This window comes from Roseomonas sp. HF4, from assembly GCF_005222755.1.
Lineage (GTDB): Bacteria > Pseudomonadota > Alphaproteobacteria > Acetobacterales > Acetobacteraceae > Neoroseomonas.
The window spans coordinates 55266-110882 of the sequence record NZ_STGD01000004.1; the positions used below are offsets into that span (position 1 = coordinate 55266).

Consider the following 55617-nt stretch of genomic DNA (forward strand, 5'->3'; position numbering starts at 1 on the left):
CTGGTAGGTGGTCAGCAGCACCGCCAGCGCGCGGATGCCGTATTCATGCGACGTGAAGCGGGCGAAGCGCGCGCGCCCGCCGCCCGGCGGTGCGGGCTCGATCGGCGGCTCGGCCAGGCCCTGCCAGCGGTTGGCGGGGACATGGTCGATGTTGCCGGGATTGCGGTTGCGGTATCCGCGGGTCTGGCGGGGATCCATGGCGGCCTCCTGGGCTCGGGCGTGTCTGGGCGCTGGCCCCGGCGCGGCGGTCCGGGGCATGCTTGGCGCGTTGGCGGGATCGGGAGGAGCGGGTGCGGCTCGCGGCTGCGGCGATCGCGGGGGGGATGCTGTGGGCCGGCGCCGCGGCGGCGTCGTGCGTCCACGTCGTGCGCCACGCGGAGGCGCGCGACGACGTGCTCGCCTTCGCCGCCGGGCTGCAGCGGGAGGCGCGGATGCCGGTCGACTTCGACGGCCGCTGCACGCCGGAGCTTCAGGTGGGCTTCATGGTGGTGGAGCTCGCCATCGTCTCCGGGCGCAGCGGGCAGGGCGTGCTCGTCACCTATGCGGTGGTCGACGAGCGAGACGGGGATTTCCGCCCGCACATGGGCACGACCTGGGGCCGCGACCGGACGCAGGCGCTGATCGATGCCGGGCGCTCGGCCGGGGCTGTCATCCGCGCCCGGAGCCCATTCGAGTGAACGCCTTCAGTCCGCCAGGACCGTGAGGCTCTCCGCGGGGATGGTGATGGTGCCCGCGGCGGTCAGCGTCGCCGGCGTGCCGAGCTCGCTCCAGGCGAGCGCATTGCCGCCCGACACCGCGTCGAAAAGGCCGACATGGCTGAGCGTGCCGACGCTCGTCGTGAAGGCGAAGCGCACGGGCGCCGCGTTGCGCTGCGGCCCGCTGCCGGTAAAGGAGGCGGGCTGGCGGACATAGCCCGAGGCGGCCGCGGGTTCTCCGGTCAGCCCCGCGGCATCCGTGCCGCCCGAGCCGAGGGCGACCCAGACGGCAACGGGCAGGCTCGGCTGGCGTCCGACGAGGGCACGGGCCAGCAGGTTCTTCGCATGGTCGGTCAGCGCGGTCATCGCGGTCTCTCCTGTCTGTCCGGGGTCAGGCCACGACCGTGCCGTCGGCCCAGCGCCAGGCGGAGCCATCGCTGATCGCGAGGCGCCGGCTCGACGAGCCGTCCGAGACGTAGGCGAGGCACTGTCCGTAGGTGGCCGCGGACGGAAGCGCCGCCACGGTATAGGTCGGCAGCCGGAACGGGGCGCTCGCGGCCACCGCGCCGGTGCCCTTCGGCGACAGCGTCAGGCCGACATTCGTGTCCGACCCCTGTGCGTTGAGCGTGGGGGTACCGCCAGGACCGGCCGCGGTGGCGCGCACGTAGTTGCCCGGCGTGCCGGTCGCGGTCACCTCGAAGCCGGTGCCGTTGCGAACCTGCAGCCGCAGGACGCCGCTCGTGCCCTTCGCCGCGACATTCAGCGACACGCTGCTGTCGGTGCCGCTGGCGGTCAGGCTGACGGGCTGCCCGGCGATGGCGGAACGCGCCTCGAGCGCATTGGCGGTCGAGGCGACGCGGACGACGCGCATCCCCGGCGTGGCATCGGGACCGCCCAGGCTGACGTTGCCGGCCGCGGTGGCGCGCATCACCTCGGCGCCGTCGGCGACGGCGGCGAGTTCCGTGCTCGACGGGGCAAAGAGGCCGGTCGTCTCGCCGCCGACCATGACACCAGGCCGGTCGATGCGCCCGGCCGGCCCGGCCAGCGCGACGAAGCCGTTGGTCGAGCCGTTCAGCAGCGGCCCGGAATTACCGTTGCCGAGCAGCGCCGGGCTGCCGAGATGGCAGGCATTCGGCGTGCCCGACGCGACGTTGGCCAGGTGGATCGCGGCGGAGCCGTTGTTGAGCCGGTTGTAGCCCTGGGCGCGGAAGGAGAAGACATCGAGACGGTTGCCCGTGCCCTCGACGCGGATCGCGTTGCTCTCGGACGCGTCGATTCTGAGGTTGCCGACCTGCAGCCTGGCGTTGTTGCCATCGATCCGGATGCCGGAGGCGTTGGCCACGCTGGTGCCGCCGGAGCCGAAGACCTCGCCCTGCATCGTCGCGTTCGCCACGAGCGCGGTCACGCCGTTGCCCTCGACCCAGATGCCGTGGCGGGCGAAATCCGCGTAGAGGCTGCCGACATAGGCCTTGGTCGTGACGCCCGAGGCCGAGGAGGCGAGGCGCAGCACCGACCGGGCGCCGAGGGTGAAGATGTTGTCGATGAAGACGCCGTCCACCTTGCGCAGGACGATCGCGTCCATGTTCGCCTGCTGGTAGGCGACGACATCCTCGTCCGACGTCACGAAGGTCCAGAAATGGACGTGGTGGATGCGGCCGATGTCGAAGGCGCGGTCGATCTCGATGCCGGTGTCGTAGACCTGGCCGCGGATGTGCTCGAGGTTGAAGCGCCCCGAATTGTCGATGCGGATGCCGCGCGTCACGCCGCAGAGGAAGACATTCTCGAAGTCGACCGAGCCGAGGCAATCCTGCACGCGGAAGACGAAGTCGTAGTCGGTCGGCGTCCAGCCCGGCACCTGGGCGCCGGCGTGCGCCTGGCGCACCGCGAGGTCGCGCACCGCGGAGCCGCGCGCGCTCGTGCCCGTGAAGGTGAAGGGCGTGAAGCCGGTGGTGTCGACCGTCAGCCAGGTGCCGTCGGCGACGTTCGGCCCTTCCCGGAAGCCGGCGCCCTGCAGCACGACCGAGACGCTGCCGATCACGACCGGGCTCGCGATGCGGTAGGCGCGCGGGCCGAACTGCAGCACGCCGCCGCCGCTCGCCGCCATCGCGTCCACCGCGGCCTGGATCGCGGGCGCGTCGTTCGTGACGCCGTCGCCGACGGCGCCGAAGTCCCGGACATGCACCGGGCGGTCGGCGAGCAGCCGGGTGCGCAGCTGCGCGAGGCTGGCGCGGCGCGTGACCGCGCCCCCGCCCGAGCCCTGCACGACCGGCAGCAGGTCGGCATCGGCGGCGGCGGCGGCGGCGGGCAGGGCGCTGATCTTGGTGTCTGACATCGGTCTCTCTTTCTCTCGGTCTCGGGGGCGGAAGGGGCGGGCGTCAGAGCAGCAGCGCTGCGCCTGTCTCGAGCAGCAGCCGGCCTTCGTCCTCTGCGAGCAGCCGGGGTGCCGGCGCCACGACGAAGGGGGGCGAGAGGGCGAAGAGGGCGGGGTCGGTCGCATCCACGGCGCTGACGCGGTAACCGCTGCCGACCGGCGGCGTGCCGAAGGACGCGGCGGCGCGGCCGGCGGCGACGGGCACGACCTGCGGCGGCGCCACATCCGCGCCGCCGGCGTCGCGGAGCGCGAAGGTGACCTGCAGGATCGGCCCGACGACGGTTGCCTCGGCGGTGATGGGCGTCTGCTCGAAGACGATGCCGGGCAATGCGTCGAGCGCGATCGAGCGGGCTGTCGCGAGTGCGGCGAGGGTCACGTCGGCCAGCAGCGTGGCCGATCGCAGCAGGGCCGGCGCGGCGCCGGAACCGTCCACGGTGACGCCGTCGCCGGCGACGGTGCCGCCGCGGATGGGCACCAGCGCCGTGGCATCCGCCGCCTGGACGATCACGATGTCGCCCGGCAGCAGCCGCGGCGCCGCCGGGGCGAAGTAGCCCGGCGCCAGCACCGTCGCGCGGTCGTCCTCCGTGCGGTAGTGCCAGAGCGTGAAACCGTTGGCCGAGGTCAGGGCCGCGAGATCGGGCGCGTTGAAGGGCATGCGTCGCTCCTCCTCCGCCAGGCGTGCGGGCGCGCGGGCGCCGCCGCGCGGGCGGTGTTCCTGGGGTCGGGTTGTCTGGGGGATGGGCGCAGTTCGCCCCTTGATGCGACGCTGGTTACAGGAACATCAGCCCATGGTCAAGGTAAAAAATCCTATTTCAGCCTGCGCGCGAGGGGATGGCAGGCGCGCGCCGCGTGGTTATCCTCAGGCCCCACCGCCGCCCGACGCCCGAGGATCCGCGCCGATGCTCCGACGCCTGCTGCCGTTGCTCGCCCTGTTGCTCGCGCCCGCAAGCGTCGCGGCCCAGGAGCGCGTGCTCAACGTCTACAACTGGTCGGACTACATCGACCCCGCGGTCGTGGAACGCTTCACGCGTGAGACCGGCATCCGCGTCCGTTACGACGTCTACGACAGCCTTGAGACGCTGGAGGGCCGGCTCTCCGCCGGACGGTCCGGCTACGACCTGATCGTCCCGACCAGCGAGCCGACCTTCGCGCGGCTGCTGCGTGCCGGCGCACTCCTGCCCCTCGACCGAGCGCGGATCCCGAACTGGGGCAACCTCGACCCGACGCTGATGGCCCGCGTCGCCGTGATCGACCCGGGCAACCGGCACGGCGCCATCTACCTCTGGGGCACGGTCGGCCTCGGCATCCGGCCGGACCTGGTGCGCGCGGCGCTGCCGGGGGTCGCGCTCGACAGCCTCGACATCCTGATGAAGCCCGAGAATGCTCGGCGCTTGGCGCGCTGCGGCATCATGGTGATGGACAGCCCGACCGACGTGCTGCCCTCGGTGCTGCGCTGGCTCGGGCGTGATCCGAACGGCCATTCGGACGCCGACCATCGCGCGGCCGAGGCGGCGCTGCGCGCCATCCGCCCCCATGTGCGCGCGATCGTGCCATCCTCCGCCATCCTCGACGCGCTCGCGACCGGGGAGGCCTGCGTGGCGCTCACCTATTCGGGCGACGTGATCCAGGCCGCGACGCGGGCGCGCGAGGCCAACCGCGGCGTCGAGGTCGGCTACGTCATGCCGCGGGAAGGCGCGCAGCTCTGGTTCGACCTGATGGCGATCCCGGCCGATGCGCCGAACCCCGAGGCGGCGCACGCCTTCATCAACTTCCTGCTGCAGCCTGACGTGATGGCAGCCATCACGAACCAGGTGCGCTATCCGAACGCCGTGCCGACCTCCCGGCCCATGGTCGCGGCCGCGGTGCGCGACGACCGCAATGTCTTCCCCGACGACGCGGCGCTGGCACGGACCTTCGTCGCCGGCACCCCCCCGCGGGAGGCCGAGCGGGCGCGCACGCGGCTCTGGTCCCGCTTCAAGGCCGGCCGCTAGCCTTGTCACTGCTGCGCGCCGACGGCGTCACGAAGCGCTTCGGCGCCACGCTGGCGCTCGACGCGCTCGACCTCGAGATCGCGGAGGGCGAGTTCTTCGCGCTGCTCGGCGGCTCGGGCTCCGGCAAGTCCACGCTGCTGCGCATCATCGCGGGCTTCGAGGCCCCCGATGCGGGGCGGCTGCTGCTGGACGGGCGCGACATCGCCGCGGTGCCGCCCTGGGCGCGGCCCTTCAACATGATGTTCCAGTCCTATGCGCTGTTCCCGCACATGAGCGTGGCGGACAACGTGGCCTATGGGCTGCGTCGCGCCGGCGTGAATCGCGCCGAGGCCGCCCGGCGCGTCGCGGCCACGCTCGCGATGGTGGGGCTGGAGGGCTTCGGGGCGCGGCGGCCGCATCAGCTCTCGGGCGGGCAGCGGCAGCGCGTGGCGCTCGCGCGCAGCCTCGTCATGCGCCCGCGGCTGCTGTTGCTGGACGAGCCGCTGGGCGCGCTCGACGCGGCGCTGCGCGAACGCACGGGCTTCGAGCTGCGCGCCCTGCAGCGCGAGACCGGCGCCGCCTTCGTGATGGTGACGCACGACCAGGAGGAGGCGCTGGCGCTGGCCGACCGCGTCGCGCTGCTCGATGGCGGGCGGGTCGCGCAGGTTGGTGCGCCGCGCGCGATCTACGAACGGCCGGCGTCGCGCTTCGCGGCGCGCTTCCTCGGTGCGGCGAACGTCCTGGAAGGCCGCGCCCTGGCGGGGACCTTCGAGAGCGCCGAGGCCGGCGTCACCTTCGCCGGCACGATCCCCGAGGGCACGGTCGCGGTCGCGCTGCGCCCGGAACGCATCGCCGTCACCGCCGGCGCGGAGGGCCCCAACACCGCGCTCGGCGTGGTCGAGGACGTGGCGTTCCGGGGCGACGATTCCCTCCTCCTCGTGCGCCTGACCGGCGGTGCCCTGCTGCGTGTCGCGCATGCCGAGGAGGATGGCGCGCCGCCGCCGCGGGGCGCCGCCATCGGCCTGGCCTGGGAGGCCGGCGACGTCGTGGCGCTGCCCGCGTGAAGGCGCGGCTTGCGGTGCTGGCGCCGGCCTGGGCGTGGCTGCTGCTGTTCGTGGCGGCGCCGGCCGGCATCCTGGCCGCCATCGCCTTCGCCGAGGCCGATCCCGGCATTCCCCCCTTCCGCCTGGCGCTGTCCGGCATCGGCTTCGCGACGCTCGCGGAGGACACCTATTACCTCGAAGCGTTCGGCACGGCGCTGCGCGTGGCCGGCATCACGGCCGGCCTCTGCCTGCTGCTGGGCTATCCCATGGCGATGGCGATCGCGCGTGCGCGGCCGGGGCGGCGCGTGCTGCTGCTGGCCCTGCTCATGCTGCCCTTCTGGACCGGCTTCCTGCTGCGCGTCGGCGCCTGGATCGGGCTGCTGCGCGACCAGGGCTGGATCAACGGCGTGCTGCTGGCGCTCGGCATGACAGAGGCGCCGCTGCACCTGCTCTACACCGAGGGGGCGATGCTGGCCGGCATGGTCCATGCCTACCTGCCCTTCGCGGTGCTGCCTCTGTTCGCCGCGCTGGTCCGGCTCGACCCCACGCTGGTCGAGGCCGCGGAGGACCTCGGCGCGCGCCCGGCCGTGGCCTTCCTGACCGTGACCCTGCCGGTGACGGCGCCGGCGGCCGCGGCCGCCTTCCTGCTGGTGTTCATCCCGGCCGCGGGCGAATTCGTGATCCCGGAACTGATGGGCCCGCCCGAGGCGCAGCTGGTCGGGCGCGTGCTCTGGCAGGAATTCTTCCAGAACCGCGACTGGCCGGTCGCCGCCGCGCTCGCGGTCGTGCTGCTCGTGCTGCTGCTGGCCCCGATCCGGCTGTTCCAGCGGCTGGAGGCACGGCCGTGAGGCGCGGACGGGCGCTGCGCATCCTCCTGGCGGTGGGCCTCGGGTTTCTCTGGGCGCCGATCCTGCTCCTGGTCGGCTATGCCTTCAGCGCGGACCGCATACCGTTCCAATGGGGCGGGTTCTCTTTGCGCTGGTTCGCCGCGCTGGCGGCGAACGACCGGCTGGTCGAGGCGGCGATCCTGTCGGTGCGCATCGCGGCGGGGGCGGCGACGCTGGCCGTGCTGCTCGGCGGCGCGGCGGGCTGGGCGCTGGCGCGCTTCGGGCCGTTTCGCGGTCGTGCGCTGTTCGGCGCCCTGATCGGCGCGCCCCTGGTGCTGCCCGAGGTCGTGACCGGGCTTTCGCTGCTGCTGCTGTTCGTCGCACTGGAAGGGGCCACGGGCTGGCCCGCGGGGCGCGGCGCGACAACCGTGCTGCTCGCCCATGCGACGCTCGGCGCCGCCTTCGTGGCCGTGGTCGTGCAGGCGCGCCTGGCCGGCAGCGACCGGAGCCTGGAAGAAGCGGCGATGGACCTCGGCGCCACGCCCTTCGTGGCCTTCCGCACCGTGACGCTGCCGCTGATGGCGCCGGCGCTGGCGGCGGGGTGGCTGCTCGCCTTCACCCTGTCGCTCGACGATGTCGTGATCGCCTCCTTCGTCTCGGGCCCGTCCGGGACGACGCTGCCGATCGCGCTGTTTTCCATGCTGCGGCTCGGCCTGACGCCGGAGGTCAATGCGCTCGGCGCCGTCATCGTGCTGGGGGTGGGCGGGATGCTCGGGTTGGCGGCACTGCTGCTGCGGCCGCGGGCGGGCTGAGCGCTAACCGCGTAGCGCCATGATTCGGCCCGCGATCCGTGGCAGGGTGTCGGCATGTGGAGGATGCTCGCCCTCGTTGCCCTGCTGGCTGGCTGCGCCGAGCGCTGGGAGCGCCCCGGCGCCACGGAGGCCGAGTCCGAGGCCGCCCAGGCCCGCTGCACCGCGATTGCGGCCGAGCAGGTCCCGCCCGCCATGGTCTGGACAATCGTGGCCCCCGCCCGGTGGGAGCCGGGCGAGCGGCGCTGCCGGACGTACCGGAACCACACCGAATGCGTGAGCCGCCCGCCGCGCTACGTGCCGCCCGAATACGGCTGGGTCGATGCCAATACCGCGCAGCGCCGCGTCGCCCGGGCCGCCTGCCTGGCGGAGGAGGGGTGGACCTACCAGGGGCTTCGCCCGCTCCGCCTGTTCTGACGGCGGGTTGATGGCGCCAGGGGGCGGGATTAGGGTCCCGGCCTTCCCTGCAGCCAATCGGGCCCGCCATGAACCTCATTGCCGACCGCCTCAACCGCATCTCGCCGTCGCTCACCATCGCCATGACGGCCAAGGCACGCGCGCTCAAGGCCGCGGGGAAGGACGTGATCGGGCTGTCGTCCGGCGAGCCCGACTTCGACACGCCGCGCAACGTCAAGGATGCCGCGATCGCCGCGATCGAGCGGGGCGAGACGAAGTACACCGACGTGTCGGGTACCGCCGAACTGCGCAAGGCGATCTGCGAGAAGTTCAGGCGCGACAGCGGCCTCGACTACAAGCCCGAGGAGATCATCGTCGCGACCGGCGGCAAGCAGGTGATCTTCGACGCGCTGGTCGCCACCATCAACCCGGGCGACGAGGCGATCATCCCCGCCCCGTGCTGGGTGTCGTACCCGGACATCGTGCAGCTCGCCGAGGGCACGCCGGTGATCGTGCAGTGCGGGCAGAACGCCGGCTTCAAGATGACCGCCGAGCAGCTGGAAGCCGCGATCACGCCGAAGACCAAGTGGCTGATCCTGAACAACCCCTGCAATCCGACCGGTGCCGCCTACAACGCCGCCGAGATGAAGGCGCTGACGGATGTGCTGATGCGCCATCCGCATGTCTGGGTGTTCACCGACGACATCTATGAGAAGCTCGCCTATGACGGCTTCAAGCCGGCGACGGTGCTGGAGGTGGAACCCCGACTGCGCGACCGCACCGTCACCATGAACGGCTGTTCCAAGGCCTATGCGATGACCGGCTGGCGCATCGGCTTCGCGGGCGCGCCGCTGCACCTGATCAAGGCGATGGACAAGCTGCAGGGGCAGAGCACGTCCAACACCAGCAGCATCTCCCAGGCCGCGGCGATCGAGGCGCTGACCGGCCAGCAGGACAGCATCGAGGAGATGCGCAAGGTCTACGAGCGTCGCCGCAACATGGTGGTGGAGATGCTGAACCAGGCGCCGGGCCTGCGCTGCCACAAGCCCGAGGGCGCCTTCTACGTCTTCCCGGACATGCGCGGCTGCATCGGCAAGACCACCGCGGGCGGCAAGGCGATCGAGACCGACGAGGACTTCACCATCGCCCTGCTCGAGGAAGCGGGTGTTGCCACCGTGCATGGCACGGCCTTCCTCAGCCCCGGGCATTTCCGCATCTCCTACGCGACGTCCGACGAGGCGCTGCGCGAGGCCTGCACGCGGATCCAGAAGTTCTGCGCGTCGATGGCGTGACGCCTGGCATCGTCCTGCGCCCGGCCGGGGAGGAGGATTTCGAGCCCCTTCTCGACCTGTCCGTCCGGGTGCTGCGCGCGGACCTCGAGCGGCTCGACCGCTTCATGCTCTCCCGCCGCCGCGGTCGCATGCGCGCGGTCTTCGACGCCGGTGAACTGCGCGTGGTCGAGCAGGACGGGCAGCGCGCCGGCTGCATCGGCCTCGCCCGGGGCGCCGACCATCTCGTGCTGCATTCCGTATACCTGGAGCCTGCCTTCCAGGGCCGGGGCCTCGGCGCGGCGGCGGTGGCCGCGGCGCTGGACGGTGCCCCGGGACTGCCGATTCGCATCGAGGTCCTGCGCGAAAGCGCCGCGCATCGCTTCTGGGAACGCCTGGGCTTCCTGCGCCTGGGCGAACGGGGCGTGGACTGGCTCTATGAGCGCCCGGCCGGCCTTGGCGGCGGGTCCGGGTCGCCGTAGGTTCCCGCACTTCCAGCCTGCAAGGACAGAGAGACAGACCGATGCCAGCCCTCGCCAGCCGCCTCGCCGACATCGCCGTCTCCGCCTCCGTCGTCATGACCATGAAGGCCCGCGATCTCGCGGCGCAGGGGATCAAGGTGATCAGCCTCGGCACCGGGGAGCCCGACTTCCCGACGCCCCTGCACGCGATCGAGGCCGCGCACAAGGCGGCGCTGGCCGGCGACACCAAGTACCCTCCGCAGGACGGCACCCGCGCCATGAAGGAGGCGGTGCAGCGCAAGTTCAAGCGCGACAACAACCTCGACTACGCGCTGGACGAGATCATGGTCGCCAATGGCGGCAAGCAGTGCATCTACAACGCGCTGATGGCGACGGTCGATCCGGGCGACGAGGTGGTGATCCCCGCGCCCTACTGGATCTCCTACGCCGACATGGCGAAGGTGGCCGGCGGCAAGCCGGTGCTCGTGAACTGCCCGCAGAACAACGGCTTCAAGCTGCGCCCCGAAGACCTCGACGCCGCCATCACGCCCAAGACCAAGTGGGTGATGCTGAACTTCCCGAACAACCCGACCGGCGCGGCCTGCTCGCGCGACGAGATGAAGGCGATCGCCGAGGTGCTGAAGAAGCACCCGCATGTCTGGGTCATGACCGACGACATGTACGAGCACCTTGTCTATGACGGCTTCGAGTTCTGCACCATCGCCGAGGTTGCGCCGGAGCTGAAGGAGCGCACGCTGACGGTCAACGGCGCCTCCAAGACCTACGCCATGACCGGCTGGCGCGTCGGCTTCTGCGGCGGCCCGAAGGCCCTGATCAAGGCCATGGTCAACATGCAGGGGCAGGCGACCTCGGGCATTTCCACCATCGGCCAGGCCGCCGCGGCCGCCGCGCTGGATGGCCCGCAGGACCTCGTGCGCGAGCGCGCCGAGGACTACCGGATGCGGCGCGACATGGTGGTCGAGATGCTGAACGCGGCACCCGGCATCGCCTGCCACAAGCCGGAGGGCGCCTTCTACGTCTTCCCGAACATCGCCGGCTGCCTCGGCAAGACGACGAAGGGCGGGCGCAGGATCGAGACCGACACCGACTTCGCCCTCGCGCTGCTCGAGGAGAAGTACGTCGCCGCCGTGCAGGGTGCGGCGTACGGCATGTCGCCCTACCTCCGCATTTCCTATGCGACGGACACCGACAGCCTGCGCGAGGCCTGCAGCCGCATCCAGGAGTTCTGCAGGGAACTCGCGTGATCCGGGACGGCCGGGACGAGGATTCCGCGGGCTTCATCGCCCTGATCGGTGCCTGCTGGGCCGAATACCCCGGCTGCGTGCTGGACGTGGATGGCGAGGTGCCGGAGTTGCGCGCGCTCGCCACGTATTTCCGCGACCAGGGCGGCCGCCTCTGGGTCGCGGAGCAGGGCGGGCGCCTCGTCGGCATGGTCGGGACGCGGCCACTGCGCGAGGACGCCGCCTGGGAGATCTGCCGCATGTACGTCGATGCCGGCGCGCGCGGCGCGGGCCTCGCGGCCGCGCTGCTCGGCACGGCCGAGGCGCATGCGCGGGCCGGCGGCGCCGAGCGCCTGGTGCTTTGGACCGACACGCGCTTCACCCGCGCGCACGGCTTCTACGAAAAGCACGGCTATGTTCGGCAGGGCTCGATCCGGATCCTCGACGACCTCTCGAACTCGCTGGAATTCCGCTACGCGAAGCCGGCGCGGGGGCTGGTGGTGGAGGCGCTCGACGCGGCCGCGGCGGCGAGCGCGGAGCGGCGCCTCGCGCGCATCCTGGTCGATTGCGTGGCCGAGGGCGCCTCGCTCGAGTTCCTGCCGCCGCTGGCACCCGACCATGCCGCACGGTTCTGGAAGGGGGCCTCGGCCGCCGTGGCGGCAGGCGACCGCGTGCTGCTGGCAGCCTGGACCGACGGGCATCTCGCGGGGAGCGTGACGCTCGACCTCGCCACCGCCGAGAACCAGCCGCACGTCGCCGCGATCCAGAAGCTGATCGTGGAGCCGGCCGCGCGCCGCAAGGGCATCGGGCGCGCATTGCTGCGGCGGGCCGAACAGGCCGCGCGCGCGCATGGGCGGCGCGCCGCCATGCTCGACACGCGGGCGGGCAGCGCGGCCGAGGCGCTGTACCGCGCCGAGGGGTGGCAGGAACTCGGCCGCATCCCGGGCTTCGAGATCGATGCCGGGCGGCAGCCCTGCGACACCGTGTTCTTCTGGAAGGCGTTCTGACCCCTGGGAGGGCCGCGCATGATCAGCCCCGACTGGTGCCGCATGATGGCGGCCTACAACAGCGAGATGAACCGGCGGATCTACGGTGCTGCGGACACGCTCGACGACACGGCACGGCGGGCCGAGCGCGGCGCCTTCTGGGGCGGCATCCACGGTACGCTCGCCCACCTTCTCTGGGGCGACACGATCTGGATGAGCCGCTTCGACGGGTGGGGGGCGCCGCCGGTCGGCATGAAGGACAGCCCGCGCATGATCGAGGACTGGGGCGCGCTTCGCACCGCCCGCGCCGCGGCCGATGGGCGCATCGAGTCTTGGGCGGGCGGGCTCACCGAAGCGCGCCTCGCCGCGCCGCTCACCTGGGTCTCGGCCGCCGCGAAGCGCGAAATGACCATGCCGCTGTGGTTCACCGTCGCGCATGTCTTCAATCACCAGACGCACCATCGCGGCCAGGTCCATGCGCTGTTGACCGCCGCGGGGGCCGCCACCGGCGACACCGACATCCCCTTCGTCGTCGACCTCGCCGCGCTCCACCTCGCCTGACGGGTCAGGCGCGCAGGAAGCCCTCGAGGCGGGCCAGCACCTCGTCGGGCGCCTCCTCCGCCAGGTAGTGGCCCGAGCCGACCGCGCCGGTCGCCAGTGGCCCCGCCGCATAGCCCTGCCAGATCGCCGCCGGATCGTACCACCGGGGCAGGCTGCCCCTGGCGCCCCAGAGCGCCAGCATCGGGCAGCGCAGCTTGTCGCCCGCCGCGCGCGACGCCCGGTCATGCTCGAGGTCGATCGCCGTCGCGGCGCGGTAATCCTCGCAGATCGCCTCGATGGTGCCGGGCTCGTGCAGCGCGGCGAGGTAATCGGCCCGTGCCTCGGGATGGAAGAAGTCGCGCGGCTTCGGCTCGCGCGAGGTGTGGAAGTCGAACCAGGTCTCGATGTCGTTGCGGATCATGGCCTCGGGGCCCGGATGTCGCTGCGCCAGGAAGAACCAGTGCCAGTAGCCCATGCCGAAGGACATGTCGGCGCGCTCGAAGTGCTCCAGCGTCGGAATGATGTCCATCGTGCAGAGCCGCTCGACCGCCTCGGGATGGTCGAGCGCCATGCGGTGCGCGACGCGCGCGCCGCGGTCATGCGCGACCACCTGGAAGCAGTCGTGCCCTAGCCCCGCCATCAGCGCGACCATGTCGGCCGCCATGGCGCGCTTGGCGTAGGGCGCGTGGTCGTCGCTGACCGGCGGCTTGGCCGAGAAGCCGTAGCCCGTGAGGTCCGGGCAGACCACCGTGAAGCGCCGCGCCAGGACGGGGGCGACCTTGTGCCACATGGCATGCGTCTGCGGGTTGCCGTGCAGCAGCAGGAGCGGCGGGCCCTCGCCGCCGCGGCGCAGCCTGAAGCGTCGGCCGGCGGCCTCCCCGGACTCGATCGCGAAGCCATCGAAGAACATCGCCGCCTCCCGTTGACCCGCCCGCGGGTCCGCGCAAGCCTGCGCGCCGCAACCAATCCCGAGGGAACGAGACATGTCCGACGATCAGGCGCTGTTCGACAAGGGCCTTCCCATCCGCCGCGCGGTGCTGGGCGCGGACTACGTCGATGGCTCGATGGCCAAGGCCGACGACTTCATGATGTCGTTCCAGCGCGCCACCACCGCCTGGGCCTGGGGCTGGGCCTGGGGCGACCCGACTCTGGACCGCAAGACGCGCTCGCTGCTCAACCTCGCGATGCTGACCGCGCTCGGCAAGATCCCGGAGGTGAAGCTGCACGTGAAGGGCGCGCTCAACAACGGCATCACGGTCGACGAGATCAAGGCGACCCTGCTGCACGCGACCGCCTATTGCGGCATCCCGGCCGGGCTCGACGCCTTCAAGGCGGCGCACGAGGTGCTGCTCGCCGAGGGTGCGATCCCGGGGAAGAAGTGATGGCCGCGCCGATCAAGCGCATCGCCTTCGCCGGCATCGGCAACATGGGCTGGCCGATGGCGGCCAACCTGGTGAAGGCGGGCTTCGAGGTCACGGTCTGCGACGTCGCGCCGGGACGCGCGGCGGCCTTCGCGGCGGAGACCGGGGCCAGGGCCGCCCCGTCCCCCGCCGAGGCGGTCGCGGGCGTCGATTGCGTCATCACCATCGTGCCGACCAGCAAGCAGGTTGCCGAGGCGGTGGAGGCGATGCTGCCCGCGCTCAAGGCCGGCATGATGGTCATCGACATGACATCCGGCCAGCCGGGCCGCACGCGGGAGATCGCGGCGATGCTGGCCGGCCACGGCGTCGCGATGATCGACTGCCCGGTCTCGGGCGGCGTGCCGCGCGCGAAATCGGGGCAGCTTGCCATCATGGCGGGCGGCGAGGAGGCGGATCTCGACCGCGCCGATGCCTTGCTGAAGGCCATGGGCACCTCCATCCATCGCTGCGGGCCGATCGGCGCGGGGCAGGCGATGAAGGCGCTGAACAACCTGGTCTCGGCGGGCGGCTATCTGATCGGGATCGAGGCGCTGCTCATCGGCCAGCGCTTCGGACTCGACCCGGCGAAGATGGTGGATGTGCTCAATGCCAGCACCGGCATGAACAATTCGACCCAGAAGAAGTTCAAGGAATACGTGCTGTCGCGCCGCTTCGACGCCGGCTTCGGGCTCGACCTCATGGTCAAGGACCTGTCGATCGCGCTTGAAGTGGGGCGGGAGACGGCCACGCCCACGCCCTTTGCCGCGCTTTGCCGGGAGATGTGGGCCTCGGCCGCGACGCTGCTCGGCCCCGGTCAGGACCACACGGCGGTGGCGAAGCTCTCGGAGCAGCTGTCGGGCACGGAACTTGGGGGGAACAAGGCGCCATGACACACTGGGAAGTCTACGCCATCCGCTACGGCCGGCACGACCGCACGGCGCAGACCAACCACCTGCTGCCGCTGCCCGACCCGCACGAGGCGATGCCGCTCGACTACTACGTGTGGCTTCTGCGCGCGCCGGACGGGCGGGAGATCGTGGTCGACACCGGCTTCGACGCCGAACTCGCCACAAAGCGCGGGCGGAAGCTGTCGCGTTCCGTCGCCGATTGCCTGGCCGCGATGGGCACCGACCCGGCCAAGGTGCAGGACGTGGTCATCACCCACCTGCACTACGACCATGCCGGCAGCCTCGGCATCTTCCCCGCCGCGCGCTTCCACCTGCAGGAACGCGAGATCCACTTCGCCGTCGGCCGCCACATGTGCGTGCACGCGATCCGCATGCCCTTCGAGGCCGAGCACGTCGTCGCCATGGTCCGCGCCGTCTACGCCGACCGGGTGGAGTTCCACGACGGGGATGCGGACATCGCCCCGGGCGTGTCCGTCCACCGCGTCGGCGGCCATTCCGACGGGCTGCAGATGGTGCGCGTCGAGACCGCGCGCGGGCCGGTGGTGCTCGCCTCCGACGCGATGCACTTCTACGCCAATGCGCTGTCGGGCAATCCCTTCCCGATCATCTTCGACCTCGGCGCCATGGCCGCCGGGTGGCGCACGGCCAAAAGGCTCGCCGGCGGGGACGACACGCGCGTCATTCCGGGCCACGACCCCGCGGTACGCGCCCGCTTCCCGGCCGTGGACGGCCAGGGCGACGAGGTGGTCGCGCTGCACCTGCCGCCCGTCGCCTGACGGGCGGGGCCTATTGCAGCAGCGTCGCCGCGCCCGAGAGCAGCCCGGCGGCGCAGAAGATCAGCGAGATGCCGGGCCAGGTGCGCATCGGCCCGCGCATCGCGATCAGCCCGTTGGCCCCGAGGGAGAGCATCACCGCCGCGACCGGCTGTGACCAGTGGAGCCGCGCGAAGCCCCAGACGATCAGGGCGATCCACATGAACAACGCCGCCCGCGCCGTCCAGCGCCAGACGATGTCAGCGCCGACGGAGGCCGGGCGCATCTCGGGCGCGGCGCAGCGCGAATGGATGAAGCTGCCAGCCGACAGCAGCGCCATGCCAACGAAATAGGTCAACATGTCCGTCACTTGCGTCACGCAGGGCTTCGGCGCAAGACCCGGTCTGGAACCGTGACCGCCGCCGCCGCCCCCGCCGTGCTTCAGATCCTGCCGACGCTCGTCGCGGGCGGCGTCGAGCGCGGCACGCTCGAGATCGCCGAGGCGCTGGTCGCCGCGGGCGTCCGGGCCTTCGTGGCCTCGGCCGGCGGCCCGCTGGTGGCGCCGCTCGAGGCGCTGGGCGCGCGGCACGTGACGCTCCCCCTCGCGACCAAGTCGCCGCTCGGCATCTGGCGCAATGCGGGGCGCCTCGCCGCGCTGGTGCGGGCGGAGGGGATCGGCCTGCTGCACGCCCGCTCGCGCGCCCCGGCCTGGTCGGCGCTGGTCGCCGCGCGGCGCACCGGCGCACGGTTCGTGACCACCTACCACGGCACCTACAACGAAGGGTTCCCCGGCAAGCGCCTCTACAATTCGGTCATGGCGCGCGGCGAGCGCGTCATCGCCATCAGCGAGTTCATCGCGGGCGTCGTGCGCGACCGCCACGGCGTGCCGACGGAGCGCCTCCGCGTGATCCTGCGCGGCGTGGACGAACGCCGCTTCGACCCGGCCGAGGTCGCGCCCGGGCGCCTCGCCGCGCTGCGCGCCGCCTGGGGCCTGCCGGAAGGGCGCCCCATTGTGATGCTCCCCGGCCGGATCACACGTTGGAAGGGGCAGGGCGTGCTTGTGGAGGCCATGGCCCGCCTGCCGGGCGATGCGCTGGCGCTGCTGGTCGGCGATGCCGGCGCCAAGCCGGGCTTCCGTCAGGAGCTGGAGGCCCGGATCGCGGCACTTGGCCTGTCCGGCCGGGTCCGCCTGGTCGGCCATGCCGAGGACATGCCCGCCGCGCTGCTGCTGGCCGAGGTGGTCGTCCATGCTTCGACCGACGCCGAGGCGTTCGGCCGCACCGTCATCGAGGCGCAGGCCATGGGCCGCGTGGTGGTGGCAAGCGACCTCGGCGGCCCGCGCGAGACCGTGGAGGACGGCGCCACCGGCTTCCGCGTGCCGCCTGGCGACCCGGCGGCGCTGGCCGGCGCGATCGGGCGCGTGCTGGCCATGCCCCCCGCGGCCCGTGCGGCGATGGGCGCCGCCGCGCGCGCTGCCGTGCTCGCCCGCTGCACCACGGCGCGGATGCAGGCGGAGACCCTGGCGGTCTACCGGGAGCTCCTGCCGTGACCGAGGCGCGCCGGATCCTGGTCATTCGCCTCGGCGCCTTCGGGGATTTCGCGCAGAGCTTCCCCGCCTTCGCCGCCATCCGGGCGCATCATCGCGGGGCGCGGATCACGCTGCTGACCACGCGGCCGTTCGTGGACCTCGCCCGCGCTTCCCCCTGGTTCGACGAGGTCTGGTCCGACGGGCGCCCGCCCTGGCGCCGGGTGGGGGAGGTGCTCCGCCTCGCGCGACGGCTGCGCGGCGGACGTTTCGACCGTGTCTATGACCTGCAGACCTCCCGCCGGTCCTCGCTCTATCGGCTGGCGGTCGGCCGGGCGGCCGAATGGTCCGGGATCGCGCGCGGCGCGTCCCACCGCCACGACACGCCGACGCGGCAGAGCGTCTCCACCGTGCCGCGTCAGCAGGAACAGCTCCGCATCGCCGGCATCGCGGACGTCCCGGCGCCCGACCTCGGCTGGCTGACGGAGGGCGCGGCCGCGCTGGACCTGCCGGAGCGTTTCTGCCTGCTGATCCCCGGGGCTTCGGCGCGCTGGCCGGAGAAGCGATGGCCGGTCGAGGGATTCGCGGCCCTGGCCAGCGCGCTGGCCATCCCCTGCGTGGTGGTGGGCGGGCCGGCCGAGGCGCCGCTCGCGGCCGCGATCAAGGCCGCGGCGCCCGCGACCCTCGACTGGTGCGGGGACCGCAGCCCGCCCGCCATCCTGGCTGCCCTGGCGCACCGGTCTGCCTTTGCGGTGGGCAACGACACGGGACCGACGCATCTCGTCTCCGTGGTCGGCTGCCCGACGCTGGCGCTGTTCGGGGCGCGCAGCGATCCCGCGCGCCACGCGCCGCCCGGCCCGGCCGTGAAGGTGCTGGCCGTGCCGATGCTCGAATCCCTGCCGGCGGCGGAGGTGCTGGCTGCCCTGGCCGCCTTCCTGCCCCGCGAGGCCGTCGCCGCCGCGTTGCCCGCCGGCGCCGGAACGCTGTAGGACAGGGCACCATGATCCTGACCATCCCGGCCTCCTGCGGCGAGGTCATCGACAAGCTCACGATCCTCGAGATCAAGCTCGACCGCATCACGGACCCGGCGAAGCGTGGGAATGTCTCGCGCGAGCACGCGGCGCTCTCGGCCGCCTGGGCCGCGGCCGTGCCCGACCCCGCGCCGGTGGCCGCGGCCGTGGCTGAGTTGCGCCGCGTGAACGAGGCGCTCTGGGACATCGAGGACGAGATCCGCGAGCACGAGCGCCAGGCGGATTTCGGCGCGCGCTTCGTCGAGCTGGCCCGCAGCGTCTACCGCACCAACGACCGCCGGGCGGAGCTGAAGCGCGAGATCAACGCCCGCCTCGGCAGCGCGCTCACAGAAGAAAAATCCTACGCCGCCTATTGAGGCGCGCGGCTTGACGCCGGGACGGCCGGCGCCCTAGTCGGGTCGGCCGCGTTTACAGGCGCCCGAGGAGAGCCCACCCAGCATGCCCGCGATCACCCTGCCCGACGGTTCCATCCGCGCCTTCGACGGGCCGGTGACGGGCACCGAGGTCGCGGCCGCCATCGGGCCGGGCCTCGCCAAGGCAGCACTGGCGATGCAGGTGGACGGGACCATCCAGGACCTGTCGCGCGTGATCGAGGCCGATGCCGCGCTGCGCTTCATCACCCGGCGCGACCCGGAGGCGCTCGACCTCATCCGCCACGACTGCGCCCATGTGCTGGCGGAAGCCGTGCAGGACCTGTTCCCCGGCACCCAGGTGACGATCGGGCCGTCGATCGAGAACGGCTTCTACTACGACTTCGCGCGGAACGAGCCCTTCACGCCCGAGGACTTCGCCGCCATCGAGGCCCGCATGCGCGAGATCATCGCGCGGAACGCGCGCTTCGAGCGCATCGTGACCTCGCGGCATGAGGCGATCGCCCTGTTCGAGGCCAAGGGCGAGAAATACAAGGTCGAGCTGATCCAGGACCTTCCCGCCGGCGAGACCATCACGCTGTACAGCCAGGGCGACTGGGTCGATCTCTGCCGCGGGCCGCACATGCCCTCGACCGGCGCGGTCGGCACCGCCTTCAAGCTGATGAAGGTGGCCGGCGCCTATTGGCGCGGCGACCACCGCAACGCGATGCTGAGCCGCATCTATGGCACGGCCTGGCGCGACCAGAAGGAACTGGACGCCTACCTCACGCAGATCGAGGAGGCGGAGCGCCGCGACCACCGCAAGATCGGCAAGGAGATGGGCCTGTTCCACCTCCAGGAGGAGGCGGTCGGCTCGGTGTTCTGGCACCCGAAGGGCTGGCGGCTGTATCGCACCGTCGAGGGCTACATGCGCCGGCGCCTCGACCGGGCCGACTACCAGGAGGTGAAGACGCCGCAACTGGTGGACCGCAGGCTGTGGGAAGCCTCGGGTCACTGGGAGAAGTTCCGCGAGCACATGTTCATCGCGACGGTGGAGGACGAGGGGGAGCGCGACCGCGTGCTCGCGCTCAAGCCCATGAACTGCCCCTGCCATGTGCAGATCTTCAACCAGGGCCTCCGGTCGTATCGGGAATTGCCGCTGCGCATGGCCGAGTTCGGGTCCTGCCACCGCTACGAGCCCTCGGGCGCGCTGCACGGCATCATGCGGGTGCGCGCCTTCACCCAGGACGACGCGCACATCTTCTGTGCCGAGGACCAGATCGCGGCCGAGACGGTGCGCTTCGTCGAGTTGCTGTCCTCGATCTACCGGGATTTCGGCTTCGCGGACTTCGTCGTGAAGTTCTCCGACCGCCCGGCGAACCGCGCCGGCACCGACGCCACCTGGGACCAGGCGGAGGGCGCGCTCAAGGACGCCTGCCGGATCGCCGGCGTGGACTATGCGCTGAACCCGGGCGAGGGCGCCTTCTATGGCCCGAAGCTGGAATTCGTCCTGCGCGACGCGATCGGCCGGGACTGGCAGTGCGGCACGCTGCAGGTGGATTTCGTGCTGCCCGAGCGGCTCGACGCGCAATACGTGGCCGAGGACGGAACGCGCCGCCGCCCGGTCATGCTGCACCGGGCCATCCTCGGGTCCTTCGAGCGCTTCCTCGGCATCCTGATCGAGCAGCATGCCGGGCGCTTCCCGCTCTGGCTGGCACCCGTGCAGGTGGTGGTCGCGACCATCGTGGACGAGGCCGCGCCCTTCGCCCGTGAAGCCGCCGCGGCGCTGCAGAAGGCGGGCGTGGCGGTCTCGCTCGACCTGCGGAACGAAAAGATCAACCGGAAGGTCGTCGACCACATCGACCAGCGCGTGCCGGTGCTGGCCGTGGTCGGCCGGCGGGAGGCTGAGGAACGCTCCCTGGTGCTGCGCCGCCTGCCGGGCCGCGAACAGGAGACGCTGCCGCTGGCCGAGGCGGTGGCACGGCTTGTGGCCGAGGCGACGCCGCCCGACCTCGCGGATGCGGCAGCTTGAGGGCGAAGCCAGTTGCGGCGGCGGGATCGCCGTTCCATAAAGCGCGCTTCTTGCCTATCCACTTCGACAGGAGACGACCATAGCCCGAGGCCCAATGCCCGCCACGCCGCCCGCCAAGGACGGCCCGCGCATCAATGACGACATCCGCGTGCCGCAGGTGCGCCTGATCGACCAGCATGGCGAGATGCAGGGCGTGATGACCGCCCGCGAGGCGCTGATCCGCGCCTATGACGTCGGCCTCGACCTGGTCGAGATCTCGCCCAACGCCGTCCCGCCTGTCTGCAAGATCCTCGACTACGGCAAGTACAAGTACGAGCAGCAGAAGAAGGCCAACGAGGCGCGGAAGAAGCAGAAGGTCGTCGAGATCAAGGAAATCAAGGTCCGTCCGAATATCGACGACCATGACTACGACGTGAAGATGCGCCAGATGAAGGGCTTCATCTCGGAAGGCGACAAGGTGAAGGTGACGCTGCGGTTCCGTGGCCGCGAGATGGCGCACCAGGACCTGGGCGTGAAGGTGCTGGATCGGATCCGGACGGAGTTGGCGGAGACGACGAAGGTCGAGCAGTTCCCGCGGCTCGAGAACCGGCAGATGATCATGGTGCTGGCGCCGAAGTGACACCCTGGGGGAGGGCACGCTCCCCTCTCGGTCCGACCCGCTTGTCCTTGTCACGGAACGGACCTCGTTCGGAGGCATCGATGGCCAAGGCATTTTGGATCGCGTTCTATCGGGCGATCAGGGACCCGGATGCCATGGCCGCCTACGCTCGGCTCGCGGGGCCGGCCATCGTCGCCGCGGGCGGTCGGCCCCTCGTGCGGGGTGTGCCCGCCCGGACGCTTGAGGCGGGCATGGACCTGCGCACCGTCGTCATCGAGTTCGACAGCGTCGCGAGCGCCGTGGCCGCCTATGAAAGCGCCGAATACCAGGCCGCGCGCCGGCTCCTCGGCGACACGGTGGAGCGCGATATCCGTATCGTCGAAGCTGCGGAATAGGGCCGCTGCCATACGCACCGGGCTGGGCTGGCCCGACCTTGGTTCGGCTTGACCGCGGACGGGCCTCGCCTTAAACGCCGCCGCACATGGTTCGTCCCGAACCGACGGCCTGCCCCCTGACGGGGTGGGCTCCGCCGCTCCGCGAAGACTCGCGCAGCGGCGCAAATGCGTTTGGGGCGGCCGCCACGCGTTGAAGGACTGAACTGGTCGCCACGATGTTCGAGGCACTCTCCAGCAAGCTGAACGGGGTATTCGACCGGCTGCGCCGCCGCGGCGCACTGTCGGAAGCCGACGTGACGGAAGCGCTGCGCGAGGTTCGCGTCGCGCTGCTGGAGGCCGACGTCGCGCTGCCGGTCGTCCGCGACCTGGTCAACAAGGTCCGGGAGCGCGCCGTGGGGCAGGAGGTCATCCGCTCCGTCTCCCCGGCCCAGCAGGTCATCAAGATCGTCAACGACGCGCTGGTCGAGGCGCTGGGCGGCGGCGAGGGCGACGACGGCAAGCGCGGCATCGACCTGAACGCGCCGTCTCCGGTGCCGATCCTGATGGTCGGCCTGCAGGGCTCGGGCAAGACCACCACCTCGGGCAAGATCGCGCTGCGGCTGCGCACGAAGGACCGCAAGAAGGTCCTGCTGGCGTCGCTCGACGTGCATCGCCCGGCCGCGCAGCTGCAGCTCCAGACGCTGGCGCAGCAGGCCGAGGTCACGAGCCTGCCCATCGTCGCCGGCCAGTCTCCGATGCAGATCGCGATGCGCGCGATGGATGTGGCGCGGCGCGAACTCTACGACGTGGTGGTGCTGGACACCGCCGGCCGCCTCGCCATCGACGATGCGCTGATGGAGGAGGTGGCGCAGGTCAAGCTCGCCACCAACCCGCACGAGACGCTGCTGGTGGTCGATGCCATGACCGGCCAGGACGCGGTCAACACGGCCAAGGCCTTCCAGGACAAGGTCGGCGTCACGGGCATCGTCATGACGCGCATCGACGGCGATGCGAGGGGCGGCGCCGCGCTCTCCATGCGGGCCGTCACCGGCGCGCCGATCAAGCTGCTGGGCGCCGGCGAGAAGCTCGATGCGCTGGAGGACTTCCACCCCGACCGCATCGCGTCCCGCATCCTCGGCATGGGCGACATCGTCTCGCTCGTCGAGAAGGCCGCGGCGACCATCGACCAGGACGAGGCCGAGAAGCTCGCGGCCCGGATGCAGAAGGGCCAGTTCACGCTGGACGACTACGCGTCCCAGCTGAAGCAGATCGGCAAGATGGGCAACCTGTCGGGCATCCTGGGCATGCTGCCGGGGGTCGCGAAGGTGAAGGCGCAGCTGAACGACGCCAACCTCGACACCGCCATCCTCAAGCGCCAGGCGGCGATCATCGGCTCCATGACGCCGCGCGAGCGCCGTGCGCCGGATATCCTGAAGGCGTCGCGCAAGAAGCGCATCGCCGCCGGCTCCGGCACCTCGGTTCAGGAAGTGAACAAGCTGCTCAAGCAGTTCGACGACATGTCCGCGATGATGAAGCGGATGAACAAGCTCGGCCAGAAGGGGCTGATGCGTGGCGGGCTCGCCGCGCTGCTCCCCGGGGCCGGAAACAAGCGACCCTTCTAGAGAACGACGACGAAAGGAAGCCTCATGGGCCTCAAGATCCGCCTCGCCCGCGCCGGTGCGAAGAAGCGTCCCTACTATCACATCGTGGTGGCCGACAGCCGCAGCCCGCGCGATGGCCGCTTCATCGAGGCAGTGGGTTCCTACAACCCGATGCTGCCGGCCGAGCACGCCGAGCGCATCCGCCTGAAGGACGAGCGCATCACGCATTGGCTCGGCCAGGGTGCCGTCGCCACCGACCGCGTCGCGAAGTTCCTCGGCAAGGCGGGCCTGGCGCCCATGCCGCCGTTCCGCGAGCAGCCGAAGCAGTCCGCGCCGAAGAAGAAGGCGCAGGAGCGCGCCGCGGCCGCCGCGGCGGGCTGAGGCACGACGCGATAAGGTGACGTGACGTGACGGTGAAGCGCGTCCTGGTGGGCGAGATCGGCAGGCCGCACGGCGTGCGCGGCCTCGTGCGCCTGCGCGCCTTCACCGAGGACCCGGCCGCCATCGCGCGCTATACGCCCCTGACCGACGAGACCGGCGCCCGGCGCTTCGTCGTCACGCTCAAGGGCGGCGACATCGCGGCCGTCGAGGGTGTGGCGGATCGCGACGCGGCGCAGCGCCTGACCGGCACGCGGCTTTACGTCGAGCGTGACCGCCTGCCGCCGCCGGCGGATGATGAGTTCTACCTCGCCGACCTCATCGGCCTCGATGCCGTGACGGAAGGCGGGCAGCGCCTCGGCTCCATCCGCGCGGTGGAGGACCATGGCGCCGGTGCCTTCCTGGCGGTCGAGGGCGATGGGCGCGAGCACCTGCTGCCCTTCACCAGGGCCGTCGTGCCGGTGGTGGACATCGCGGGCGGCCGCGTGACGGTGATCCCGCCCGGCGAGATCATCGTCGCGCCGCAGCCCGGCGAGGAGGATGCGGCATGACCTGGTGCGCCTCCATCCTCACGCTCTTCCCCGAGATGTTCCCCGGTCCGCTCGGCCTGTCGCTCGCCGGCCGGGCGCTGCGCGATGGCCGGTGGTCGCTCGAGGCCTCCGACATCCGCGCCTTCGCGACCGACCGCCACCGCACTGTGGACGACACGCCGGCCGGTGGCGGCGCAGGCATGGTGATGCGTCCCGACGTTCTGGACGCCGCCATCGGCGCCGCGATGCCGGCGGGCGACGCCCGGCCGCTGGTCTACCTGACCCCGCGCGGGCGGCTGCTGGACCAGGCCATGGTGCGGTCGCTGGCGGCGGGGCCCGGCTGCGTCCTGCTCTGCGGCCGCTACGAAGGCGTCGACCAGCGGGTCATCGATGCGCGCGGCATGGTCGAGCTCTCGGTCGGCGACTACGTGCTGAGCGGGGGCGAGACGGCGGCGCTGGTGCTTCTCGATGCCTGCGTGCGGCTACTGCCCGGCGTGATGGGCGCGGCCGAGAGCGCCACCGAGGAAAGCCACGGCACCGAGGGCCTGCTGGAATACCCGCATTATACCCGCCCGGCCGAATGGCAGGGGCGTGCCATCCCCGATGTTCTCCTCTCCGGCCACCATGCCGAGATCGCACGCTGGCGGCGGGCGGAGAGCGAGCGGATCACCAAGGAGCGCCGGCCCGACCTCTGGGCCCGGCATGAAGCGAAACAGCGTGGCGCGGGGGGCATGGACGGCCACCCCGCCGCCGCCTAAACGAAGCCCACGAAAGGATACCGTCATGAACCTCCTGCAGCAGTTCGAGGCCGAGCAACTCTCCCGCCTCACCGCCGCGCGCGCCACGCCGGACTTCGCGCCTGGCGACACGGTGCGCGTGATGGTGAGGGTGCAGGAAGGCGAGCGCACCCGCATCCAGGCCTATGAGGGCGTGGTGATCGCGCGTTCCAACAAGGGGCTGCAGAGCAACTTCACGGTGCGCAAGCTGTCCTACGGCGAGGGCGTGGAGCGCGTGTTCCCGCTGCATTCGCCGAACGTGGCGGAGATCATCGTGGTCCGTCGCGGCAAGGTGCGCCGGGCGAAGCTCTATTACCTGCGTGGCCGCACGGGCAAGTCGGCCCGCATCGCCGAGAAGCTGGGCACCAAGCCGACCGCCGCGGCAGCCGCGCCCGCCGCGCCCACGACCGAGGGCTGAAGCCCAGAGGGGCGCCGCGCCACGACGGCGCCCCGTCGCTGCCAAGTCCGGGGGAAACCGATGTCCGAGCGCAAGCCGCGCACGCTGTTCGACAAGATCTGGGACGCGCATGTCGTCGAGACGCTGCCCGACGGCACCGCGCTTCTCTATATCGACCTGCACCTGACGCACGAGGTCACGACGCCCCAGGCCTTCGACGGCCTGCGCGCCGCGGGCCGGAAGGTGCGCCGACCCGATGCGACGCTCGCGGTGGTGGACCACAACATCGCGACCGACGAGAGCCGCCGCACCGGCATCGTGGACCCCGAGAGCCGCCTGCAGGTCGAGACGCTCGAGAAGAACGTCGTCGAATTCGGCGTGCCCTACATCCCGCTGCTCGATGACCGCCAGGGCATCGTGCACGTGATCGGGCCGGAACTCGGCCGGTCCCTGCCGGGCATGACCATCGTCTGCGGCGACAGCCATACGTCCACGCACGGCGCGATGGGTGCGCTCGCCTTCGGCATCGGCACGAGCGAGGTCGAGCACGTGCTCGCGACCCAGACGCTGCTGCAGAAGCCGGCGAAGAACATGCGGATCAGCGTCGACGGCACGCTCGCCGTCGGCTGCTCGGCGAAGGACATCGTGCTCGCCATCATCGGGAAGATCGGCACCGCCGGCGGCACGGGCCACGTGATCGAATACGCGGGCGATGCGATCCGCGCGCTCGACATGGCAGGCCGCATGACCGTCTGCAACATGACGATCGAGGGCGGTGCGCGGGCCGGCATGGTCGCCCCCGACCAGACCACCTACGACTACATCGCGCTTACGCCGAACGGCCCGAAGGGCGAGGCGCTGGCCCGTGCCATGGAATGGTGGAAGACGCTCCCGTCCGATGCCGGGGCGCATTTCGACACCGAGATCCGCCTCGACGCCCACGCCATCGCGCCTCAGGTCACCTGGGGGACCAACCCCGAGGCCGTGCTGCCCATCACCGGCGTGGTGCCGAATCCGGCCGATGTGGCGGATGAGGCGAAGCGCGCGCAGATGGAACGCATGGTCCAGTACATGGGCCTGACGCCCGGCCAGCGCCTGACCGACCTCAAGGTCGATGTCGTCTTCATCGGCTCCTGCACCAATTCGCGCATCGAGGACATCCGCGCCGCCGCCGCCATCGCCAAGGGCCGCCGCGTGGCCGACGGCGTGCGCGCCATGGTCGTGCCGGGCTCGGGCCTCGTGAAGAAGGCCGCCGAGGCCGAGGGGCTCGACCGCATTCTGAAGGAAGCGGGCTTCGAATGGCGCGAGGCCGGGTGCTCCATGTGCCTCGGCATGAACCCCGACAAGCTGACGCCGGGCCAACGCTCGGCCAGCACGTCCAACCGCAACTTCGAGGGCCGCCAGGGCCCCGGCGGGCGCACCCACCTGCTGAGCCCGGCCATGGCCGCGGCGGCGGCGGTCGCGGGGCATCTCGCGGACGTTCGCGACTACCAGCCGAAGGAAGCGCTGTGATGCAGGCCTTCACCAAGCTCACCGGCATCGCGGCGCCGCTGCCGAAGGCGAATGTCGACACCGACCAGATCATCCCTGCGCGGTTTCTGAAGTCGATCTCGCGCTCGGGCTTCGGGAAGAACCTCTTTGCCAACTTCCGCTTCAAGGAAGATGGCAGCGAGAACCCGGACTTCGTGCTGAACCAGGAACCCTACCGCCGCGCCGAGGTGCTCATCGCCTTCGAGAACTTCGGCTGCGGGTCGTCCCGTGAACACGCCCCCTGGGCGCTGCTCGACTTCGGCATCCGCTGCGTCATCGCGCCTGATTTCGCCGACATCTTCCACAACAACTGCTTCAAGAACGGCGTCCTGCCGGTGCGGCTTCCGAAGGAGGTCTGCGCGCAGCTGATGGAGGACGCGAAGCTCGGCGCGAATGCGCGCATCACCGTCGACCTCGAGCGCGAGGTGGTGGTGCGCCCAAACGGGGAGGAGATCCCGTTCAAGATCGATCCGCTCCGCCGCCACCTGCTGCTGAACGGGCTCGACGACATCGGCCAGACCATGCAGCACGCGCCTGCCATCGACAGCTTCGAGGCGAAGCAGAAGGCCGCGCAACCCTGGCTCTACGCCTGACCTGATTCTTCCCGGGCGGCGTTCCCTCCCCCGGGGCGCCTGCCGACACTGCAGGAGACGCCCCCGAGCATGCCGTCCAACAAGAAGCTTCTCATCCTGCCCGGCGACGGGATCGGCCCCGAGGTGATGCACGAGGTCGCGCGCGTCATCGACTGGATGGGCCGCCGCCGCGCCGTGTCCTTCGAGATCGAGGAGCGCCTGGTCGGCGGCTCCGCGATCGACGCCGAGGGCACGCCCTGCTCGGACGAGACGGTCGCGCACGCCAAGGCCGCGGACGCCGTGCTGTTCGGCTCGGTCGGCGGGCCGAAATGGGACAGCCTGCCCTTCGAGAAGCGACCGGAACTCGGCGTTCTGCGGCTGCGCAAGGATCTCGGCTTGTTCGCGAACCTCCGCCCGGCCGTGGTGCTCGACCCGCTGGTCGATGCGTCGTCGCTCAAGCCGGATGTCGTGCGCGGCGTCGACATCATGGTCGTGCGCGAATCAACTGGCGGCGTCTATTTCGGCGAGCCCCGCGGCATCGAGGCGCTGCCCGACGGCAAGCGGCGCGGCTTCGACACCGACGTGTATCATGAGGACGAGATCGCCCGCGTCGCGCGCGTCGCATTTGACCTGGCGCGCAGCCGCCGCAACAAGGTGACCAGCGTCGAGAAGGCGAACGTGATGCAGTCCGGCCGCCTCTGGCGCGCCGTGGTTGGCGAGGTCCACAAGGCCGAGTACCCCGACGTCGAACTTGAGAACATGTACGCCGACAACTGCGCCATGCAGCTGTGCTCGCGCCCGAAGCAGTTCGACGTCATCCTCGGCAACAACCTGTTCGGCGACGTGCTGTCGGACCTGGCTGCGGCGCTGACGGGCTCCCTCGGCATGCTGCCATCGGCGACGCTCGGCGCGGTCGATCCCGTCACGGGCAAGCGGCATGCGCTCTACGAGCCCATCCACGGCTCGGCGCCCGACATCGCCGGCAAGGGAGTCGCCAACCCCCTGGCGCAGATCCTGTCCTTCGCGATGCTGCTGCGCTGGTCCTTCGGCATGGAGGAGGATGCGGCGCTGGTCGAGAGCGCGGTCGGCAACGTCCTGGCCGGCGGCCTGCGCACGGCCGACATCATGCAGCCCGGCATGGCGCGCGTCGGCACGAGCGTCATGGGCGAGGCGGTGGTGCGCGAACTGGACAAGCTCGCGCCCTGAACCGAAGCGCGGCGGAGGGGGTTGCGCCCGTCCGCCGCCTCCGCTACATCCGCCGCCTTGCCGCGGTGGCGGCCGGGCGCCCGTAGCTCAGCTGGATAGAGCACCAGACTACGAATCTGGGGGTCAGAGGTTCGAATCCTTTCGGGCGCGCCATCCACCGCCATCCCGCCGGTGCACCTCGCCAGGCACGTCTCGCGCCCGTAGCTCAACTGGACAGAGCACCAGACTACGGATCTGGGGGTTGGGAGTTCGAATCTTCCCGGGCGCGCCACGTCGCCCCCCGCCGCCCTATCCTTGGGTTGGCCCGGTCCTGCCGGCCATGCGACCATCCCCATGCCGGAGGAAGCCCTTGTCGCGCCTCGTGATCGTCTCGAACCGCGTTCCGCCGCCGCGCACAAAGGGCGCGGCGAGCGCCGGCGGCCTTGCCGTCGCGCTGCAATCCTTCGTCGAGCCTGGCACGCTCTGGTTCGGCTGGTCCGGCCGCACGGCGCCCGAGACCTCGAGCGAGCCCCGCATTGTTGAGGGCGGTGGCGTCCAGTACGCGACCATCGACCTCGGTACGCAGGACTACGCGCGCTTCTACGTGGGCTTCGCGAATTCCTCGCTCTGGCCGCTGCTGCATTTCCGCCTCGGCCTGATGCGCTACCGGCGAGAGGATTTCGACGGCTATCTCGAGGTCAATGCCGCCTTCGCGGCCGCCCTGAGGCCGCTGCTGCGCGAGGACGACATCGTCTGGGTGCATGACTACCACCTGATGCCGCTGGCGACGGCGCTACGCGCGCTCGGCTTCCGCGGCCGGATCGGCTTCTTCCTGCACATCCCCTTCGTGCCGCCCTCCGTGTTCGATGCGCTGCCGCCCGCGCGCGGCGTCCTGAAGGCGCTCTGCGACTACGACGTCGTCGGATTCCAGACGCGGACCCACCTTCAGGACTTCCTGGATTGCGCGAGCCGCATCGGCGGCTTCGAGGTGGAGGGCGACGACATCATCGTGGCCGGCCGCCGGGTGCGCGCCATCGCGGATGCCATCGGCATCGACGCGCCGGGCTTCGCCCGCATCGCGCAGCGCTCCACCGGCACGGCCTATATCCAGCGCGTGCGGGAGAGCCTGATCGACCGCCACCTCGTGATCAGTGCGGAGCGCCTCGACTATTCCAAGGGCCTGCCCAACCGGTTCGAGGGCTTCGCGCGGCTGCTGGCCCGCTTCCCGCAGCATCACCGCCGCGTGTCCATGCTGCAGATCGCGGCCCGCTCGCGGGAGGAAGTCGCGGCGTACCAGTCGCTGCGCCGCGAGCTCGACCGCCTGGCCGGTGACATCAACGGCCGCTTCTCGCAGTTCGACTGGGTGCCGCTGCGCTACATGACGCAGACGGTCGCCCGCACGAAGCTCGCGGGCCTTTTTCGCGTGGCGCGGATCGGCCTGGTCACGCCGCTGCGCGACGGCATGAACCTGGTGGCCAAGGAATTCGTTGCCGCCCAGGACCCTGCCGACCCCGGCGTTCTGATCCTGTCCCGCTTCGCCGGCGCGGCGGAGGAACTGACCGACGCGCTGCTGGTCAATCCGTACGATTCCGACGAGATCGCCGAGGCGATGAACACCGCGCTCGAGATGTCGCTGGAGGAGCGCCAGGAGCGCCACGCGGCATTGCGGCGCGCGGTGTTCGAGGTGACATCCGCGCGCTACTGCAACGTCTTCGTCGATGCGCTGAAGGGGTAGGGCGACGCCCTATCCGCGCAACGAACCTCGGTCCAGCGTGCCGAGCTCGCTCAGCAGCAGCGGCCAGGCGCGCAGCCCCTCCTCCAGCGACGACAGGCGAAAGAACTCGTTCGGCGCGTGCACGTCCTCGTCCGGCATGGCGAAGCCGAAGGTGAGCGTATCGATGCCGAGCCGTTCCTTGAAGATCGCGGTGATCGGGATGGTCCCGCCGGCCCGCGCCCGCACCGGCGCGCGGTTCGAGACGCGCCGGATCACGCGCTCCGCCGCGCCCAGCAGCGGATGGCCCTCGGGCAGCGAGAAGGCGGGCGTGCCGGCGCCTCCGTCCTCGAAGGCGAGCCGCACGCCCTCGGGCGCGCGGGCCAGCAGGTGCTCGCGCACTGCCCGCTGTGCCCGCGCCGGGTCCATCCCCGGACCGAGGCGCATGGTCAGCTTCGCATGCGCCTCGGCCGGCAGCACGGTCTTGCCGCCGGCGCCTGTATAGCCCCCCCACATGCCGTTCACCTCGATGGTCGGCATCAGCGTGATCCGCTCGCGCACGCTGCGTGCCGGGTCGCCGTAGGGGGTGGCGCCGATCCCGCCGTAGAAGTCAGCCTCGTCCACCGGCAGGGCTGCGGCGTCCGCCGTCTCCCGCGCGCCGATCGGCGCGAGATCGTCGGCGAAGCCCGGCACCGCGATCCGCCCGTGTTCGTCGTGGAGCGAGGCGATCAGCCGCGCCAGCTCATGGTTCGCGTTGCGCACCGCGCCGCCGTAGCGGCCCGAATGCGTGTCCTTCGACGCCGTGCGCAGCGTGAAGCGCAGCGCGGTCAGGCCCCGGTAGCCGACATTGATGGTCGGCACCGTCGTGCTTGCCCGCCCGCCATCGGCCGAGATCATCGCATCCCCCGCCAGCGCATCCCCGTGCCGGTCGATCAGCGCGCCGAGGGAGGGGCTGCCGATCTCCTCCTCCCCTTCCAGGAAGAAGCGGATGTTCACCGGGCAGCCGCCCTGGCGGATGAACTCGATCACCGTCTCGACCGCGATCAGCGTCGAGCCCTTCACGTCGGACGCGCCGCGCGCATAGATCCGGCCGTCGCGGATGGTGGGCTCGAAGGGCGGCGTCTTCCAGAGCGCGAGCGGGTCGGGCGGCTGCACGTCGTAATGGCCGTAGATGATGAAGGTCGGCTTGCCCGGCGCCCCGGTCCAGGCGCCAGTCACGGCCGGGTGGCCGCCGCCGTCCAGCAGCCGCACGTCCTCGAGCCCGCCCTCCCGCAGGCGCGCCATCAGGGCGTCGCGCGTCGCCTTCATGCCGTCGGCATAGGCGGGGTCGGTGCTGACGCTCGGCAGGCGCAGCAGCGCCAGCAGCCGGTCCAGGATCTCGTCCCTCCGGGCCAGGAGGGCCTCGGCCACCGCGTCGCTCATGGGTGCATCCCTTGCATGTCCTGGCACAGCCTAGACCGTCGCCGCGCCCGGTTGCAGAGTGTGCGCGACAAACTCCGAGGAACCCCAGGGGATGAAACGTCCACCCGGCACGGCGGCCCGCCGTGCGGCCTTCCGCGCGATCCTGTCGGGCACCGCCTGCATCCATCCTGCCTCGGTCCATGACCCGATCGCCGGGCGGATCGCCGCCGATCTCGGCTTCGAGGCGGCGATGTTCGCGGGCTCGGTCGCCTCCCTGACCGTGCTGGGCGCGCCGGACATCATCGTTCTCACGCTGAGCGAATTCGCCGACCAGGCCCGGCGCATCTGCCGCGGCGGCGCGCCGCCGCTGCTGGTCGATGCCGACCACGGCTACGGCAATGCGCTCAATGTCATGCGCACGGTCGAGGAACTCGAGACCGCCGGCATCGCTGCCCTGACCATCGAGGACACCGACCTGCCGCGCGCCCATGGCGGCGGCGAACCCGGCCTGCTGAGCCTGGAGGCGGGCCTTGGCAAGATGCGGGCCGCGGTCGCGGCGCGCGAGGATGCCGGCCTGGTCGTCGTGGCGCGCACGAGCGCGCTGAACCTCGTGAACCTGGATGAGGCGGTGCGGCGCGCCCGCGCCTATGCCACCTGCGGCACGGATGCGCTGTTCTTCACCGGCGTGAACGACTGGGAACAGCTCGCTGCGCTGCGCGATGCCGCGGGTGGCGTGCCCATCATCCTGGGCGGCACGCCCGCCGCGATGGCGGACCGGCCGCGCCTTGCGGCGCATGGCGTGCGCGTGGCGCTCCAGGGGCACCAGCCCTTTGCCGCCGCCGTCGCGGCCATCCACGCGACGCTCAAGGCGCTGCGCGACGGCACGCCGCCATCGGCCCTCACGGGCATCGCGCCGCCTGCGCTGATGAAGGCGGTGACGCGCGAGGCCGACTACGCCGCCTGGACCCGCGACTTCCTCTGAGACCGGACGAGACCGCCCATGCCCGTGAACCCCGACACCCTGACGCAGCTGCAGGACAAGTACCTGGTGCTGCATGAATTCGTGAAGGCGGCGAAGAACCGGCTCGACGCGAACATCTGGGACTACCTGGTCGGCGCGACCGAGACCGAGGCCACCATGCGCCGCAACCGCATGGGGATTGACGCGCTCGCCCTTCGCCCGCGCGTCCTGCGCGACGTGTCGAGCATCGACACCTCCTCGACGCTGTTCGGGAAGAAGGTGCGGCTGCCGGTGCTGCTCGCGCCGGTCGGCGGGCTCGAATTCATGGCGGTCGGCGCGAATGGCGCGGTGACGGCGGGGGAGGGGGCCTCGGGCTTCGGCGTGCCGATCATGCTCTCCTCGGTCTCCAAGCCCGGGCTCGAGGATGTCGCGGCGGCGACGCCGGGGATGAAGATCTACCAGCTCTATGTCCGCGGCGACGCCGCCTTCATCGAGGACAGCATCCGCCGCGCCAAGGGCAACGGCTACGACGCCTTCTGCCTGACCGTGGACACCGCGATCTATTCGCGGCGGGAACGCGACATCGCCCGCCGCTTCGCCAAGCCCTGGCGCGCTACCGCGACCGGCGACGCGCAGCGCTACCAGGCCATGCTCAACTGGGACGACGTGAAGCGCATCAAGGACCGGCACCCCGACATGCCGCTGATCCTGAAGGGCATCGGCACCGGTGAGGATGCGCTCATCGCCTGCCAGCACGGGGTCGAGGTCGTCTATGTCTCGAATCACGGCGGGCGCCAGCTTGATGCCGGGCGCGGGTCGATCGAGGTGCTGCCGGAGGTCGTCCAGGCGGTGGCGGGCCGCGCGAAGGTCTGGGTGGATGGCGGCTTCTCGCGCGGGACCGACATCGTGAAGGCGCTTTGCCTCGGGGCCGAATGCGTGGGCCTCGGGCGGCTCTACTGCTACGCGCTGGCGGCGGACGGCGCGGCGGGCGTGGTGCGGCTGCTCGAGATTCTGGAGAACGAGTTCCGCTCGGCCCTGGGGCTGCTTGGCGTCACCTCGGTGGGCGAACTCGGGCCCGGTTTCGTGAGCCCCGCCACGCCGACCAACCTGCCGCACGTGCACAGCGCCTTCCCGCTGCTGCGGCTTGACGATTCGGGGTATTGAGCGCGCCCGACCCCGACCCGGACCGAAGTCCCGTCCGCGATCTCCTCGCGGACGCGGCCTTCGTCCGCCTCTGGGGCGCGGGTGGCCTGACCAACTCGATGCGTTGGGTGGAGATGCTCGTGAGCGGGCTCTTTGCCTATGAGGTGACGGGCTCGGCCTTCGCCGTCTCCCTCGTGCTCATGTCCCGCGCGCTGCCGATGCTGACGGCCGGCGCCCTGGCCGGCGCCATCGCCGAGAGCCTCGACCGCAAGCGCCTGCTGATGGCGGGCCAGGCGCTGACGGCGGTCGGCGCCATCGCCATCGCCGCGCTGGCGGCCACCGGCCAGCTGGCGCTCTGGCATCTCTTCCTCAATGGACTGCTGGGCGGCCTCGTCTGGACCAACGAACTGGCGACGCGCCGGCGCATGGTGGCCGAGGCGGCGGGCCCGGAACGCATCGTGCAGGCCGTCGCCTTCGACAGCATGACCAACAGCACGACGCGGATGGTCGGGCCGCTGGCCGGCGGCATCTTCTACCAGACGGTCGGCATCACCGCCGCCTATGTCATCGCCTCGGTCGTCTATGTCGCGGCTTTCCTGCTGGTCGCGGGCGTCGTGCACCGGCAGGAACGTCGCGTGCTCATCGTGCGCAACCTGCTGCCCGACGTGGCCGCGGCGGCGCGGATCGCGTGGCGACACCCCGCGCTCCGCCTCGTGCTCGGGGTCACGGTGGCGATGAATGTCTTCGGCTTCTCCTACACCGCCATCCTGCCCGCCTTCGGCGCCATCGCCTTCGAGGCGAGCCCTGTCCAGATCGGGCTGCTGGCGGCGGCCGAGCCCTTCGGCGCGCTGCTGGCCGGGCTGGCGCTGGCGCTCAGGCGCGGGCGACCGCCCGGGCGGGTCGCCTTTGCCGTCGGCTCGACAGGCTTCCTCGTCGTGCTCGCCGCCGCCGCGCTGGCGCCGAGCCTGCCCGCCGCGGCGCTGCTGCTGATGCTGGGGGGCCTCGGCACCGCAGCCTTCGCCAGCCTGCAGACCGGCCTGGTCATGATGGAGGCGCCCATCGAGGCGCGCAGCCGCATCCTTGGCCTGACCACCACCTGCATCGGCATGGGCCCGTTCGGCGTGCTGACCGTGGGCGCGCTCGCGGACGGGTTCGGACCCCGCCTTGCGATCGCCGCCATGGCGCTGGCCGGCATTGCCGTGCTGGCCGCGATGGCCGTCATCGCGCGGCGATGAGGCAGCACGGCCGGCCGCCTGCGCACGGCACGTGACTGGCAAGGACGGCTGCGGTAGACCGTCATCGGCGCCGCCGGCGCGTGTGGCCGGGCTGCTGAGTGCCACCGGTGGTAGCGGCGGCCAGGCGACCTGCCCGCCATTGCGGGCAGGGGCGGGCGGGGTACCGCCCCGCACGAAGGGAAGACGAAGCGCATGACCGCAGAAGCGCCCGAACGTCGCATCCTGGTCGTCGAGGACGAAGCCCTGGTGGCGATGCTGGTGGAGGATGCGCTGCTCGACGGCGGCTTCGCCATGATCGGCCCGGCCCGTTCGGTCGCGCAGGCCATGGCGAGCCTGGACGAGGAAACCCCCGACGCGGTGGTGCTCGACCTCAATCTCGGCGGCGAGACATCGATCGGCGTCGCGGATGCGCTGATGACGCGCGGCATCCCGTTCGTCGTCGCCACCGGCTATGGGGCCGCCGGCCTGCCGGAGAGCCACCGGCACGTGCCCGTGCTGCCCAAGCCCTACGACCCCGCCGACCTCATCGCGATCCTGGAGAAGCTCTGCCGCAGCCGGGGATGATGCGCGGCTACACCGCGGCGCTGTGCCGGGCGGGAGAGGGGCTGAGGAAGGCGTCGAAGCACGCCGCGAAATGCCGGAGGAAGGGGCGTCCTGCCGCGGTCGCGACCAGCCGCCCGCCGTCCCGCGCGACGAGCCCGTCCGCGAGCAGCCCGTCCAGCCGCGCGGCGGCGCGGTCCATCATGGCCGGCGGCACCTCGGCGGCCTCGATCGCGCCATCGCACATGATGCGTTCGATCAGGCGTGCGCGGATGCGGTCCTCCGGTGTCAGGGCACGGCCGCGCACGGCCGGCAGGCGTCCCTGCTCGACGGCGGCGAGCCACTGCTTCTCCTCCGCCGCGTTCTGCACGAAGCCGCCGGGCGTGCTGCCGATGGCCGACGCGCCGAAGCCCAGGAGGAACGGCGCGGCATCGGTCGTATAGCCCTGGAAGTTGCGCCGGAGCGCGCCGCGTGCCGCCGCCACCGCCATCCCGTCCCCCGGCCGCGCGAAGTGGTCGAGCCCGATCGCGACGTAGCCCGCGCCGGTCAGGATGCGGGCCGCCGCCTCGGCCTGGCGCATGCGCAGCGCCGCATCGGGCAGGTCCTCGACGCGGATGCCCTTCTGGTGCGCCTTCATCCAGGGGACGTGGGCATAGCCGAAGACCGCCACGCGGTCCGCGCCGCAATCCGCGGCGAAGCGGGCGGAGGCCTCGACCTCGGCCACATCCTGGCCGGGCAGGCCGTAGATCAGGTCCATGTTGATGCCCGCGACGCCGAGCGCGCGCAGCCCGCGCACCGCGGCCTCGACCTGCGCGGTGGGCTGGACGCGGCCGATCTTCTCCTGCACCGCGGGCGTCACGTCCTGCACGCCGAGGCTCGCGCGCGTCAGCCCGATATCCGCGAGCGCCGCCAGCAGGTCCTCGTCGAGGCTGCGCGGGTCGAGTTCGGCCGCGATCTCGGCGCCGGGCCGGAATGCGAAGCTGGCGCGAAGCGCCGCGCCGAGTCGCCGCAGGCCCGCCGGGCCGAGCGCGGTCGGCGTGCCGCCGCCCAGGTGCAGCGCCCCCACGCCGCCATGCGCGGGCAACAGCGCCGCCACCATGGCGGCTTCCCGCACCAAGCCGTCATTGTAGCGCGCGATCCGCGCGGCCGAGCGCGTGACCGAGGTATGGCACCCGCAATACCAGCAGAGCGAATGACAGAACGGGACGTGCACATAGAGCGAGAGCGCGTCCTTGGGCTTCGCCTCGCGCAGCCAGCCGGCATAGGTCTCGCCGTCGATCGAGGCGAAATGCGGCGCGGTGGGGTAGCTCGTGTAGCGCGGCAAGGGCGTGGCCGCATGGCGCAGGAGGGCATCGGCAGGCGGGGCGAGCGTCGAGGACATGGTTGCAGGGTGGCGACGTTCCGGAGCCCTCACCTTGCGATGGCGCAAGCCGCCCCCGGGGGCGCGGCCTGTGACCCCGCGCCATTGTGGTTCCATCCGGCCTGTTCCACGTTGCGGAGGAACATGGCTATGCTGGCGGCGAAACGGAGGGATGCGGATGGGGGGCGGCAGGAGCCAGGATGCAGCGGCGCCTCGCGTCGTGGGTGCGCCGCCCTCGCTTCGGCTGTCTTCGTCCTGCGCCCCGGCCGCTGGTGTGATGCCGCGGCAGTTCAAGGATGCCGTGCCGTTCGCCGGGCGGGTATGCTGGGGGTCGATCCGAAGCCCGTCCGCGCCTGCCCGCCGCGTCGCCGGCGGGTGGGCCTGGTTGGCGTCGCCCCTGCGCGGAGGAGCCCCTCGATGGAATTGACGCTGAGCATCCTGCGCTGCCCCGACAGCGTCGTGCCCGAGCAGCGCCGCGTGCCCGGGGGCGACTACGTGATCGGCCGCGGCTCGGATGCCAGCTGGGTGCTGCCCGATCCCGACCGCCTGCTGTCCAAGCATCACTGCGTGCTCGAGTTCCGCGGCGGCGGCTGGCAGGTGCGCGACCTTTCGACCAACGGGACCTTCGTCAACCACGCGGCCGCGCCAGTCGGGCGCGACCAGGTCAAGATGCTCGAGGATGGCGACCGGCTCCGGCTCGGCGCCTATGAGATCGAGGTGCGGACCGCGCAGGCCGCGGCGCAGGCCTCTCCCGGCTGGTCGGGCGGCCTTCCCGGCGCTGCGCCGCAGCCGCCCGGCGGCGGCTGGGACCAGCCTGCGGCCGCGCCCGCGTCTTCGGGCGGCTGGGACCAGCCGGCCGCCACGCCCCCCACTCCGGGCGGCTGGGACCAGCCTGCCGCTCCGGCATGGGGCGCGCCGGCGGAACAGCCCTGGGGCGGCCCGCCACCACGGGACGAGCCCCTGCAACCCCGTCTCCCGGGCGATCCCTACCTGGGCGCGAAGGCGCCGGGCGCAGGGTTGCCGGGGCTGCCGAGCGCCGCGGGGCCGCAAGGCGATGCCGACCCCTTCGCCGAGGGGCCGGCCATGCCCGACCACCGGCCCTCCACGTCGGACGCGTTCCTGCCGCCCCGGCCGATGCAGCAGGTCCCGGTCATCCCCGACAGCTGGGACCTCGGCCCGACCCCGGCCGCGCCGGCGCCGCCCCCGCCGCCGCAGACTTCCGCACCGAGCGGCGCTGCGGGGCAGATCCCGGACGATTGGAATTTCGACCTCTCGCCGGGCGCGCCCGGCGCCGCGCCGCCGCCCGCGCCCGCAAAGCCGGTGGCGCCGCCGGCTCCGCCGCCCGCGCCGCCGCGAGCGCCGGCAGGCCCGGACCCCTTCACCGCCCCCCTACCGCCGGCAGGCCCGGACCCCTTCGCCGCCCCCCTGCCGCCGAGCCCCGCGATGCCCGGGCCGGGCAGCGCGCTGCCGTCCGGGCCGGATCCCTTCGTGCCAACAATGCCGCCCGCGCCGCCGGCGCCGGCGCCGATTCCCCGATCCCCGCCCCAGGCCGCGCCGCCCATGCCGCCTCCGGCGGGGCCCGACCCGTTCGCGGAGCCTCCGCCGCCACCCGTGGCCGCACCGCCGCCGGCCGTGGTGCCCCCCGCGCCGCCACGCCCGGCGGCGGGCACCGTCGGCGCCGATGGCGGCCTCGCAGCCTTTCTCGCGGGGGCGGGGCTGCCGCCGCACTTGGCGGCGACTGCCGATCCCGACGCCGCGCTGCACGCATTGGGCGCGGCGTTCCACGCGGCGATCGCCGGGCTTCGCCAGCTGCTGATCGCGCGGGGCGACGTGAAGCGCGAATTCCGCATCGAGCAGACCATGCTGCGCGCGGCGGGCAACAACCCCGTCAAGTTCGCGGCTTCCGACGAACAGGCGCTCGCCTCGCTGCTGACGGCGGGCGCGCAGGTCGGCCCGCGCGCCGTGCGCGAGACGGTCGAGGACCTGACGGCGCACCAGGTCGCGACGCTGGCCGCGACGCAGGCCGCGGCGCGCGCACTGCTCGCGCGCCTCGCACCGGCGGGACTCGAGGCGCAGGAAGGCGGCAGCGGCGGCCTTTTCGCGAGCAAGGACAAGCGGCTATGGGAGGCCTACAAGCGCCTCCACCAGCAGGTCACCGAGCAGTTCGACGACGATTTCGACAGCGCCTTCGGCAAGGAATTCGCGCGCGCCTACGAGCAGGCGTCGCGGAAGGACCGATAGGGCCGGGGGCAGGGGAGCACTTCGCGGATGCTGTGGCACGACAAGGTGGTCTGGCAGGAGGGCATGTTCCTCCGCGCCCAGCACTTCCAGCAGCAGGACCGGCATGCCGAATGGATGCTGCAGGCGCGCGCCGCGCCGCTCCGGCCGCATCCCTGGGGCATCACGGAACTGGCGCTCGACCGCGACCTGCTGGCGGCGGGCAAGTTTGCCATCGCGTCCGCCACCGGCATCATGGAGGACGGCACCGCCTTCTCGGTGCCGAGCCACGCGGACCAGCCGAAGCCGCTCGACCTGCCGGAAGGCACGCGCAATTGCCTCGTCTACCTGGCCCTGCCCGTGCGGCAGCCCGGCAGCCCCGAGATCGCCTTCTCGGAAGGGCCGGAGACGGCTGCGGCGCGCTACGCGATGCGCGGCTTCGACGCCTTCGACACGCATTCCGACGCGACCGTGCCCGCCGAACTGCAGGTCGGCCGCCCGCGGCTGCGCTTCATGCTCGAGACCGAGGAACGCGCGGGCTTCTCCTGCATCGGCCTGACGCGCGTGGTCGAGGTGCAGGCCGACCGCCGGGTCCTGGTGGATGAACGCTTCATCCCGCCCTGCCTGCGTGTCTCGGCCTCCCCGCCGCTCGCGAACCTGGTGGCGGAGCTGGTCGGCATGCTCGGCCAGCGGGCGGAGGCGCTGGGCGCCCGCCTGTCGCAACCCGGCGCGCGCGGCGTGGCGGAGGTCGCGGACTTCCTGCTGCTGCAGGCCGTCAATCGTTGGCAGCCGCTGCTCGCGCACTGGGCCGATGCCGGCAACGTGCACCCCGAGCAGCTCTATGCCGCGCTCGTGCAGCTCGCCGGCGAACTCGCCACCTTCACCGATCCGAAGCGCATGGCCGCGACCTACCCGGCCTACCGGCACGACGACCTGCAGCGGTCCTTCGCGCCGGTGGTGGCGGACCTGCGGCGCAGCCTGTCGATGGTGCTCGAGACCAACGCCGTCTCGATCCCGCTGCAGGAACGCCAGTTCGGCGTGCGCGTCGGCCCCATCACCGACCGCAACCTGCTGCGCGCGAGCCAGTTCGTGCTGACCGTGCAGGCCGACCTGCCGAGCGAGCAGCTGCGCCGCGTCTTCCCGAACCAGGTCAAGATCGGCGCGGTGGAACACATCCGCGAACTGGTGAACGTGGCGCTGCCCGGCATCCAGGTCCGGCCATTGCCGGTCGCGCCCCGGCAGATCCCGTTCCACTCCGCCGCGGTCTACTTCGAGCTCGACCGCGGCAGCCCGCACTGGGCGCAGATGCAGAATTCGGGCGCCTTCGCCATCCACGTCTCCGGCGAATTCCCGAACCTGAAGATGGAACTCTGGGCGATCCGCGGCTGATGCCCGGGCCCGAACCGAAGGACCGCGCGCGATGAGCGACAATCCCTTCGCCGAACCCGACGACGGCGACCGCACGGTGGTGCGCGGCCCGGGTGGCGCGCCACCGCCGCCCCGCCCGCAGCCCGCTGCCGGCTTCCCCGCGGGGCCGCCGCCCGGCGCCCCGCCCCCCTTCGGCACGCCGCCGGGCCTGCCGACCGGCACGGCCCCGGCGGCGCGCGGCGAAGCCGCCCCGCGCCTCGCGGGCGAGGCCGAGGCCCTGCCAAAGGTCGGCATCGGGCCGCTCGCCGCCGCTGCGCAGCCGCTGCTCGACCTGCTCGCTCGCCTGTCCAATGCCGCGACGACCGCGCCGCCGCAGGGCCAGGAACTGCGGGAACGCACGCTCCGGGCGCTCGGCCAGTTTGAGACGGATGCACGCGACCTCGGCATCAGCGCCGAGCAGGTGCGCGCGGCGCACTACATCCTCTGCGCCAGCCTCGACGACGTGGTGCTGTCCTACAACTGGGGCCAGGGCAGCGTCTGGTCGGTGCAGTCGCTGGTCGCGACCTTCCACCAGGAAGTGAAGTCGGGCGACCGCTTCTTCGATGTCCTGGCCGGCATGCAGAAGGATCCCGGGCGCTGGAAGGACGCGCTCGAGGTCTGCTACCTTTGCCTCGCGCTCGGCTTCCAGGGGCGCTACCGCCTCTCGCCGCGCGGCGCCTCCGACCTCGAGCGCATACGGGAGGGGCTGTACCAGCTTCTCGCGCAGGTGCGGCAGCCGTGGGAGCGGGAGCTCTCGCCGCGCTGGAAGGGTGTGGAGGCGCCGCATCGCGGCCCGCGCAAGGGCGTGCCGGCCTGGGTCGCGGCCTGCGTCGCGGTGTTCGGCCTCGGCATGGGCTACGCCTGGCTCGCGAATGCGATGAACGAGGGGTCGGACGGGCTCTATGAGCGCATGGCCGCGCTGCCGCCCGGCGCGGTGCCCGAGATCGTGCGCCAGGCGCCGCCGCGCCCGCCCGCGCCGCCGCCGCCCGCACCAGCCTTCATCGCGCCGCCGCGGCCCGACTTCCTCGTCACGCTGCGGGAATTCCTCAAGCCCGAGATCGACCAGGGCCTGCTCGGCGTCTTCGGCGACGGACGGTCGGTGACGGTGCGCATCCGCAACCGCGGCATGTTCGGCTCGGGTTCCGCCACGGTCGAGAACGCCTTCATTCCCGTGCTGCGGCGGGTGGGGGAGGGGCTGCGCGTCGAGCCCGGCCGCGTGCAGATCATCGGCCATTCCGACAACCAGCCGATCCGCACCGTGCGCTTCCCGTCCAACTTCCACCTGTCGACCGCGCGTGCCGAGGCGGCTGCCGAGATCATCACCGCCGCCGCCGGCGACCGGGCCCGCTTCACGATCGAGGGGCGGGCGGATGCCGAGCCGCTGGCGGACAACCGCACCGCGGAAGGGCGCGAGCAGAACCGAAGGATCGAAGTGGTGCTGCTGCGGGGGACGAACTGATGATGATGCTCTCCGTCCTCCGCCCGTTCGTTTCCGGGCGTGCGCTTGCGGCGCTGGCGGGCGTCGGCCTGCTCCTGCCGGTCATCTGGATGTTCGGCCCGCTGCTCAAGGTCGGCGGAGTCTCGCCGCTGGCCAGCGAGATCAACCGGATGATCCTCTGCGCCGTGCTGTTCGTCGTGGTGCTGCTGTTCCTCTGGCTGACGGACCGCCGCCGCCGTCGGCGCGATGCGCTGCTGGTGCAGGGCATCGCCGAGCCCGAACCCGGCGCCGACCGCGCCGCCGAGGAGGAGGCCGAGCTTCGTGACAAGCTGACGGCCGCGCTCGACAAGCTGAAGTCGACCTCGGGCAAGAAGGGCGGCTTCCTCTATGAGCAGCCCTGGTACGTCATCATCGGCCCGCCGGGGTCGGGCAAGACGACGGCGCTGGCCAATTCGGGCCTCGAGTTCCCGTTGACCGACGGCGGCAAGTTGCAGGGCGTGGGCGGCACGCGGCTCTGCGAATGGTGGCTGACCGACAACGCGGTGCTGATCGACACGGCCGGGCGCTACACCAGCCAGGATTCCGACGCCTCGGCCGACAAGGCCGGCTGGGAACGCTTCCTGACGCTGCTCAAGAAGGCGCGGCCGCGGCTGCCGCTCAACGGCGTGCTGGTCACCTTCGGCGTCGATATGATCTCCCGCCTCGGCCCGCAGGAACGCGAGCAGCACGCGCGGAGCGTCCGCCGCCGGGTCAAGGAACTGGAGGAGAAGCTCGGCCAGCGCCTGCCGGTCTACTTCATGATCAGCAAGGCCGACCTGCTGGCCGGCTTCATGGAATTCTTCGACGACCTCGACAAGACCGCGCGCGAGCAGGTCTGGGGTTTCACATTCCCGGTCGAGATCGGCGAGGCGGGCGCCGTCGCGAAGTTCGGGGAGGAATTCCAGGCGCTGCTCGGCCGCGTGCAGGACCGCGTGCTGGAACGCCTGCAGCAGGAGCGCGGGCCGCAGCAGCGCGCGGCGCTGGCCGGCTTTCCGGCGCAGTTTGCCTCGCTCGAGGCGCCGCTCGCCGCCTTCGTCTCGGTCGCCTTCGGCGGCACGCGGCTCGATCCCGCGCCGATGCTGCGCGGCGTCTATCTCACCTCCGGCACGCAGGAAGGCAGCCCGCTCGACCGGCTGGCGGGCGCGTTGTCGCGCTCCTTCGGGCTCGACCCGCGGCGGCCGGCCTCGGTCATGCAGCAGAAGGGCCGCGCCTACTTCATCACGCGGCTGCTGAAGGATGTCATCTTCAACGAGGCGCGCCTCGCCTCGGGCGACCGGGTGGCGGACAAGCGTCGCCGGGTCGTGGCCATCGCGTCCTGGTCCCTCGCCGGGCTTCTGCTGCTGGGTGGCGGCGCCTATGGCTGGCACGCCTGGAGTGCCGAGCAGACGCGCGTCGCGCGGCTGGCCGAACAGGTCGCCAAGGCCGAGCAGGCCTCCCAGGGCCTGCCCTTCGAGCGTGTCACCGAGGCCGAGTTCCGCCGCATCCTGCCCTACCTCGACGCGGCGCGGGACCTGCCGCCCGCGGCGCGCGGCGACGGCGCGACGCTCGGCCTCAGCCAGGAGGGCAAGCTCGTCGCCGGCGCCGGCGCGGCCTATCGCCGGGCGCTCGACCGGTCCTTCCTGCCGCGCCTGCTCGCGCGGCTCGAGCAGGAGATGCGCGCGTCCTTCCAGCGCCCGGACGAGCTCTACGACGCGACACGCGCCTATCTCATGCTCGGCCAGGAAGGCCCGGTCGATCTGGAACTCGTGAAGGCGTGGTTCAATCGCGACTGGCTCCGCACCTTCCCCGGCCAGGTGAACCAGCCGGTGCGCGATGCGCTGATGGGGCACCTGGAGGCGACGATCGCGCGCAACTACTTCCGCTACCCGGTCGATGGCGCGCTGGTGGACGCATCGCGGCGTATCTTCTCGCGGCTGCCGCTGGCCGACCGCGTCTTCTCCCGCCTGCAGACGGCCGCATCCTCGGCCGGGGCGAACATCCAGCCGTGGCGGCCCTCGGATGCGATCGGGCAGGCGGGGGAACGCTACTTCACCCGCGCCTCTGCCCAGCCGCTGACCGAGGGCGTGCCCGGCCTCTACACGATCGACGGGCTGTACCGCGGCCTGCTGCCGGTGCTCGGCAATGCGGTCCGCCAGGGCGTGGCGGAATACTGGGTGCTGGGCGCCGAGGGCGCCAATCTCGGCACCGACGACCCCGTCGAACTGGAACGCGCGGTGCTGCGCCTCTACGCCGAGGAATACGTGCGGCAGTGGCAGCGCATGCTCGATGACCTGAACCTCGCACCCTTGCCCGCCGCCCTGCCGATGCAGGCTGAGGCGCTGAACATCCTCGGCGCGCCGAATTCGCCGATGAAGGATCTGCTCCGCTCGATCGCGCGGCAATTGGCGGTGGGAACGCCGCCGCAGGGCTGGGCGCCGCCCGGCCGGCAGCCGCGCCCGGCGCCGCAGGCAGGGCAGCCGGCGCAGCCGGCGGAGCCCACTGGCGCCGAGCCGGTGGTGGAATACGTGGAGCCGCGCTTCGAGGCGCTGCGCGCCGCGGCGGGCGACCCGATCGACGGCGTGCTGCGCATCGTCAACGACCTGTTCGTGCAGGTGCAGCGCCTGGCCACCGCGCCGCCCGGCACGGTGCCGGCGCAGCCCGCCGGGCTCGACCCCGGCCAGCGCCTGCAGGCCGAGGCGGCCCGCCAGCCGCAGCCCGTGCAGCGCTGGCTGCTGACCATGGTCACCCAGACCAACGCCGCGCGCGGCGGTGGCGCGCGGGCCGCGGTCGCGGCGGCGGCGGCGCAGCAGCTCGCTCCCTTCTGCCGCGGGCTCGAGCAGCGCTTCCCCTTCAATCCGAACGGGGAGGACATCCCGGTCGACGACTTCAACCGCCTGTTCGGGCGTGGCGGGGTGTTCGACCAGTTCTTCACGCAGACGCTGCGCCCCTATGTCGACACCACCAGCACGCCCTGGCGGCCGGTGGCGACGGATGGCCTGCCGCCGCCGGTCAGCGCGGCCGACCTGATGCAGTTCCAGCGCGCGGTCGCGATCCGTGAGGCCTTCTATCCCTCGGTCGCCTCGCTCGGCCTGCGCTTCGACCTGGTGCCGCGCGGGATGGACCCCGGCGCGCTGTCGGCGACGCTGGAGTTCGAAGGCACGCGCACCGAGATCCAGCAGGGCGGGGCGGCGCGGCCGATCGCGCTGACCTGGCCGGCGCGCGGCAACACGACGCTCACCTTCGACCCGCCGGCCATCGTCGGGCCGCTCGCCTTCGACGGGCCCTGGTCGGCGCTGCGCCTCGTGATGCGGCGCGGCAGCACTCTGGCCCGCGGCCCTTCGCCGGAACGGATGCGGCTGCGCGTGGTGCAGGGCGAACGCAGCATCGACTTCGAACTTCGGGCAGGCAGTTCCCAGCATCCCTTCGGCCTGGCCGAACTGGCGCAGTTCCGGTGCCCGACCCTCGCCCCCTGACCGGGCTCTTCGGCAAGGTGCCGGCGCATGGCGATTTCGTGCGCCGGGGCCTGCCGACGAGCTTCGTCGCGCCATGGGACGCCTGGCTTCAGGCCGGCATCGCGCGGGCTCGGGACGCGAAGGGCGCGGCCTGGGCCGAGGTCTGGGACACTGCGCCCGCCTGGCGCTTCGCGCTGCCCGCCGGCGCCTGCGGTCCCGATGCGGTCGCCGGCGTGATGCTGCCGAGCGAGGACCAGGTTGGCCGCCGCTTCCCGATCACGCTCGCGGCGCTGCTGGCGCCGGGTGCGGCGCCCCCTTCGCCGACCTGGTTCGATGTGGTCGAGGCCGCGGCGATGGCGGGCCGGGCGGGCCGGGCCGACGCCGACGCCCTGGCTGCCGCGATCCCGCTGCCCACGGCCGATGGGGCGGGTCCGGCGGTTGGCTTCCTGCCTGGCCTCGACATGCCCGCGCAGGACCTGCCGGGCGCGCCCGTGGCCCCGATGCCGGACCCCTGGGCCGTTGGCGAGCCCGCGGATGCAGCGGATGTGCTCGGCACGCCGGCAGCCCTGCCTGGGCTTGGCGATGAGGACCTCGCCGACTTCCCTTCCCCCGAAACCCTGCCTCCGGGCGAAGGCGCGACGGAGGAAGGCGAGGATGTGCTCGACTTCCTGACATCTGGCGCCCGGACGGAGCCCTTGACGCCGTCCGTCGAGGCTGTGCCGGCGGAGGCCGTTCCCATCCCGCCGTTCTCCGTCGCTGCGCCGGCATCGCCCGACGCGGTCGCAGGGCCGGACGGCGATGTCCTGTCGTTCTTCGCCGACGGCGGCGCTGCCGCGGAGGTGTCCTTCCCGGCGATCCCGGAGCCGCCGTCCGGGGAGGATAGCACGCTTGCGCTGCTGATCGGCGCGGGCGCCGCCGGCCCGGTGCCGGCATTGCCGCCAGACCCCGATCGCTTCGGCCAGTCCCCGCAATGCCCAGGCGCCGAGAGCCTCGCCCTGCCAGGCACAGGACCTGCGGCGGGACAGGACACGGATGCGCCGGCATGGCCCATGGCGCCGGACCCCTGGACCGCCGCGCCCCTCCTCCGGCCCGACGAGGCGCCGGGCGCCGCCCTGCCGGAGGCATCCTCAGCCGCCCTGCCGCCTGCCGATCCCTGGGGTACGGCAGTAACCTGGTCCGCCGATCCGGCGGCCGAAGCGGCCCCGACCCCTTCGACGGGTTCCTCGACGGTTCCGCCCGCGCCCGAAGGCGGCGGGTGGTGGACTTCGGGCGGGGGACGTGTCCCGCCGATGGTCTGGGCCCTGTCGGCCCTGCCGTCGCCCGTCGATTTCGCCTACCTGCTGGAAGCCGAGGCATGAGCGTCCAATTGACATCCCATGCCGCCACCCATCCGGGTGCCGTGCGGCAACGCAACGAGGACGCGCTGCTCGACAGGCCCGATTGCGGGCTCTGGGTGGTCGCCGACGGAGCAGGAGGGCATGGGGCGGGGGATGTCGCCTCCTCGGCCATCATCGCCGCGCTCGAGACCATCCCGCCGGGGCTCTCGGCGGCCGAGCTGCTCGCGCAGGTCAGGCTCAGGCTCACCCACGTGCATGCCGAACTGCAGGAGGAGGCCGCGCGGCGCGGCCCAGGCCGCATCCTGGCATCGACGGTCGTCGTGATGCTCGCGCGCGGGGACCATTTCGCGATGCTCTGGGCGGGCGATTCGCGCGGCTACCTGCTGCGCGGCGGCGCGCTGCAGCGCGTGACACGCGACCATTCGCTGGTGCAGGAACTCGTGGACCAGGGAACGCTGCGCGAGGAGGAGGCCGAGAGCCACCCGCAGGCGAATGTCATCACGCGCGCGATCGGCGCGCAGGGCGAGCTCGAACTCGACAAGGTGTCGGGCCGCATCCTCGAGGGCGACCGCTACCTGCTTTGCACCGACGGGCTGTTCAAGACGATCCCCGAGCCCGAGATCGCGCAGATGCTGTCGAATGGCGGCGATGCGAACAGCATCGTCACCGAGGCCGTGGGCCGCGGCGCGCGCGACAATGTCAGCGCGGTCGCCGTCGACTGCCCGCGGTGACCCTCAGCCCTGCGCGTGCGACGGCAGGACGTACGACACCACGTCCTGCGCGCCCGACAGGCTGTCGCCGATGTTGATGACGCGGAACTCGACTTCCGAGTAGGTGAATTCCAGCGCCTCCGACGGCCGGTCGCCGCCGGCGGTCGCGGAGATCCTCGTGATCTTGGCATTGCGGAACTCGGCTTCCATGTACGGAACAGGCACCTCGGAGCCGGGGCTCGTGCGCATCCACTTGAACTTCAGCAGTGCCGTCGCGCCGGCGACCATCTCGTTCCACAGCAGCGCCGAGGTGGAATCCGCGAGCCGGCTGACGAATAGGCCCGTGAGCTGCACGGCGGCAAAGGTACCCGAGCGCCCGTAGGTGCCGCCCGTCTGCAGCGCGCCCGAACGCGAGCCGCCCCACTGGAAGCTCTCGGCCGTCATCCAGCCCTGCTCGATCTTGCTCTCGCCCTGGATGTTCGCCATGTGCATGAGGAGAGGCATGGGCTCAGATCTCGTTGCGGATGTTGGTGACGGCCGGCGCGCGCCGCTCGCTGCCTTCGAAGGACCAGCTCGATATCGTGAATTCGCCGCAGTGCAGCCGGTACATCTCGGACGGGCGGTCGGCGCTGCCCGCCAGCTCGAAACCGACGATCCCGGCATTGGCCAGTTCGAGCCGCTGGTATTCCAGTGCCTCCCCGGCCGCCTGCCGCACGAAGACGATGACGACGTTCTTCTTGAAGTCGCCGGTCAGGGCCTGGCGCAGCAGGCCGATCGAGGCGGCGTCGGTGTCCTTCGTGACGGTGATGTGCATCTCGGTCTGCATCTCGCTCTGCGATGCGGTCTGCTGCGCGTAGTTCGCGATGCCGCCGTACTCGCAGCTGGTCAGTCCGATCCAGCCGCCGCCGGCCGGCGCCGAGGAGATGCCCGACGCGACGGCGGCCTCGCCGTCGACCCCCTCGAACGACAGGAAGATGGCGGTCTCGGCCATGGCATCGGTCCTCCCCGCGGGGCGCGTTCAGGGAACGCTGGGTGCATCCGGGACGCGAAGCGCGCTTCCCAGGAAAAATGCCGCCCGGATCCCTCCGAGCGGCATTGTCGTGCGGCCTTCGTGGCGCAGGCCTTGGCGGCCCGCGCCGCGCGCCTCAGAACGTGTCGCCCTTCGAGAGGTCGTAGCCGACGACTTCCGGGCTCTGGTTCAGGTCGTCGCCGACCAGGAGGTACTTGAACGAGATCTTGTCGAAGTTCAGGCTGAGCGACTCCGACGGGCGGTCGCCACCCGAGGAGAGGCTGTAGCCGGAGATGCCCGTGCCCTCGAGTTCGTAGACCATGTAGGGCTGCACCGAGCCCGCCGAGGTGCGGACCATCGAGATGGTCACCTTCTTGTTCAGCTCGCCGGTCAGGGCCGCGACGAAGAGCTTCGTCGACGAACCGTCCGTGGGCTTCGTCATCGTGATCTCGCTGACCGAGGCGATGCTGCTCTCGCGCGTGGACTGGCCATAGGCGGAGCTGATGCCGCGGCCGACGCCGAACTGGAAGGAGGTCATCTCGATCTGCTTCTCGAAGCCCGTCGTGGTGGCCTCGCCTTCGATCCCGTCATACTTCATGAAAATCGGCATTGCTCTATTCCCTTTCCCATCCTGCCCCCCGGGGCTGGCCCGCTGCCGTCCCCTGGTGGGTGATCATATACCTCACGCGACGTCGTAGCGGAACGAGCCGTCGTCGTTCAGGCCCACCTTGACCTGAAGGATTTCATGCCCGTCCGCGAGGCGCCCGAGAATGCGCGCCGACAGTTCGGGCAGCACCGTCCTGCTGAGGATGTTGTCGATGTTGCGCGCGCCGGAGGAGACCTCCTTGCAGCGCTCGACCACCGCGTCGATCACCGCGTCGTCCACCTGCAGCGGCACATTGTAGGCTTCCTTGAGCCGCCGGCCGATGCTGCGCAGCTTGAGGCCCGCGATCTTCTTCAGGATCTCGGGCGGCAGCGGATAGTAGATGACGACGTTGGTGCGCCCGAGGAAGGCCGGCTTGAACGACTTGAGCAGGTCCGGCATCAGCGCCTCGCGCAGCTCGTTCGGCTCGGGTGCCATCTCGGGGTCGGCGCAGAGCTTGTCGATCGTGTCCGTGCCCGCGTTCGACGTCATGATGATGACGGTGTTGCGGAAGTCGATGTCGCGGCCTTCGCCGTCCTTCATCGCGCCCTTGTCGAACACCTGGAAGAAGACGTCCTGCACGCCCGGATGCGCCTTCTCCATCTCATCCAGCAGGATGACGGAGTACGGGCGCCGGCGCACCGCCTCGGTCAGCACGCCGCCCTCGCCGTAGCCCACGTAGCCGGGGGGCGAGCCCATGAGCAGGGAGACCTTATGCTCCTCCTTGAACTCGCTCATGTTGATGGTGGTCATGTTCTGCTCGCCGCCGTAGAGCAGGTCAGCCACCGCGAGCGCCGTCTCGGTCTTGCCGACGCCGGACGTGCCGGCCATCAGGAACACGCCGATGGGCTTGCGCGGGTCGGTCAGTCCGGCGCGCGACGTGCGGATCGCCTGCGCGATGGCATCGAGCGCATGGTCCTGGCCGACCACGCGCTCCATCAGGTGGTCCTTGAGCTTGAGGACCGTGTGGATCTCGTCGGACACCATCCGGCCCACGGGGATGCCGGTCCAGGTGCCGACCACGTCGGCGACCGCCTGGCCGTCCACCACCGGGAAGACCAGCGGCTCCTCGCCCTGCAGCTTGTGCAGCGTGTCGGCGGTCTCGCCGAGCTCCTTCTTGAGCGCCTCCGTGTCCACGGGTTCTGCGCTGCCGCCCGCGGGCTCGGGCATCGGCACCGCCGCCGCCTCGATCTGATGACGGAGGTCGCGCATCTTCGCGACGAGCGCCTTTTCCTCCTCCCAGCGGTTCAGCACCTCCTCGAGTTCGCCCGAGACCTTGGCGTGCTCCTGCTCGAGCGCCTCGCGCCGCGAGGTGTGGTCGGTGCCCGTCGCTTCCTCCCGCCGGATTGCGGCGAGTTCGGTATCGATCAGCGACAGCCGGCGCTGCCGGTCCTCGACCGGCGCGGGGATCGCGGCCTGCGACATGCCGACGCGCGCACACGCCGTATCCAGCAGCGACACGCCCTTGTCGGGCAGCTGGCGCGCGGGGATGTAGCGGGCGGACAGCTTGACCGCCTGGGTGATCGCCTCGTCCAGGATGCGTACCCCGTGGTGCTTCTCCAGCGTGCTCACGAGGCCGCGCAGCATGGCGCAGGCGAGCGGCTCCGACGGCTCCTCGACCTTGACCACCTGGAAGCGGCGGGTGAGTGCGGCGTCCTTCTCGAAGTACTTCTTGTATTCGGCCCAGGTGGTGGCCGCGATGCAGCGCATCTCGCCGCGCGCCAGCGCGGGCTTCAGCAGGTTCGCCGCGTCGTTCTGACCGGCCGCGCCGCCGGCGCCGATCAGGGTGTGCGCCTCGTCGATGAACATGACGATCGGCGTCGGCGAGGATTTGACCGCGTCGATGACACCCTTCAGGCGGTTCTCGAACTCGCCTTTCACGCCCGCGCCGGCCTGCAGCAGGCCCATGTCGAGCGAAAAGAGCTTCACGCCCTTGAGCGCGTCGGGGACGTCGCCGGACGCGATTCGCAGCGCCAGGCCCTCGACCACCGCTGTCTTGCCCACGCCGGCTTCGCCGGTGAGGATCGGGTTGTTCTGCCGCCGGCGCGTGAGGATGTCCACCATCTGGCGGATCTCCGCGTCGCGGCCGAGGATCGGGTCGATCTTGCCGCTTTTCGCGTGTGCGACGAGCTCCGTGCAGTACTGGTCGAGCGGTCCCCCCGCGCGCGGCGCCTCGCCGCCGGGCGCGCCGGGCGCCCCGGGCTCCGCGGATTCGGCGCTCGCCTCGGCGGCCTCCTCGCTGCCCTCGGCCAGCTCGCCGAGATTCCGGCGCACGGCATCGGCCGGCAGGTTGAGCAGCGACGGCGCGCTTTCCTTGACCACGCGCCCGAGCGTGTCGTCGTTCAGCAGCACGGCCAGCAGGTGGCCGGAGCGGATCTTCGGGCTCCCGCTCTCGAGGCTGGTCAGCAGCCAGGCCTCGCGCAGCCAGGTGACGATGTCGGGGGAGAGGGAGGGGGCGCGGGCATTGCCGGTCTTGAACCGGTCGAGTGCGCGGGTGATCTCGTTGGCCACGCGCCCGGCGTCCACGCCGCCCTTGCGAAGCACCGCCGAGACGTCCGAGCCCCCGGTCTCGACCAGCTTGAGCAGGACGTGCTCGACCTCGACGTTGTAGTGCGTGCGGGACAGGGTGAGCCCCGCCGCGGCCTCGAGCTGCCGGCGGCACAGCGCATTCATTCGGCCGACGAGGGATTTCAGGTCGATAGCAACCATGCCGGACGCGCCTTTTCTCGGTGTAGCGGCACGGCCCCCCGTCCGCGAGGCGTGACGTTAGGGGGGCGTGCGAAACGAGTCCAGCGTGCTAGCCTGCGTCGCCGCCCGGCCTGTCGCGCGGCGTGCGGGGCATCACACGGGAGTTCAGAATGGCTGCAGGGGTGCTCGATCTCGAGACGTTGCTGGCGCCGTTGCCGAGCGGCGACGGCGGCGGCGAGGATGTGCGCGAGGATTTCGCTCCGACCTCCATCTACCAGCGGATCCGGACGCAGCGGAACGATGCGCGAGCCGGCGAGCGGGCGATCGACGGGGACGACCCGGACGCGAACCCCGCCCTGGTGCAGGCGGCCTGGCGGGAAGTAAAGAAGCTCGGCATCGATTGTCTGACGAGCAAGGCTAAGGATTTCGAGGTGGCGGCCTGGATCGCCGAGGCGGTGATGCGCCTCGACGGCCTCCGCGGCCTTGCTGACGCCTCGAATCTGATCGCCGCCCTGTGCAACCAGTATTGGGAGAGCGGGTTCCCCCGCCTCGATGGGGAGGACGGGATCGACGGCCGCGGCGCCCCGATCGGGGGTCTGTCGGGGGACAACGCCGACGGCACGCTCATGGCCGCCATCAGGCGCTACCCGATGTTCCGCCGCGCCGACGGCGAACCCTGCGGCCTGTTCAACTGGCAGCGCGCCGAGGAAGCCGCCGGCATCGCCGACAAGGCCCGGAAGGAGGCGCGGCTCAAGTCCGGCGTGCCCGTCTTCGAGGATCTGCAGAACGAGGCGCGGGCGGATGTCCAGATGATCCGCGGCGTCGGCGCCGAGGCGCGGGCGGCGATGTCGGCCTGGACCGTGATGGATGCGGCGCTGAACGAGAAGTTCGGTGCCGACGCCCCGTCCACGCGGCGCGTGTCCGAGGCGCTGCAGGCCATCATCGATGTCAGCACCGCGATCGCCGGGGCGCCCGCCCCGGAGCCGGTGGAAGCAGAGGCGGGGGAAGCGATGCCCGAGGGAGACGCGGCGCCCGGCGCCGGGCCGGCGGCCGGGGCGGTTGCAGGGGCGCCACGCGCGCTCCGGACGCGGGAGGACGCGATCCGCCAGCTCGAGGACATCGCCGAGTATTTCCGCAAGACCGAGCCGCACTCGCCCCTGGCATTCACGCTGGACGACGCCGTGCGCCGCGCCCGCATGCCGCTGCCAGACCTGCTGGCCGAGATCCTGCCCGACCCGAATGCGCGCAAGACGATGCTCACGGTGCTCGGCATTCGGGTGACCGAATGAAGCAGGCTGTGACCCAGGCGACATCGCGAACCGCGGGATGCGTTGACCCCGGTCAGCCTGGGTGCGTAATCTCCCTACGGAATGAAACCGTTGGGGCGCGGACCTCGCCCGCAGGAGGAAGTCAATGAGCAGCGTGCATGACAAGCTCGCGCGGGTCCGCAAGCCGCGCGTCCACATCACCTATGAAGTCGAAACCGAAGGCGCCGCCATCGAGCGCGAGCTGCCCTTCGTGGTCGGCATCCTCGGCGATTTCGCCGGCGACCCGACGGAGCCGCTGAAGCCGCTGGCGGAGCGCAAGTTCGTCCAGATCGACCGCGACAACTTCAATGACGTGATGGCCCGCATCCAGCCCGGCCTGAACATCAAGGTCGACAACACGTTGGCGGGCGACGGCAGCCAGATGGCCGTCAACCTGAAGTTCCGGAGCATCGAGGATTTCGAGCCGACCCGCGTGGCGGACCAGGTGCCGGCGCTCAAGGCAATGCTCGAGACCCGTTCGAAGCTGCGCGACCTGATGTCCAAGGTGGACCGGTCGGACGAGCTCGAAGGCCTGCTCGAGCAGGTGCTGCAGGACAAGGACAAGCTGGACAAGCTGTCGGCCGAACTCGGCCTCGACAAGAAGGAAGGCTGACCGATGAGCGAATCCCAGGCTTCCGCCGCGGGCGCAGCGACGACGACCGAGGCCGAAGGCGGCCTCGGCCTGCTCGACCAGGTGATCGGCGCCACCAAGCAGACCGAGCGCGACCGCGCACAGGACCTGATCAAGGCCCTGACCGAGGAGGCGCTGAAGGGCACCATCACCTTCAGCCGCAACCTCTCGCAGACCTTCGACCGCGCGATCGCCGCGATCGACCAGAAGGTCAGCGAGCAGCTGAACCAGATCATGCACAATGAGCGGTTCAGCAAGCTCGAGGGCTCCTGGCGCGGCCTGCATTACCTGGTCCAGAACTCCGAGACCGGCACCTCGCTGAAGCTGCGCCTGCTGCAGATGAGCAAGCGCGAGATGTCGCGCGACCTGCAGCGCGCCGTCGAGTTCGACCAGTCGCAGCTGTTCAAGAAGATCTACGAGAACGAGTTCGGCACCCCGGGCGGCGAGCCCTACGGCGCTCTGATCGGCGACTACGAGTGGACGAACCACCCGGACGACATGGAGACGCTGCGCCTTGTCTCCTCGGTCGCGGCGGCGTCCTTCGCGCCGTTCATCTCGGCGGCCTCGGCGCAGCTCTTCGGCATGGACGACTACCGCGAGTTGTCGAAGCCGCGCGACCTCGCCAAGATCTTCGAGACGGCCGAATACACCAAGTGGCGCTCGCTCCGCGACACCGAGGACGCGCGCTTCCTCAACCTCGTGATGCCGCGCACCATCGCCCGCCTGCCCTACGGCTCCGCCACGGTGGCGATCGAGGAATTCAACTACGAGGAAGCTCCTTACGACGCCAACGGCAAGCCGAAGGCGATGGACCACAACCATTACTGCTGGATGAACGCGGCCTACGTGATGGGCGCCCGCCTGACGGACGCCTTCGCGCAGTACGGCTTCTGCGTCGCCATCCGCGGCGCCGAGGGCGGCGGCAAGGTGTCCAACTTGCCGACGCACGTCTTCACCTCGGACGACGGCGACAGCGACACCAAGTGCCCGACCGAGATCGGCATCACCGACCGGCGCGAGGCCGAGCTCTCCGGCCTCGGCTTCCTGCCGCTCTGCCACTACAAGAATACCGACTACTCGGTCTTCTTCGGTGCGCAGTCCGTGCAGAAGCCCAAGAAGTACGACCGGCCGGAGGCGACGGCGAACGCCGCCATCTCCGCCCGCCTGCCGTACCTCATGGCGACCAGCCGCTTCGCGCACTTCCTGAAGGTCATGGCGCGCGACAAGATCGGCTCCTTCATGGAGGCGTCCGACGTCGAGGTCTGGCTGAACCGCTGGATCAAGAACTACGTCAACACCAACGAGAAGGCGGGGCAGGAGATGAAGGCCCGCTATCCGCTGCGCGAGGCGAAGGTCGAGGTGAAGGAAGTGCCGGGCAAGCCCGGCGTCTACAACGCCGTCGCCTATCTCCGCCCGTGGCTGCAGATGGAGGAACTCTCCACCTCGATGCGCATGGTCGCGCGCATTCCGCAGAAGGCGTGATGCCGGCCGGGCGGGGCAGGGGGGTGCGGCGGCATGCCGCAGCACACCGGACCTGAACCGCCCGCGCCCCTCCGCGCACGCGTCCTCTCCGGCCGGTTCCTCGGCCATGGGTCGGGTGCCGGCGGTGCGGAGGGCATCGCAGCCTTCATCACCGAGCCATCCGCCGCTGCCTGCCTGCATGCGTGGTTCGGGCCGCGGCTGACCGATATCCTCCAGCATGACGGCAGCGCGCGAGGCCGGCGGCTCGCGATCGCGCGGCTCGAGGAAGCGGTCGACCGCGACATCGCGGCCCTCGACCGGCTGCTCGGCGCGCAACTCGATGCCGTACTGCACGACGAACGCCTGCGGCGCCTGGAAGGCGCGTGGCGCGGCGTCGCCTGG

Annotated in this window: 55 protein-coding genes and 2 tRNA genes (2 of these 57 running past the window's edge); 45 read left to right on the top strand and 12 right to left on the bottom strand. The window is 71.5% G+C overall.

Going from position 1 to position 55617, the window contains the following annotated elements:
- On the bottom strand, positions 1–198 hold the start of the coding sequence (locus E8M80_RS07710) for a structural protein (protein WP_170979266.1). Its footprint begins 474 nt before the window's first position; only the first 198 of its 672 coding nucleotides appear in the window; it begins with the start codon at positions 196–198; the stop codon falls past the left edge of the window.
- Positions 199–290: 92 nt separating this feature from the next.
- Between E8M80_RS07710 and E8M80_RS07715 the strand changes: the two genes are divergently transcribed.
- Complete coding sequence (locus tag E8M80_RS07715) at positions 291–677, top strand: hypothetical protein (RefSeq protein ID WP_137125103.1); 387 nt, start codon at positions 291–293, stop codon at positions 675–677.
- A 6-nt stretch (positions 678–683) separates the two neighbouring features.
- On the opposite strand, the gene E8M80_RS07720 is transcribed toward E8M80_RS07715, so the two are convergent.
- Genes E8M80_RS07720 through E8M80_RS25865 form a run of 3 tightly spaced genes read right to left on the bottom strand, consistent with a single transcriptional unit; the run spans position 684 to position 3721 of the window.
- Positions 684–1061 carry a hypothetical protein gene (locus tag E8M80_RS07720; RefSeq protein ID WP_137125104.1) on the bottom strand — a complete coding sequence of 126 codons (378 nt, stop codon included), beginning with the start codon at positions 1059–1061 and terminating at the stop codon, positions 684–686.
- Between the two features lie 25 nt (positions 1062–1086).
- Complete coding sequence (locus E8M80_RS07725) at positions 1087–3027, bottom strand: glycosyl hydrolase family 28-related protein (protein WP_170979267.1); 1941 nt, start codon at positions 3025–3027, stop codon at positions 1087–1089.
- A gap of 43 nt (positions 3028–3070) precedes the next feature.
- Positions 3071–3721, bottom strand: coding sequence for a hypothetical protein (locus E8M80_RS25865; protein ID WP_170979268.1), 651 nt, complete (start codon positions 3719–3721; stop codon positions 3071–3073).
- 244 nt (positions 3722–3965) lie between these two features.
- Between E8M80_RS25865 and E8M80_RS07730 the strand changes: the two genes are divergently transcribed.
- The 10 genes from E8M80_RS07730 (at position 3966) to E8M80_RS07775 (ending at position 12628) form a co-directional block, all read left to right on the top strand.
- Positions 3966–5057: a polyamine ABC transporter substrate-binding protein gene (locus tag E8M80_RS07730; RefSeq protein ID WP_137125106.1), complete on the top strand. Its 1092-nt coding sequence runs from the start codon at positions 3966–3968 to the stop codon at positions 5055–5057.
- Positions 5058–5059: 2 nt separating this feature from the next.
- Positions 5060–6100 (top strand): ABC transporter ATP-binding protein, encoded by a 1041-nt coding sequence (locus E8M80_RS07735; protein WP_137125107.1) that lies wholly within the window; start codon positions 5060–5062, stop codon positions 6098–6100.
- Positions 6097–6927: an ABC transporter permease gene (locus E8M80_RS07740; protein ID WP_240789939.1), complete on the top strand. Its 831-nt coding sequence runs from the start codon at positions 6097–6099 to the stop codon at positions 6925–6927. The genes E8M80_RS07735 and E8M80_RS07740 overlap by 4 nt, the downstream gene beginning before the upstream one ends.
- A complete protein-coding gene (locus E8M80_RS07745) occupies positions 6924–7718 on the top strand; it encodes an ABC transporter permease subunit (RefSeq protein ID WP_137125108.1) in 795 nt (264 codons plus the stop codon). The genes E8M80_RS07740 and E8M80_RS07745 overlap by 4 nt, the downstream gene beginning before the upstream one ends.
- A 54-nt stretch (positions 7719–7772) precedes the next feature.
- Complete coding sequence (locus E8M80_RS07750) at positions 7773–8132, top strand: hypothetical protein (protein ID WP_137125109.1); 360 nt, start codon at positions 7773–7775, stop codon at positions 8130–8132.
- 68 nt (positions 8133–8200) lie between these two features.
- Entirely contained in the window at positions 8201–9403 is a 1203-nt protein-coding gene (locus E8M80_RS07755; protein WP_137125110.1) for a pyridoxal phosphate-dependent aminotransferase, read from the top strand.
- Complete coding sequence (locus E8M80_RS07760) at positions 9400–9861, top strand: GNAT family N-acetyltransferase (protein WP_137125111.1); 462 nt, start codon at positions 9400–9402, stop codon at positions 9859–9861. Before E8M80_RS07755 ends, E8M80_RS07760 begins: the two co-directional genes overlap by 4 nt.
- Positions 9862–9902: 41 nt before the next feature.
- Complete coding sequence (locus E8M80_RS07765) at positions 9903–11105, top strand: pyridoxal phosphate-dependent aminotransferase (protein ID WP_137125112.1); 1203 nt, start codon at positions 9903–9905, stop codon at positions 11103–11105.
- On the top strand, positions 11102–12088 hold the full coding sequence (locus E8M80_RS07770) for a GNAT family N-acetyltransferase (protein WP_240789940.1): 987 nt from the start codon (positions 11102–11104) through the stop codon (positions 12086–12088). Before E8M80_RS07765 ends, E8M80_RS07770 begins: the two co-directional genes overlap by 4 nt.
- An 18-nt stretch (positions 12089–12106) precedes the next feature.
- Positions 12107–12628, top strand: coding sequence for a DinB family protein (locus tag E8M80_RS07775; protein ID WP_137125114.1), 522 nt, complete (start codon positions 12107–12109; stop codon positions 12626–12628).
- Positions 12629–12632: 4 nt separating this feature from the next.
- Here the strand turns inward: E8M80_RS07775 and E8M80_RS07780 are convergent, their stop codons facing one another.
- Positions 12633–13517 (bottom strand): alpha/beta fold hydrolase, encoded by an 885-nt coding sequence (locus E8M80_RS07780; RefSeq protein ID WP_137125115.1) that lies wholly within the window; start codon positions 13515–13517, stop codon positions 12633–12635.
- A 73-nt stretch (positions 13518–13590) separates the two neighbouring features.
- Between E8M80_RS07780 and E8M80_RS07785 the strand changes: the two genes are divergently transcribed.
- The 3 genes from E8M80_RS07785 to E8M80_RS07795 are packed head-to-tail and all read left to right on the top strand — an operon-like array spanning position 13591 to position 15691.
- Entirely contained in the window at positions 13591–13989 is a 399-nt protein-coding gene (locus tag E8M80_RS07785) for a carboxymuconolactone decarboxylase family protein (protein ID WP_137125116.1), read from the top strand.
- On the top strand, positions 13989–14897 hold the full coding sequence (locus E8M80_RS07790; protein WP_137125117.1) for an NAD(P)-dependent oxidoreductase: 909 nt from the start codon (positions 13989–13991) through the stop codon (positions 14895–14897). Before E8M80_RS07785 ends, E8M80_RS07790 begins: the two co-directional genes overlap by 1 nt.
- Positions 14894–15691, top strand: coding sequence for an N-acyl homoserine lactonase family protein (locus E8M80_RS07795; RefSeq protein ID WP_137125118.1), 798 nt, complete (start codon positions 14894–14896; stop codon positions 15689–15691). Before E8M80_RS07790 ends, E8M80_RS07795 begins: the two co-directional genes overlap by 4 nt.
- 10 nt (positions 15692–15701) lie before the next feature.
- On the opposite strand, the gene E8M80_RS07800 is transcribed toward E8M80_RS07795, so the two are convergent.
- Complete coding sequence (locus tag E8M80_RS07800; protein WP_170979254.1) at positions 15702–16046, bottom strand: multidrug DMT transporter permease; 345 nt, start codon at positions 16044–16046, stop codon at positions 15702–15704.
- Between the two features lie 33 nt (positions 16047–16079).
- On the opposite strand from E8M80_RS07800, the gene E8M80_RS07805 reads away from it, so the two are divergent.
- The 17 genes from E8M80_RS07805 (at position 16080) to E8M80_RS07885 (ending at position 30281) form a co-directional block, all read left to right on the top strand.
- Positions 16080–17216 (top strand): glycosyltransferase family 4 protein, encoded by a 1137-nt coding sequence (locus E8M80_RS07805; protein WP_240789941.1) that lies wholly within the window; start codon positions 16080–16082, stop codon positions 17214–17216.
- The gene (locus tag E8M80_RS07810; RefSeq protein ID WP_137125121.1) at positions 17213–18181 is read left to right on the top strand and encodes a glycosyltransferase family 9 protein; all 969 of its coding nucleotides are present in this window, start codon (positions 17213–17215) and stop codon (positions 18179–18181) included. Before E8M80_RS07805 ends, E8M80_RS07810 begins: the two co-directional genes overlap by 4 nt.
- 11 nt (positions 18182–18192) lie before the next feature.
- On the top strand, positions 18193–18579 hold the full coding sequence (locus tag E8M80_RS07815) for a hypothetical protein (RefSeq protein ID WP_137125122.1): 387 nt from the start codon (positions 18193–18195) through the stop codon (positions 18577–18579).
- Between the two features lie 82 nt (positions 18580–18661).
- Complete coding sequence (thrS, locus tag E8M80_RS07820; protein ID WP_137125123.1) at positions 18662–20605, top strand: threonine--tRNA ligase; 1944 nt, start codon at positions 18662–18664, stop codon at positions 20603–20605.
- 94 nt (positions 20606–20699) lie between these two features.
- The gene (gene infC / locus E8M80_RS07825; protein WP_137125124.1) at positions 20700–21224 is read left to right on the top strand and encodes a translation initiation factor IF-3; all 525 of its coding nucleotides are present in this window, start codon (positions 20700–20702) and stop codon (positions 21222–21224) included.
- 80 nt (positions 21225–21304) lie between these two features.
- Entirely contained in the window at positions 21305–21598 is a 294-nt protein-coding gene (locus E8M80_RS07830) for a DUF1330 domain-containing protein (RefSeq protein WP_137125125.1), read from the top strand.
- Between the two features lie 215 nt (positions 21599–21813).
- The gene (gene ffh, locus E8M80_RS07835) at positions 21814–23199 is read left to right on the top strand and encodes a signal recognition particle protein (RefSeq protein WP_137125126.1); all 1386 of its coding nucleotides are present in this window, start codon (positions 21814–21816) and stop codon (positions 23197–23199) included.
- 24 nt (positions 23200–23223) lie between these two features.
- A complete protein-coding gene (gene rpsP, locus E8M80_RS07840; protein WP_137125127.1) occupies positions 23224–23559 on the top strand; it encodes a 30S ribosomal protein S16 in 336 nt (111 codons plus the stop codon).
- 26 nt (positions 23560–23585) lie between these two features.
- Positions 23586–24107, top strand: coding sequence for a ribosome maturation factor RimM (rimM, locus tag E8M80_RS07845; protein WP_137125128.1), 522 nt, complete (start codon positions 23586–23588; stop codon positions 24105–24107).
- Positions 24104–24844 (top strand): tRNA (guanosine(37)-N1)-methyltransferase TrmD, encoded by a 741-nt coding sequence (gene trmD, locus E8M80_RS07850; RefSeq protein WP_137125129.1) that lies wholly within the window; start codon positions 24104–24106, stop codon positions 24842–24844. The genes rimM and trmD overlap by 4 nt, the downstream gene beginning before the upstream one ends.
- 25 nt (positions 24845–24869) lie before the next feature.
- Positions 24870–25280, top strand: coding sequence for a 50S ribosomal protein L19 (gene rplS, locus E8M80_RS07855; RefSeq protein WP_137125130.1), 411 nt, complete (start codon positions 24870–24872; stop codon positions 25278–25280).
- Positions 25281–25340: 60 nt separating this feature from the next.
- A complete protein-coding gene (leuC, locus tag E8M80_RS07860; protein ID WP_137125131.1) occupies positions 25341–26771 on the top strand; it encodes a 3-isopropylmalate dehydratase large subunit in 1431 nt (476 codons plus the stop codon).
- Positions 26771–27382 carry a 3-isopropylmalate dehydratase small subunit gene (gene leuD / locus E8M80_RS07865; RefSeq protein ID WP_137125132.1) on the top strand — a complete coding sequence of 204 codons (612 nt, stop codon included), beginning with the start codon at positions 26771–26773 and terminating at the stop codon, positions 27380–27382. The genes leuC and leuD overlap by 1 nt, the downstream gene beginning before the upstream one ends.
- 69 nt (positions 27383–27451) lie before the next feature.
- Positions 27452–28567, top strand: a complete 1116-nt coding sequence (gene leuB, locus E8M80_RS07870; RefSeq protein ID WP_137125133.1) for a 3-isopropylmalate dehydrogenase — start codon at positions 27452–27454, stop codon at positions 28565–28567.
- Between the two features lie 76 nt (positions 28568–28643).
- A tRNA-Arg gene (locus tag E8M80_RS07875) sits at positions 28644–28720 on the top strand.
- A gap of 41 nt (positions 28721–28761) precedes the next feature.
- Positions 28762–28838 (top strand) — tRNA-Arg (locus tag E8M80_RS07880).
- 78 nt (positions 28839–28916) lie between these two features.
- Positions 28917–30281, top strand: a complete 1365-nt coding sequence (locus tag E8M80_RS07885) for a trehalose-6-phosphate synthase (protein ID WP_170979269.1) — start codon at positions 28917–28919, stop codon at positions 30279–30281.
- 9 nt (positions 30282–30290) lie between these two features.
- On the opposite strand, the gene E8M80_RS07890 is transcribed toward E8M80_RS07885, so the two are convergent.
- Positions 30291–31679 (bottom strand): M20/M25/M40 family metallo-hydrolase, encoded by a 1389-nt coding sequence (locus tag E8M80_RS07890; RefSeq protein ID WP_137125135.1) that lies wholly within the window; start codon positions 31677–31679, stop codon positions 30291–30293.
- Positions 31680–31770: 91 nt separating this feature from the next.
- Between E8M80_RS07890 and E8M80_RS07895 the strand changes: the two genes are divergently transcribed.
- From E8M80_RS07895 to E8M80_RS07910, 4 genes are all read left to right on the top strand, one after another.
- On the top strand, positions 31771–32640 hold the full coding sequence (locus E8M80_RS07895; RefSeq protein WP_137125136.1) for an oxaloacetate decarboxylase: 870 nt from the start codon (positions 31771–31773) through the stop codon (positions 32638–32640).
- An 18-nt stretch (positions 32641–32658) separates the two neighbouring features.
- Positions 32659–33783 carry an alpha-hydroxy acid oxidase gene (locus E8M80_RS07900; protein ID WP_137125137.1) on the top strand — a complete coding sequence of 375 codons (1125 nt, stop codon included), beginning with the start codon at positions 32659–32661 and terminating at the stop codon, positions 33781–33783.
- Positions 33780–34997: an MFS transporter gene (locus E8M80_RS07905; protein ID WP_137125138.1), complete on the top strand. Its 1218-nt coding sequence runs from the start codon at positions 33780–33782 to the stop codon at positions 34995–34997. The genes E8M80_RS07900 and E8M80_RS07905 overlap by 4 nt, the downstream gene beginning before the upstream one ends.
- Positions 34998–35189: 192 nt before the next feature.
- Positions 35190–35561 carry a response regulator gene (locus E8M80_RS07910; protein ID WP_137125139.1) on the top strand — a complete coding sequence of 124 codons (372 nt, stop codon included), beginning with the start codon at positions 35190–35192 and terminating at the stop codon, positions 35559–35561.
- A 7-nt stretch (positions 35562–35568) separates the two neighbouring features.
- On the opposite strand, the gene hemN is transcribed toward E8M80_RS07910, so the two are convergent.
- Complete coding sequence (hemN, locus tag E8M80_RS07915) at positions 35569–36918, bottom strand: oxygen-independent coproporphyrinogen III oxidase (protein ID WP_137125140.1); 1350 nt, start codon at positions 36916–36918, stop codon at positions 35569–35571.
- Between the two features lie 396 nt (positions 36919–37314).
- Here hemN and tagH point away from each other — a divergent pair, with 396 nt between their 5' ends.
- Genes tagH through E8M80_RS07945 form a run of 6 tightly spaced genes read left to right on the top strand, consistent with a single transcriptional unit; the run spans position 37315 to position 47497 of the window.
- On the top strand, positions 37315–39138 hold the full coding sequence (gene tagH, locus E8M80_RS07920) for a type VI secretion system-associated FHA domain protein TagH (RefSeq protein ID WP_170979270.1): 1824 nt from the start codon (positions 37315–37317) through the stop codon (positions 39136–39138).
- Between the two features lie 27 nt (positions 39139–39165).
- Positions 39166–40503: a type VI secretion system baseplate subunit TssK gene (gene tssK, locus E8M80_RS07925; RefSeq protein ID WP_137125142.1), complete on the top strand. Its 1338-nt coding sequence runs from the start codon at positions 39166–39168 to the stop codon at positions 40501–40503.
- 31 nt (positions 40504–40534) lie between these two features.
- Entirely contained in the window at positions 40535–41980 is a 1446-nt protein-coding gene (gene tssL / locus E8M80_RS07930; RefSeq protein ID WP_137125143.1) for a type VI secretion system protein TssL, long form, read from the top strand.
- Positions 41980–45450 (top strand): type VI secretion system membrane subunit TssM, encoded by a 3471-nt coding sequence (tssM, locus tag E8M80_RS07935; protein WP_137125144.1) that lies wholly within the window; start codon positions 41980–41982, stop codon positions 45448–45450. Before tssL ends, tssM begins: the two co-directional genes overlap by 1 nt.
- Entirely contained in the window at positions 45429–46787 is a 1359-nt protein-coding gene (gene tagF, locus E8M80_RS07940) for a type VI secretion system-associated protein TagF (protein WP_137125145.1), read from the top strand. Before tssM ends, tagF begins: the two co-directional genes overlap by 22 nt.
- Entirely contained in the window at positions 46784–47497 is a 714-nt protein-coding gene (locus E8M80_RS07945) for a PP2C family serine/threonine-protein phosphatase (protein WP_137125146.1), read from the top strand. Before tagF ends, E8M80_RS07945 begins: the two co-directional genes overlap by 4 nt.
- 3 nt (positions 47498–47500) lie before the next feature.
- On the opposite strand, the gene E8M80_RS07950 is transcribed toward E8M80_RS07945, so the two are convergent.
- From E8M80_RS07950 to tssH, 4 genes are all read right to left on the bottom strand, one after another.
- Positions 47501–47980: a type VI secretion system tube protein Hcp gene (locus E8M80_RS07950; protein WP_170979271.1), complete on the bottom strand. Its 480-nt coding sequence runs from the start codon at positions 47978–47980 to the stop codon at positions 47501–47503.
- 4 nt (positions 47981–47984) lie between these two features.
- Positions 47985–48467 (bottom strand): type VI secretion system tube protein Hcp, encoded by a 483-nt coding sequence (locus E8M80_RS07955; protein ID WP_137125148.1) that lies wholly within the window; start codon positions 48465–48467, stop codon positions 47985–47987.
- Positions 48468–48621: 154 nt separating this feature from the next.
- Entirely contained in the window at positions 48622–49095 is a 474-nt protein-coding gene (locus E8M80_RS07960; RefSeq protein WP_137125149.1) for a type VI secretion system tube protein Hcp, read from the bottom strand.
- A 72-nt stretch (positions 49096–49167) separates the two neighbouring features.
- Entirely contained in the window at positions 49168–51837 is a 2670-nt protein-coding gene (gene tssH / locus E8M80_RS07965; RefSeq protein ID WP_137125150.1) for a type VI secretion system ATPase TssH, read from the bottom strand.
- Positions 51838–51986: 149 nt separating this feature from the next.
- Here tssH and tssA point away from each other — a divergent pair, with 149 nt between their 5' ends.
- From tssA to tssC (E8M80_RS07985), 4 genes are all read left to right on the top strand, one after another.
- Positions 51987–53105, top strand: coding sequence for a type VI secretion system protein TssA (gene tssA / locus E8M80_RS07970; protein ID WP_137125151.1), 1119 nt, complete (start codon positions 51987–51989; stop codon positions 53103–53105).
- 124 nt (positions 53106–53229) lie between these two features.
- Positions 53230–53736 (top strand): type VI secretion system contractile sheath small subunit, encoded by a 507-nt coding sequence (gene tssB / locus E8M80_RS07975; protein ID WP_137125152.1) that lies wholly within the window; start codon positions 53230–53232, stop codon positions 53734–53736.
- 3 nt (positions 53737–53739) lie between these two features.
- Positions 53740–55236, top strand: a complete 1497-nt coding sequence (gene tssC, locus E8M80_RS07980) for a type VI secretion system contractile sheath large subunit (RefSeq protein ID WP_137125153.1) — start codon at positions 53740–53742, stop codon at positions 55234–55236.
- A 33-nt stretch (positions 55237–55269) separates the two neighbouring features.
- A protein-coding gene (gene tssC / locus E8M80_RS07985) for a type VI secretion system contractile sheath large subunit (RefSeq protein WP_137125154.1) crosses the window boundary here: on the top strand, positions 55270–55617 show its 5' portion. Its footprint extends 1215 nt past the window's final position; the window shows 348 of its 1563 coding nt (coding positions 1–348); the start codon lies at positions 55270–55272; its stop codon lies beyond the right edge, outside the window.

Bases quoted from the DNA above. Each gene is read 5' to 3' on its own strand.
- E8M80_RS07720 (WP_137125104.1), bottom strand. From the start codon at position 1,061: ATGACCGCGCTGACCGACCATGCGAAGAACCTGCTGGCCCGTGCCCTC.
- E8M80_RS07725 (WP_170979267.1), bottom strand. From the start codon at position 3,027: ATGTCAGACACCAAGATCAGCGCCCTGCCCGCCGCCGCCGCCGCCGCC.
- E8M80_RS25865 (WP_170979268.1), bottom strand. From the start codon at position 3,721: ATGCCCTTCAACGCGCCCGATCTCGCGGCCCTGACCTCGGCCAACGGT.
- E8M80_RS07730 (WP_137125106.1), top strand. From the start codon at position 3,966: ATGCTCCGACGCCTGCTGCCGTTGCTCGCCCTGTTGCTCGCGCCCGCA.
- E8M80_RS07750 (WP_137125109.1), top strand. From the start codon at position 7,773: ATGTGGAGGATGCTCGCCCTCGTTGCCCTGCTGGCTGGCTGCGCCGAG.
- E8M80_RS07755 (WP_137125110.1), top strand. From the start codon at position 8,201: ATGAACCTCATTGCCGACCGCCTCAACCGCATCTCGCCGTCGCTCACC.
- E8M80_RS07765 (WP_137125112.1), top strand. From the start codon at position 9,903: ATGCCAGCCCTCGCCAGCCGCCTCGCCGACATCGCCGTCTCCGCCTCC.
- E8M80_RS07775 (WP_137125114.1), top strand. From the start codon at position 12,107: ATGATCAGCCCCGACTGGTGCCGCATGATGGCGGCCTACAACAGCGAG.
- E8M80_RS07780 (WP_137125115.1), bottom strand. From the start codon at position 13,517: ATGTTCTTCGATGGCTTCGCGATCGAGTCCGGGGAGGCCGCCGGCCGA.
- E8M80_RS07785 (WP_137125116.1), top strand. From the start codon at position 13,591: ATGTCCGACGATCAGGCGCTGTTCGACAAGGGCCTTCCCATCCGCCGC.
- E8M80_RS07790 (WP_137125117.1), top strand. From the start codon at position 13,989: ATGGCCGCGCCGATCAAGCGCATCGCCTTCGCCGGCATCGGCAACATG.
- E8M80_RS07795 (WP_137125118.1), top strand. From the start codon at position 14,894: ATGACACACTGGGAAGTCTACGCCATCCGCTACGGCCGGCACGACCGC.
- E8M80_RS07815 (WP_137125122.1), top strand. From the start codon at position 18,193: ATGATCCTGACCATCCCGGCCTCCTGCGGCGAGGTCATCGACAAGCTC.
- thrS (WP_137125123.1), top strand. From the start codon at position 18,662: ATGCCCGCGATCACCCTGCCCGACGGTTCCATCCGCGCCTTCGACGGG.
- infC (WP_137125124.1), top strand. From the start codon at position 20,700: ATGCCCGCCACGCCGCCCGCCAAGGACGGCCCGCGCATCAATGACGAC.
- E8M80_RS07830 (WP_137125125.1), top strand. From the start codon at position 21,305: ATGGCCAAGGCATTTTGGATCGCGTTCTATCGGGCGATCAGGGACCCG.
- ffh (WP_137125126.1), top strand. From the start codon at position 21,814: ATGTTCGAGGCACTCTCCAGCAAGCTGAACGGGGTATTCGACCGGCTG.
- rpsP (WP_137125127.1), top strand. From the start codon at position 23,224: ATGGGCCTCAAGATCCGCCTCGCCCGCGCCGGTGCGAAGAAGCGTCCC.
- trmD (WP_137125129.1), top strand. From the start codon at position 24,104: ATGACCTGGTGCGCCTCCATCCTCACGCTCTTCCCCGAGATGTTCCCC.
- rplS (WP_137125130.1), top strand. From the start codon at position 24,870: ATGAACCTCCTGCAGCAGTTCGAGGCCGAGCAACTCTCCCGCCTCACC.
- leuC (WP_137125131.1), top strand. From the start codon at position 25,341: ATGTCCGAGCGCAAGCCGCGCACGCTGTTCGACAAGATCTGGGACGCG.
- leuD (WP_137125132.1), top strand. From the start codon at position 26,771: ATGCAGGCCTTCACCAAGCTCACCGGCATCGCGGCGCCGCTGCCGAAG.
- leuB (WP_137125133.1), top strand. From the start codon at position 27,452: ATGCCGTCCAACAAGAAGCTTCTCATCCTGCCCGGCGACGGGATCGGC.
- E8M80_RS07890 (WP_137125135.1), bottom strand. From the start codon at position 31,679: ATGAGCGACGCGGTGGCCGAGGCCCTCCTGGCCCGGAGGGACGAGATC.
- E8M80_RS07895 (WP_137125136.1), top strand. From the start codon at position 31,771: ATGAAACGTCCACCCGGCACGGCGGCCCGCCGTGCGGCCTTCCGCGCG.
- E8M80_RS07900 (WP_137125137.1), top strand. From the start codon at position 32,659: ATGCCCGTGAACCCCGACACCCTGACGCAGCTGCAGGACAAGTACCTG.
- E8M80_RS07910 (WP_137125139.1), top strand. From the start codon at position 35,190: ATGACCGCAGAAGCGCCCGAACGTCGCATCCTGGTCGTCGAGGACGAA.
- hemN (WP_137125140.1), bottom strand. From the start codon at position 36,918: ATGTCCTCGACGCTCGCCCCGCCTGCCGATGCCCTCCTGCGCCATGCG.
- tagH (WP_170979270.1), top strand. From the start codon at position 37,315: ATGGAATTGACGCTGAGCATCCTGCGCTGCCCCGACAGCGTCGTGCCC.
- tssK (WP_137125142.1), top strand. From the start codon at position 39,166: ATGCTGTGGCACGACAAGGTGGTCTGGCAGGAGGGCATGTTCCTCCGC.
- tssL (WP_137125143.1), top strand. From the start codon at position 40,535: ATGAGCGACAATCCCTTCGCCGAACCCGACGACGGCGACCGCACGGTG.
- tssM (WP_137125144.1), top strand. From the start codon at position 41,980: ATGATGATGCTCTCCGTCCTCCGCCCGTTCGTTTCCGGGCGTGCGCTT.
- E8M80_RS07945 (WP_137125146.1), top strand. From the start codon at position 46,784: ATGAGCGTCCAATTGACATCCCATGCCGCCACCCATCCGGGTGCCGTG.
- E8M80_RS07950 (WP_170979271.1), bottom strand. From the start codon at position 47,980: ATGCCTCTCCTCATGCACATGGCGAACATCCAGGGCGAGAGCAAGATC.
- E8M80_RS07955 (WP_137125148.1), bottom strand. From the start codon at position 48,467: ATGGCCGAGACCGCCATCTTCCTGTCGTTCGAGGGGGTCGACGGCGAG.
- E8M80_RS07960 (WP_137125149.1), bottom strand. From the start codon at position 49,095: ATGCCGATTTTCATGAAGTATGACGGGATCGAAGGCGAGGCCACCACG.
- tssH (WP_137125150.1), bottom strand. From the start codon at position 51,837: ATGGTTGCTATCGACCTGAAATCCCTCGTCGGCCGAATGAATGCGCTG.
- tssA (WP_137125151.1), top strand. From the start codon at position 51,987: ATGGCTGCAGGGGTGCTCGATCTCGAGACGTTGCTGGCGCCGTTGCCG.
- tssB (WP_137125152.1), top strand. From the start codon at position 53,230: ATGAGCAGCGTGCATGACAAGCTCGCGCGGGTCCGCAAGCCGCGCGTC.
- tssC (WP_137125153.1), top strand. From the start codon at position 53,740: ATGAGCGAATCCCAGGCTTCCGCCGCGGGCGCAGCGACGACGACCGAG.